At 56.8% G+C, this 57,671-nt stretch carries 54 protein-coding genes and 1 riboswitch (1 of these 55 running past the window's edge); of the genes, 27 read left to right on the top strand and 27 right to left on the bottom strand.

Features of this window, described 5'->3' with window-relative positions:
• Positions 1–88: the end of an alpha/beta hydrolase gene (locus ACQY5R_RS08140; RefSeq protein WP_428606790.1), read on the top strand. It extends 2,252 nt beyond the left edge of the window; the window shows 88 of its 2,340 coding nt (coding positions 2,253–2,340); the start codon falls outside the window, past its left edge; it ends in the stop codon at positions 86–88.
• Between the two features lie 249 nt (positions 89–337).
• Entirely contained in the window at positions 338–1,156 is an 819-nt protein-coding gene (locus tag ACQY5R_RS08135) for an NYN domain-containing protein (protein WP_428606787.1), read from the top strand.
• 6 nt (positions 1,157–1,162) lie between these two features.
• Here the strand turns inward: ACQY5R_RS08135 and ACQY5R_RS08130 are convergent, their stop codons facing one another.
• On the bottom strand, positions 1,163–1,735 hold the full coding sequence (locus tag ACQY5R_RS08130) for an NUDIX hydrolase (RefSeq protein WP_428606784.1): 573 nt from the start codon (positions 1,733–1,735) through the stop codon (positions 1,163–1,165).
• Positions 1,736–2,007: 272 nt separating this feature from the next.
• Here ACQY5R_RS08130 and ACQY5R_RS08125 point away from each other — a divergent pair, with 272 nt between their 5' ends.
• The 5 genes from ACQY5R_RS08125 (at position 2,008) to ACQY5R_RS08105 (ending at position 8,644) form a co-directional block, all read left to right on the top strand.
• The gene (locus tag ACQY5R_RS08125) at positions 2,008–2,520 is read left to right on the top strand and encodes a SixA phosphatase family protein (protein ID WP_428606780.1); all 513 of its coding nucleotides are present in this window, start codon (positions 2,008–2,010) and stop codon (positions 2,518–2,520) included.
• A gap of 156 nt (positions 2,521–2,676) precedes the next feature.
• Positions 2,677–4,197: an exopolyphosphatase gene (ppx, locus tag ACQY5R_RS08120; protein WP_428606778.1), complete on the top strand. Its 1,521-nt coding sequence runs from the start codon at positions 2,677–2,679 to the stop codon at positions 4,195–4,197.
• Between the two features lie 180 nt (positions 4,198–4,377).
• Positions 4,378–4,920: a LemA family protein gene (locus tag ACQY5R_RS08115; RefSeq protein WP_428606775.1), complete on the top strand. Its 543-nt coding sequence runs from the start codon at positions 4,378–4,380 to the stop codon at positions 4,918–4,920.
• A complete protein-coding gene (locus ACQY5R_RS08110; protein WP_428606773.1) occupies positions 4,920–6,833 on the top strand; it encodes a DUF2207 domain-containing protein in 1,914 nt (637 codons plus the stop codon). The genes ACQY5R_RS08115 and ACQY5R_RS08110 overlap by 1 nt, the downstream gene beginning before the upstream one ends.
• A gap of 335 nt (positions 6,834–7,168) precedes the next feature.
• Entirely contained in the window at positions 7,169–8,644 is a 1,476-nt protein-coding gene (locus ACQY5R_RS08105) for a helicase HerA-like domain-containing protein (protein WP_428606770.1), read from the top strand.
• A 115-nt stretch (positions 8,645–8,759) separates the two neighbouring features.
• Here the strand turns inward: ACQY5R_RS08105 and ACQY5R_RS08100 are convergent, their stop codons facing one another.
• Positions 8,760–10,481, bottom strand: a complete 1,722-nt coding sequence (locus ACQY5R_RS08100; protein ID WP_428606767.1) for an acyl-CoA dehydrogenase family protein — start codon at positions 10,479–10,481, stop codon at positions 8,760–8,762.
• A gap of 326 nt (positions 10,482–10,807) precedes the next feature.
• Between ACQY5R_RS08100 and ACQY5R_RS08095 the strand changes: the two genes are divergently transcribed.
• From ACQY5R_RS08095 to ACQY5R_RS08080, 4 genes are all read left to right on the top strand, one after another.
• The gene (locus ACQY5R_RS08095) at positions 10,808–11,413 is read left to right on the top strand and encodes a hypothetical protein (RefSeq protein WP_428606765.1); all 606 of its coding nucleotides are present in this window, start codon (positions 10,808–10,810) and stop codon (positions 11,411–11,413) included.
• Between the two features lie 62 nt (positions 11,414–11,475).
• Positions 11,476–12,072: an NAD(P)H-dependent oxidoreductase gene (locus ACQY5R_RS08090; RefSeq protein WP_428606763.1), complete on the top strand. Its 597-nt coding sequence runs from the start codon at positions 11,476–11,478 to the stop codon at positions 12,070–12,072.
• A 181-nt stretch (positions 12,073–12,253) separates the two neighbouring features.
• Positions 12,254–12,679, top strand: coding sequence for an ion channel (locus ACQY5R_RS08085; RefSeq protein ID WP_428606760.1), 426 nt, complete (start codon positions 12,254–12,256; stop codon positions 12,677–12,679).
• 38 nt (positions 12,680–12,717) lie between these two features.
• Positions 12,718–13,164 carry a hypothetical protein gene (locus tag ACQY5R_RS08080; protein ID WP_428606758.1) on the top strand — a complete coding sequence of 149 codons (447 nt, stop codon included), beginning with the start codon at positions 12,718–12,720 and terminating at the stop codon, positions 13,162–13,164.
• Between the two features lie 165 nt (positions 13,165–13,329).
• Here ACQY5R_RS08080 and ACQY5R_RS08075 read toward each other — a convergent pair whose 3' ends face one another.
• Positions 13,330–14,199: a fumarylacetoacetate hydrolase family protein gene (locus ACQY5R_RS08075; protein WP_428606756.1), complete on the bottom strand. Its 870-nt coding sequence runs from the start codon at positions 14,197–14,199 to the stop codon at positions 13,330–13,332.
• 167 nt (positions 14,200–14,366) lie between these two features.
• Here ACQY5R_RS08075 and ACQY5R_RS08070 point away from each other — a divergent pair, with 167 nt between their 5' ends.
• On the top strand, positions 14,367–15,008 hold the full coding sequence (locus tag ACQY5R_RS08070; RefSeq protein WP_428606754.1) for an NUDIX domain-containing protein: 642 nt from the start codon (positions 14,367–14,369) through the stop codon (positions 15,006–15,008).
• 124 nt (positions 15,009–15,132) lie between these two features.
• On the opposite strand, the gene ACQY5R_RS08065 is transcribed toward ACQY5R_RS08070, so the two are convergent.
• On the bottom strand, positions 15,133–16,320 hold the full coding sequence (locus tag ACQY5R_RS08065; RefSeq protein ID WP_428606751.1) for a benzoate/H(+) symporter BenE family transporter: 1,188 nt from the start codon (positions 16,318–16,320) through the stop codon (positions 15,133–15,135).
• A 149-nt stretch (positions 16,321–16,469) separates the two neighbouring features.
• Between ACQY5R_RS08065 and ACQY5R_RS08060 the strand changes: the two genes are divergently transcribed.
• Positions 16,470–17,036, top strand: coding sequence for a helix-turn-helix domain-containing protein (locus ACQY5R_RS08060; RefSeq protein ID WP_428606749.1), 567 nt, complete (start codon positions 16,470–16,472; stop codon positions 17,034–17,036).
• A 63-nt stretch (positions 17,037–17,099) separates the two neighbouring features.
• Here the strand turns inward: ACQY5R_RS08060 and ACQY5R_RS08055 are convergent, their stop codons facing one another.
• The 8 genes from ACQY5R_RS08055 to ACQY5R_RS08020 form a co-directional block, all read right to left on the bottom strand.
• The gene (locus ACQY5R_RS08055) at positions 17,100–17,516 is read right to left on the bottom strand and encodes a thioesterase family protein (RefSeq protein ID WP_428606746.1); all 417 of its coding nucleotides are present in this window, start codon (positions 17,514–17,516) and stop codon (positions 17,100–17,102) included.
• Between the two features lie 232 nt (positions 17,517–17,748).
• Positions 17,749–18,129, bottom strand: coding sequence for an STAS/SEC14 domain-containing protein (locus tag ACQY5R_RS08050; protein WP_428606743.1), 381 nt, complete (start codon positions 18,127–18,129; stop codon positions 17,749–17,751).
• Positions 18,130–18,170: 41 nt separating this feature from the next.
• Entirely contained in the window at positions 18,171–18,500 is a 330-nt protein-coding gene (locus tag ACQY5R_RS08045) for a DHCW motif cupin fold protein (protein ID WP_428606741.1), read from the bottom strand.
• A 77-nt stretch (positions 18,501–18,577) separates the two neighbouring features.
• Entirely contained in the window at positions 18,578–18,970 is a 393-nt protein-coding gene (locus tag ACQY5R_RS08040; RefSeq protein WP_428606738.1) for a DoxX family protein, read from the bottom strand.
• A gap of 194 nt (positions 18,971–19,164) precedes the next feature.
• Complete coding sequence (locus ACQY5R_RS08035) at positions 19,165–19,671, bottom strand: gamma-glutamylcyclotransferase family protein (protein WP_428606735.1); 507 nt, start codon at positions 19,669–19,671, stop codon at positions 19,165–19,167.
• Positions 19,672–19,676: 5 nt separating this feature from the next.
• A complete protein-coding gene (locus tag ACQY5R_RS08030; protein ID WP_428606732.1) occupies positions 19,677–20,291 on the bottom strand; it encodes a LysE family translocator in 615 nt (204 codons plus the stop codon).
• Between the two features lie 242 nt (positions 20,292–20,533).
• Complete coding sequence (gene cspE, locus ACQY5R_RS08025; RefSeq protein ID WP_428606730.1) at positions 20,534–20,737, bottom strand: transcription antiterminator/RNA stability regulator CspE; 204 nt, start codon at positions 20,735–20,737, stop codon at positions 20,534–20,536.
• A 301-nt stretch (positions 20,738–21,038) separates the two neighbouring features.
• Positions 21,039–22,034: an aldo/keto reductase gene (locus tag ACQY5R_RS08020; RefSeq protein WP_428606727.1), complete on the bottom strand. Its 996-nt coding sequence runs from the start codon at positions 22,032–22,034 to the stop codon at positions 21,039–21,041.
• Between the two features lie 188 nt (positions 22,035–22,222).
• On the opposite strand from ACQY5R_RS08020, the gene ACQY5R_RS08015 reads away from it, so the two are divergent.
• Genes ACQY5R_RS08015 through ACQY5R_RS08000 form a run of 4 tightly spaced genes read left to right on the top strand, consistent with a single transcriptional unit; the run spans position 22,223 to position 24,650 of the window.
• Complete coding sequence (locus tag ACQY5R_RS08015; RefSeq protein WP_428606725.1) at positions 22,223–22,483, top strand: DUF2282 domain-containing protein; 261 nt, start codon at positions 22,223–22,225, stop codon at positions 22,481–22,483.
• Between the two features lie 15 nt (positions 22,484–22,498).
• On the top strand, positions 22,499–23,386 hold the full coding sequence (locus ACQY5R_RS08010; RefSeq protein WP_428606723.1) for a DUF692 domain-containing protein: 888 nt from the start codon (positions 22,499–22,501) through the stop codon (positions 23,384–23,386).
• The gene (locus ACQY5R_RS08005; protein WP_428606721.1) at positions 23,370–24,167 is read left to right on the top strand and encodes a DNA-binding domain-containing protein; all 798 of its coding nucleotides are present in this window, start codon (positions 23,370–23,372) and stop codon (positions 24,165–24,167) included. Before ACQY5R_RS08010 ends, ACQY5R_RS08005 begins: the two co-directional genes overlap by 17 nt.
• 18 nt (positions 24,168–24,185) lie before the next feature.
• Entirely contained in the window at positions 24,186–24,650 is a 465-nt protein-coding gene (locus tag ACQY5R_RS08000) for a DoxX family protein (RefSeq protein ID WP_428606718.1), read from the top strand.
• A 10-nt stretch (positions 24,651–24,660) separates the two neighbouring features.
• Here ACQY5R_RS08000 and ACQY5R_RS07995 read toward each other — a convergent pair whose 3' ends face one another.
• From ACQY5R_RS07995 to ald, 14 genes are all read right to left on the bottom strand, one after another.
• Positions 24,661–28,377 (bottom strand): DUF1631 family protein, encoded by a 3,717-nt coding sequence (locus ACQY5R_RS07995; protein ID WP_428606715.1) that lies wholly within the window; start codon positions 28,375–28,377, stop codon positions 24,661–24,663.
• Positions 28,378–28,548: 171 nt separating this feature from the next.
• Positions 28,549–31,797 (bottom strand): EAL domain-containing protein, encoded by a 3,249-nt coding sequence (locus ACQY5R_RS07990; protein WP_428606712.1) that lies wholly within the window; start codon positions 31,795–31,797, stop codon positions 28,549–28,551.
• Positions 31,798–32,360: 563 nt separating this feature from the next.
• Positions 32,361–33,104: an acetoacetyl-CoA reductase gene (gene phbB, locus ACQY5R_RS07985; protein WP_428606710.1), complete on the bottom strand. Its 744-nt coding sequence runs from the start codon at positions 33,102–33,104 to the stop codon at positions 32,361–32,363.
• A gap of 208 nt (positions 33,105–33,312) precedes the next feature.
• On the bottom strand, positions 33,313–35,262 hold the full coding sequence (locus ACQY5R_RS07980; protein ID WP_428606707.1) for an acyl CoA:acetate/3-ketoacid CoA transferase: 1,950 nt from the start codon (positions 35,260–35,262) through the stop codon (positions 33,313–33,315).
• A gap of 25 nt (positions 35,263–35,287) precedes the next feature.
• Positions 35,288–35,644, bottom strand: coding sequence for a hypothetical protein (locus ACQY5R_RS07975; RefSeq protein ID WP_428606705.1), 357 nt, complete (start codon positions 35,642–35,644; stop codon positions 35,288–35,290).
• A 17-nt stretch (positions 35,645–35,661) separates the two neighbouring features.
• A complete protein-coding gene (locus tag ACQY5R_RS07970; protein WP_428606702.1) occupies positions 35,662–36,156 on the bottom strand; it encodes a universal stress protein in 495 nt (164 codons plus the stop codon).
• Between the two features lie 56 nt (positions 36,157–36,212).
• Positions 36,213–37,580 carry a TRAP transporter large permease gene (locus ACQY5R_RS07965; RefSeq protein ID WP_428606700.1) on the bottom strand — a complete coding sequence of 456 codons (1,368 nt, stop codon included), beginning with the start codon at positions 37,578–37,580 and terminating at the stop codon, positions 36,213–36,215.
• A gap of 4 nt (positions 37,581–37,584) precedes the next feature.
• On the bottom strand, positions 37,585–38,211 hold the full coding sequence (locus ACQY5R_RS07960; RefSeq protein WP_428606697.1) for a TRAP transporter small permease subunit: 627 nt from the start codon (positions 38,209–38,211) through the stop codon (positions 37,585–37,587).
• A gap of 58 nt (positions 38,212–38,269) precedes the next feature.
• Complete coding sequence (locus ACQY5R_RS07955; protein WP_428606695.1) at positions 38,270–39,358, bottom strand: TRAP transporter substrate-binding protein; 1,089 nt, start codon at positions 39,356–39,358, stop codon at positions 38,270–38,272.
• Positions 39,359–39,775: 417 nt separating this feature from the next.
• On the bottom strand, positions 39,776–41,179 hold the full coding sequence (locus tag ACQY5R_RS07950; protein ID WP_428606693.1) for a sigma-54 interaction domain-containing protein: 1,404 nt from the start codon (positions 41,177–41,179) through the stop codon (positions 39,776–39,778).
• 494 nt (positions 41,180–41,673) lie between these two features.
• Positions 41,674–42,957, bottom strand: a complete 1,284-nt coding sequence (locus tag ACQY5R_RS07945) for a cobyrinate a,c-diamide synthase (RefSeq protein WP_428606975.1) — start codon at positions 42,955–42,957, stop codon at positions 41,674–41,676.
• Between the two features lie 2 nt (positions 42,958–42,959).
• The gene (gene cobO, locus ACQY5R_RS07940; protein WP_428606690.1) at positions 42,960–43,565 is read right to left on the bottom strand and encodes a cob(I)yrinic acid a,c-diamide adenosyltransferase; all 606 of its coding nucleotides are present in this window, start codon (positions 43,563–43,565) and stop codon (positions 42,960–42,962) included.
• 4 nt (positions 43,566–43,569) lie between these two features.
• Positions 43,570–44,157 carry a hypothetical protein gene (locus tag ACQY5R_RS07935; RefSeq protein ID WP_428606687.1) on the bottom strand — a complete coding sequence of 196 codons (588 nt, stop codon included), beginning with the start codon at positions 44,155–44,157 and terminating at the stop codon, positions 43,570–43,572.
• Positions 44,158–44,275: 118 nt separating this feature from the next.
• A riboswitch (cobalamin riboswitch) is annotated at positions 44,276–44,503 on the bottom strand.
• Between the two features lie 207 nt (positions 44,504–44,710).
• A complete protein-coding gene (gene ald / locus ACQY5R_RS07930; protein ID WP_428606684.1) occupies positions 44,711–45,829 on the bottom strand; it encodes an alanine dehydrogenase in 1,119 nt (372 codons plus the stop codon).
• A 156-nt stretch (positions 45,830–45,985) separates the two neighbouring features.
• Between ald and lrp the strand changes: the two genes are divergently transcribed.
• The 7 genes from lrp (at position 45,986) to ACQY5R_RS07895 (ending at position 52,653) form a co-directional block, all read left to right on the top strand.
• Positions 45,986–46,477 (top strand): leucine-responsive transcriptional regulator Lrp, encoded by a 492-nt coding sequence (lrp, locus tag ACQY5R_RS07925; RefSeq protein ID WP_428606682.1) that lies wholly within the window; start codon positions 45,986–45,988, stop codon positions 46,475–46,477.
• A 56-nt stretch (positions 46,478–46,533) separates the two neighbouring features.
• The gene (locus ACQY5R_RS07920) at positions 46,534–47,421 is read left to right on the top strand and encodes an ATP-binding cassette domain-containing protein (RefSeq protein ID WP_428606679.1); all 888 of its coding nucleotides are present in this window, start codon (positions 46,534–46,536) and stop codon (positions 47,419–47,421) included.
• A 3-nt stretch (positions 47,422–47,424) separates the two neighbouring features.
• Positions 47,425–48,429: an ABC transporter permease gene (locus tag ACQY5R_RS07915; RefSeq protein ID WP_428606676.1), complete on the top strand. Its 1,005-nt coding sequence runs from the start codon at positions 47,425–47,427 to the stop codon at positions 48,427–48,429.
• Positions 48,430–48,530: 101 nt separating this feature from the next.
• A complete protein-coding gene (locus ACQY5R_RS07910; protein ID WP_428606673.1) occupies positions 48,531–48,950 on the top strand; it encodes a hypothetical protein in 420 nt (139 codons plus the stop codon).
• A 176-nt stretch (positions 48,951–49,126) separates the two neighbouring features.
• The gene (locus tag ACQY5R_RS07905) at positions 49,127–49,396 is read left to right on the top strand and encodes a DUF211 domain-containing protein (protein WP_428606671.1); all 270 of its coding nucleotides are present in this window, start codon (positions 49,127–49,129) and stop codon (positions 49,394–49,396) included.
• 22 nt (positions 49,397–49,418) lie between these two features.
• Positions 49,419–49,997 carry a hypothetical protein gene (locus ACQY5R_RS07900; protein WP_428606668.1) on the top strand — a complete coding sequence of 193 codons (579 nt, stop codon included), beginning with the start codon at positions 49,419–49,421 and terminating at the stop codon, positions 49,995–49,997.
• Position 49,998: 1 nt separating this feature from the next.
• On the top strand, positions 49,999–52,653 hold the full coding sequence (locus ACQY5R_RS07895; RefSeq protein ID WP_428606665.1) for a calcium-translocating P-type ATPase, PMCA-type: 2,655 nt from the start codon (positions 49,999–50,001) through the stop codon (positions 52,651–52,653).
• Positions 52,654–52,709: 56 nt separating this feature from the next.
• On the opposite strand, the gene ACQY5R_RS07890 is transcribed toward ACQY5R_RS07895, so the two are convergent.
• Positions 52,710–53,522, bottom strand: a complete 813-nt coding sequence (locus tag ACQY5R_RS07890) for a helix-turn-helix transcriptional regulator (protein WP_428606662.1) — start codon at positions 53,520–53,522, stop codon at positions 52,710–52,712.
• A gap of 216 nt (positions 53,523–53,738) precedes the next feature.
• On the opposite strand from ACQY5R_RS07890, the gene ACQY5R_RS07885 reads away from it, so the two are divergent.
• From ACQY5R_RS07885 to ansA, 3 genes are all read left to right on the top strand, one after another.
• Positions 53,739–55,214 (top strand): alanine/glycine:cation symporter family protein, encoded by a 1,476-nt coding sequence (locus ACQY5R_RS07885; protein ID WP_428606659.1) that lies wholly within the window; start codon positions 53,739–53,741, stop codon positions 55,212–55,214.
• Positions 55,215–55,296: 82 nt separating this feature from the next.
• Positions 55,297–56,724: an aspartate ammonia-lyase gene (locus ACQY5R_RS07880; RefSeq protein ID WP_428606657.1), complete on the top strand. Its 1,428-nt coding sequence runs from the start codon at positions 55,297–55,299 to the stop codon at positions 56,722–56,724.
• Positions 56,721–57,671, top strand: a 951-nt coding sequence (gene ansA / locus ACQY5R_RS07875) for an asparaginase (protein ID WP_428606655.1), incomplete at its 3' end; no start/stop codon positions are given. The genes ACQY5R_RS07880 and ansA, both read left to right, overlap by 4 nt.

Raw genomic sequence — 57,671 nt, 5'->3', positions numbered from 1 at the left:
GTATCTGAAAGCCTTGGAAGAGCAGTTGACCAGTTCCACAATCCCACCGGCGGCGCTGCCGGCAATTGAGCCGACGTTGCCGATCTGATGTAATGGCGGTTTCTTGTTGGGAAACCCTGACTTAATCAAAGGTTCCTTCGATCGTTTAATCTTTAGATTTTAACCATTCAGTAATCGGTAACGACAGAGACGAACAGCCAGAATGCGATAAAGAGGACAATCCGTTGCCATCAGGTTTGATGGACGGCGCCAAGCCCCACGCCTCCTTCCGCGTCGAATGCGTCAGTGTTGTTAACAACTGAATATTGATACCTTAATGAAAACCATGGAATCAGAAATGCTTAAAGTCGGTGTTTTTGTCGATGCGGAAAACGTCAAGTTCAACGGCGGCTACCAGTTACGGTACGACATTCTGCGCCGTTTCGCCGCACGCGATGGCGGCACCTTGCTGCGCCTGAACACCTACCTCGCCTTCGATCAGGAACGTGCACGGGACGACAGCGACTACGCGAAAAAATCCAATATCTATCAGCAGATGGTGCGGGACTACGGCTGGAAAATCATCGTCAAGCATGTCAAACGCTACACCGACGAAGAGGGCAACGTCACCACCAAGGCCAATGCCGATCTGGATCTGGCCGTGGATGCCATGCTGCAGGTGGAGAACCTGGACCTGATTCTACTGGTTACCGGCGACGGGGATTTCCTCCAGGTGGTCACCGCCCTGCAGAACCGCGGCTGCCGGGTGGAATTGCTCGGCTTCAAAAACGTCTCCAAACAGTTACAACGACAGGCTGACGCCTTCTATCGCGGCTACCTGATCCCGGACTTGTTGCCGTTTTCCTATGAACCGCGCAACGAGTGGGGCAAACCCGGCTCCTGTGTACGCGGCGTCTGTACCAAGTGGTTCCCGGACAAGGGTTACGGCTTTCTTCGCTTCATCCGCAATATCTCCCCCAACCTTTGGATTACCGACCCGCGCGATCCGGAATCGCCCTACGAGAGCGTCTTCTGTCACATCAATGAACTGGCAGAAGAGGTGACACCAGACTTGCTGATGATCCGGGAAACCATTGTGGAGTTCTACCTGAAAGAGAGCGATGTGGATGATGGGCTGATCGCCACCAATGTACGGCTGGTTTATACGCCGACCTGACAGCATCTATTCATGCAGCGTGGTGCGGTAACGCCGCTGCGCGCCCGGCAACCGTTCGATCACCCCGGAGCGTAAACGGAACGTCCCGCTACGCAGATCTTCGAAATAGTACTTGAGTGTTTCGGACATCACCTGAAAAGCCAGTTCATCCCAGGGGATCTCGGCCTCTTCAAACAGTCTCACCTCCAGGCTCTCGTCACCGGGTGAAAAGTCGAGGTCCAGCAACGGACCGCGAAACAGCATATAGATCTGGTCGATGTGGGGCAGGCTAAACAGGCTATAGAGCGGCCCGACGGCGACCCGGGCATTGGCCTCCTCCAGGGTTTCGCGCAACGCCCCCTGCTGGGTCGACTCGCCATTCTCCAGAAAACCAGCCGGCAGGGTCCAGTAGCCAAGGCGTGGTTCAATAGCCCGTCGGCAAAGCAACACCTTGCCCTCCCATTCAGGAATACAGCCGGTCACTACGTTGGGATTCTGATAATGGATGACGCCGCATTGGGTACAGACATGGCGCTCCCGACTGTCGCCTTCAGGTATCCTGATTTCGATAGTGCTACCGCACTGACTGCAAAAATTCATGCTCTATCCGTTATCACAAAAGGGTCATGGTCAAACCGTAACACGTCGCCCCGACAATACAATGAGCGACCGGCAGCTGACAAACAGCTGCCATGTCACCGAAAACCGGTGTACGCTTAAACAGGCGTGCAGATTCGTTCGCAGTTGCCGTTCCTACCCGCGTAGGAACTCAGTAAAATCAACAAGCTCTATACTGCTTAACGAATGAATCAGGCCCGTCTTATAGTTTAACCTGTTTTCTCTGTTCAACCGGATTGACCGACCTAACAGATATGAAAATCATCATTATCAGACACGCCATCGCTGAAGACCGAACCGCATTCGCCAAAACCTGTTCGGACGACAATCTTCGCCCTTTGACGGAAAAGGGTATCAAACGGGTCGAGCAGTCCCGTCAGGGGCTGAAGCGGGTGGAACCCCTTGCGGACTATATCTTCAGTAGCACCCTGCAGCGATCGATCCAGACCGCCGACCTGATCGGCGAACTCTATCCGGCGGCTACCCGACGGGCCATTCCGCAACTCGATCCGGGATCGGACCCCGCCAAGCTGACCCGCCTGCTTGCCGAACTGCCGCCCCAGAGCACGGTGCTATTGATCGGCCATGAACCGGACCTGTCCGAGCTGATCTCCTGGTATACCAACGGCTCCCATTTCAACTTCCTGCAGCTCAAACGGGGTGCCGCCTGCCTGCTGCAATTCAAGGAGAGTCCCAAACCGGCATCGGCCGAAATGATCTGGCTGCTGCCCCCCAGACAGTTACGCAGCCTGGGACAGAAAAAATGACCCCGGTTCACTCTGGGACAGACAGACCACCGCGGTGGTAGTGTGACCGTGACGGACAGGTCCCCGGACCCACCCCACCACCGCCGAAACGGCAGTTTCAATCGGCCGGCCCCGGTGGTAGCATGCCGGTCCCGTTTGTCATAAAGCGCCCGTCTTATGCTGCGTTACATCACCAACATCGCCAATCTCTCGGATACCGTTGCGGCGGTGGATTTGGGCTCCAACAGTTTCCACATGATTGTTGTAAAGGTGGACAACGGCAATTTCCAGGTTGTCGACCGGCTGAGGGAGATGGTCCGCCTGGGTGCCGGACTTCAGGAAAACAAGGCGTTAACCCCGGAAACCGAGGTTCGTGCCCTCGACTGCCTGAAACGGTTCGGCCAGCGCCTTAAATCCCTGCCTCCCGGCGCCGTGCGCGCCGTCGGCACCAGCGCCCTGCGCCAGGTACGCAACTCCACCCGCTTTCTGGCCGAGGCCGAGGCGGTGCTGGGCCACCCGATCGAGATCATCGCCGGCCGCGAAGAGGCGCGTCTGGTCTACCTGGGTGTCGCCCACGGCCTGGCCGCCGGCAACGAGCGCAGACTGGTTATCGATATCGGTGGCGGCAGTACCGAACTGATCGTCGGCGACGGCTTTAAGCCGCGCCGTACCGAAAGTATCCATATGGGCTGTGTCAACATGACTCGCTGGCACTTCAGCGATGGCCGGATCACCGCCGAGGCGATGCGCGCCGCCGAATTGAACGGTGCCCTGGAGATGCTGCCGGTGAAGAACGAATACCGTAGCGCCGGCTGGGAAGTGGCGGTCGGCGCCTCCGGCACCATCCGTGCCATCCACAAAGTGGTACAAGCCGCCGGCTGGACCGAAGAGCAGGAGGGGATCACCTACCCGTCGCTGAAAAAACTGCGCGACGTCCTGATCGACACCGGCCATGTGGACAACATCCAACTGGAAGGCCTGAGCAGCGAACGCAAAGCGGTATTCGCCGGCGGCGTGGCGGTGCTACGTGCCGTATTCAAGGCATTGAATATTGGTCAGCTCAGGGTATCCGACAAGGCGTTGCGGGAAGGCCTGATCTACGAAATGCTCGGTCGTACCCAGTACGAGGATGTGCGGGAAAGTACCGTTCGCGCCCTGTGCCGCCGTTATGATGTCGACATGGAACACGCCAGTCGGGTCGAATCCACCGCCCGCGACCTGTTCTCCCAGGCGGCTGATGACTGGCAGCTGCGTGACGGCGAGTATATCGACATGCTCTGCTGGGCCACCCGCCTGCACGAGATCGGCCTGACCGTTTCCCACAGCCAATTCCACAAGCACGGTGCCTACCTGATCGCCAACTCCGATATGCAGGGTTTTTCCCGCCAGGAACAACGGGTGCTGTCGGCACTGATTCGCGGCCATCGACGCAAATTTCCCTTCGATGTATTCAGCGATCTACCGCAGGATATCTCCCTGCCCACCATGCGTCTCTGCATCCTGCTGCGCCTATCGGTACTGTTGCACCGGGCACGCTCCGCCACCACCCTGGTGAAGGTCGCCATCCAGGCCGCCGATAACCGTCTGAAGCTCACCTTCCCGGAACACTGGCTCACCACCCACACCCTGCCGCACGCGGAGCTGGAGCAAGAGGCCAAGCAACTGGCGGGGCGCGGCTTCGAACTGCAATTCAGCTGATCACCGGCACGCACACACCCGCAAATTAGGCCCGGGGCGGGCCTCCTACAGGGATCGTGCAGCGTTAAACCGAACCCCGGAAAGAAAAATTTGAAATCCCGCCGGGGAGCACGCACACTGGAATCCATCGCCGGTCGCCACCGGACAGAACAAGGATAAAAACAGAGGACCACAGGCGCGATGGAAATCATGCTGTTGCTGCTGTTGCCCCTCGTTGTCTGGGCAATCATCATCTACAACAAACTGGTCAGGGATAAAAACCGGGTGCTGGCGGCCTGGAGCGACATCGACGTGCAGTTGAAACGGCGTCATGACCTGATCCCCAAACTGGTGGAGGCGGTGAAGGCCTACGCCGACTACGAACAATCCACCCAGAACCACATCACCCACCTGCGCAGCGCCGCCGCGGCCACCGCCACGCCGGGTGAACGGCAACGGCTGGAGAGCGATATCAGCGAGCAGGTCCGCTCCCTGCTGCTGATCGCCGAAGCCTATCCCGACCTCAAGGCCGGCGAACAATATCTGGATCTGCTGCGCCAGCTCAGCGATGTGGAAAACCATATCCAGTATGCGCGCCGCTATTACAACGGGGCGGTACGCAACCTGAATGTACGCATCGACTCTTTCCCCGACCTGCTAATCGCCCGCGGCTTACGCTTCCGGCCCGCCGCCTTTTTTGAGTTGGAAAGCGCCGTGGAAGTCGACCCTCCGGAGATACGCTAGTGCCGAGACTGATCTTTTGCCTGACACTGTTGCTGCCCCTGACCACTCCCGGGTTCGCCCAGGAACGCATACTCGACTACTTCAGCGATATCCAGGTTCAACACGACGGCAGCCTGGTGGTGGAAGAGCAGATCCAGGTGCGCGCCGAAGGCAATAAAATCAAACGCGGCATTTTTCGCGACTTTCCCACCGACTACAAAGACCGGCTGGGCAATCACTATAAGGTCGATTTTGAACTGTTGGAGGTGCGCCGTGACGGCCACACCGAACCCTTCCATACCGAAGCGCAAAGCAACGGCATCCGTATCTACGCCGGCAGCAAGAACGTCTTCCTGAAACCGGGAGAATATCGCTATACGCTGCGCTATCGCACCCATCGCCAACTGGGCTTTTTCGCCGACCACGACGAACTCTACTGGAATGTTACCGGCAACGGCTGGGACTTCCCTATCGAGCGGGCCGGTGCCCGGGTCACCCTGCCGCCGGACGTGCCGACCGATACCATACGGGTAGAAGGCTATACCGGTCCCAAAGGCGCACAGGGACAACAGTACAGCGCCCGGGTAGACAGTAACGGCGACGCCCTGTTCGAAACCACCGCGCCGCTGCCGATACACCACGGACTGACCCTGGTCACCAGTTGGCCAAAGGGACACGTCATCGAACCGGACACCCAACAACGCCTGACCTGGTTCCTCAACGATAACCGGGGCTTTCTGATCGCCGGTGGCGGCATCCTGTTGCTGCTGGCCTACTTCACGGCGATCTGGTACCGGGTGGGCCGGGATCCGGAGATGGGCGTCATCATCCCACTCTACACCCCACCCAAGGGTTACTCTCCCGCCGCCATGCGCTTCATCCAGCAGATGGGTTACGACCACCAAACCTTCGGCGCCGCCGTGGTCAACATGGCGGTTAACGGCTACCTCAAGATCAAAGAGGACAAAGCGGGCAAGTTCACCCTGGAAAAGACCGGCAAGATGCCCAGGCTGGCACCCGGCGAAGGAGCCATCGCCAGCGCCCTGTTCGGCAGCGGCAACCACAAGATCAAACTACACCACACCAATCACCAAAAAATGGCCAAGGCGCTGGAGGCACACAAAAGTTCGTTGAAGAGGGATTATGAAAAGACCTATTTCGTCACCAACAGCGGCTTTATCGTGCCGGGCCTGCTGATCACCCTGGCACTGCTCGGCGCCGGATTGTGGAATGTCGGATCCGAAGACAAGTTGATCATGGGCGGCTTCATGATGGTCTGGCTCTCAATCTGGAGTGTCGCCGTATTCAAGATGGCGGTGGGCATCTACCAATCCTGGCGCGATGCGCGCGGTAGCGGTGTCGGCAGCTACGCCAAGGCGATCGGCAGCAGTCTGTTTGCCCTGCCCTTCTTTGCCGGTGAGGCATTTGGTATCGGCATGCTCACCTTTGCCATCTCACTCCCCTTTACCCTGATGCTGCTGCTTGCTATCGCCATCAATGTGCTGTTTTACGAGTGGCTGAAGGCGCCGACCCTGGCCGGTCAGCAACTGTTGCAAAAGGTGGAGGGATTCAAACAGTATCTCAGCGTGGCCGAACAGGAGGAGCTGAACTTCAAGCATCCGCCGGACAAAACCCCGGAGCTGTTCGAAGCTTATCTCCCCTACGCCTTGGCGCTGGGGGTCGAACAGCCGTGGGCGGAGCGCTTCAGCCAGGTGCTGGCCGCCGCTGGAGAGGATGGTCGCACTTATCACCCAGCCTGGTATAGCGGTAGAAGTTGGAACAGCCATAACTTGACCGGCTTCAGCAGCGCCGTCGGCAGCGCCATGAGCTCGGCCATCTCATCCTCCTCCCACGCGCCGGGCTCGTCGTCCGGCAGCGGCGGCGGTGGCTCTTCCGGTGGTGGCGGAGGCGGTGGCGGCGGTGGCGGCTGGTAGCCAGTTGCTGGAACAGTGAGCAAATAGCCGCGAATGGACGCAAATATTATTGGTTCAACAACTATTGCGCTGGGCCAGGGTTAATAATCGCAATTCGATATGGCACAGCCTGGGAGGGTGGGCATGTTTTTTGTGCCCACGCGGATAACCACCGATAAAACGGACAACCACAGGGGTTGCCCCTTGCAATGCGAATGTTTTTAAACTGGATGGTAGGGGCAGACCCCCGTGTCTGCCCGGGGTTAATAACAAACCCGTTCGGATGAACACATTTCTATGCCCATGCGGATTCTGGTAGTCAGGTATGAGTCAAAAACGGAGAAGGAGCACCCATCGTGGAACAGATGATCTATCTCGGTTGCAGCGATAAAGACGTCGGCCTGCTGCCAAAAATGGCCAATCGACACGGACTGATTGCCGGCGCCACCGGTACCGGCAAAACCGTGACCTTGCAGGGCTTGGCCGAATCCTTCAGCCGACTCGGTGTGCCGGTATTCCTGGCCGATGTGAAGGGCGACCTCTCCGGGCTCAGCCAACCCGGCAAACCCCATCCGAAGGTCCAGGAAAGGCTCGACCGCATGCCGCTGGACGATTTCAGCTTCCGCGGCTTCCCGGTCACCTTCTGGGACATCTACGGCAAACAGGGTCACCCGGTGCGCACCACCATCTCAGAAATGGGACCGCTGCTGCTGGCGCGTCTGCTCAATCTTAACGATACCCAACAGGGCGTACTGGCGCTGGTATTCCGCGTCGCCGACGAGAACGGCTGGCTGCTGCTGGATATCAAAGACCTGCGCGCCATCCTGCAGTTCGTGGCGGAAAACGCCGCCGAATTCCGCACCCTTTACGGCAATGTCTCGGCCGCCAGTGTCGGCGCCATCCAGCGTCGCCTGATCAGCCTGGAGGACCAGGGCGGCACCCAACTGTTTGGCGAACCGGCCCTCAATCTGGCCGACCTGCTGCAGACCGACGAGAATGGGCTGGGCATCATCAACATCCTCGCCGCCGATCAGTTGATGAACGCGCCGCAACTCTACAGCACCTTCCTGTTTTGGCTGCTGTCAGAGCTGTTCGAACAGCTGCCCGAAGTGGGCGACCGGGAAAAACCGAAACTGGTGCTGTTCTTCGACGAGGCGCACTTGATGTTTGACGATGCGCCGGAAGCGCTACTGGACAAGATCGAACAGGTGGTGCGGCTGATCCGCTCCAAGGGGGTCGGTGTCTACTTCGTCACCCAGAACCCGCTGGACATCCCGGACACGGTGCTGGGTCAGCTCGGCAACCGCATCCAACACGCCCTGCGCGCCTACACGGCCAAGGACCAGAAGGCGCTACGCGCCGCCGCCCAAACCTTCCGCGACAACCCGGCACTGGATACCGAACAGGTAATCAGCGAACTGGGCCTGGGCGAAGCGCTGGTCTCCACCCTGGATGCCAAGGGACGCCCACAGATCGTCGAACGTACGTTGATCCGCCCACCGGAGAGCCAGATCGGTCCCATCGCAAAACCCCTGCGTCAAACCCTCATGGCGGGCTCACTGGTCGCCGGTATTTACGAACAAGCCGTAGACCGCCGCTCGGCACAGGAAATACTCACCGAACGTGCGGCCAAACAGGCTGAAGAGCAAAAAGCCGCCGAAGTGGAACAGGCGCGTCAGAAAGAGCTCGACAAGGCCCAGAAAAGCAGTGGCCGGGGACGCCAGACCGTCATGGAATCCTTCTTCAAAAGCGCCGCCAGAGCGGTGGGCAGCACCATCGGGCGACAGATTATTCGCGGGGTACTGGGATCAATTATGGGTGGGAAACGATAACGGGGAGCACAAGTGATTGTTGGATATGGCGGGCTGTAGGTTAGGGTAAGTAACGAACCCAACATAGGGGGCTGAACAGTGCCTCCTGATGTTGGGACTCGTGCCTCATCCCAACCTACGAACTGACCGGTATTCCGTTCACCACATTAGTAAAGTTTTCATGCAATTCCGTCATATTAAAAAATGGGCGCTCATGGGCCAGGGTGCGACCATAATAATGACGAGCATAAAGGAGTTTGGTACGATCATTATAGCTTTCCAGTTCCCACACCGCTTCCGCACATAACAGGCCATACGCCAAAGTGTCCGCCATTTGATGCAGAAAATCATCAGCCACAAGTTCCATCTTCTGCGGCTGCTTTTTAAGGGTACTCAGACGTCCTTTACAATTCATGATCTGACGCGATAAGCGTTGCGCATCCGCTTTCATGACGGCGGGCAAGGCGTGTTCGATATCTCTCAGTTTGGCAATAAAAACAGCGGCGCCGTCTTCACGCCCGGCTACCATCCGCATCAGTTCCAGCGCCTGTATCTGTTCCGGTCCTTCCCATACCGGAAGCACATGGGCGTCACGTAAAATACGTTCAATTGGAAAATCTTTCGTATAGGCATTGCCCCCGCCCAGAGCCAGCGCCTTCTCCGCACACCACACGGCCTGCTCCGCCGTTTTGAATTTGGCAAGTGCCGTCACCATCCGCATCCAGGTTTTGACGTTGTCATCCTGTGTTGCTTGGTCAAAACTGTGCGCCGCCTCGGACGCCAAGGCAAAACCCGCCATCGATTCGGTAGCTATTTCGAGGATGCGCTTCTGCACCATCGGCCGTTCAATCAGTTTTTTATCGAAAGTTTCCCGGTTTGACGTCCAGCAGAGAGTTTCATTGAGCGACCGTCGCATCACACCGGCCGCCGCCATGGCATTGTGGACACGCGAGCAACCCAGCGCCTCCATCATCACCCGCAAGCCGTTCGGTGGCAGGACAAGTTCCCGGGCAAGCGTGCCTTGCAATTCCGTTTCGCCCGTCGGCAATCCCTTGGTACCGAGCTTATCCTTCAGATAGCGGACATTGTAATGATTCGGGATTTCCCAGTCATCATCGATATGGCTGGGCACCAGATAAAGGCCAAGCCCCTTGCCGCCTTCTACCGCACCATCCGGCCGTGCTGTTGCAATCGTCAGAAAACTTTTAAAACCTATCGCGCTGGTAAACCATTTCAGCCCGTAAAGCCGGATCGTGCCATCCTCGGCTGTAATTGCCCGGGTTTCCGAAGCGCCGATATCGCTGCCGCTGTGCTTCTCGGTCGCCCATGTTCCACCGACCTTGGCCTGCCCGTCGGTACGTATGATTTCTTTCAGGAATTTATTCTTCACATCTTTTGCTGCGTAACGATGGATCACGTACGCCACCGGATGGGTCATCGCATAGGGACAGCCCGTGGATATATCGGACTGTGATACCAGGTATTGCGTTACAAAAGGCAGAATATGGGATTCACGGTTTCGGCTTTTAAAGCATTCGTAGATCGTGCCTTGGTGATAGAGCTCCTGCTGGCAATCTTCATAACGCCTATTTATGACAACCTTTCCACACCGCTCATCCGGCCGGATCGGGTCAACCAGCTCATTGTTCAATGTCGCCGGATAGTGTGCATCGCTTTCCTGGGCCTGCTCATCAAGCTCTCCCCCGGCAAACCGGCCCAACGCCTTTAAAACCGCTTTTTGTCGCTTTAATGTATGCGGAACCCGGCGTTCGAGAAAACGCAGCAGATTTTTATCGCCATTAAAGAAGTTCATGCCCCGTACAGAGGGTGGATAACGTTTTAATCCTTTGTCTGCCATAACCGCACCCTCCTGTCTTTATTCCTATCATCTTTATATCAAGACAAAGTGTGGCGGAAGCCCAAGATGCCTTATCTACTGCCTTCCCAATAAAAAGGAGATACTTATGGTTTTATAACGCCACATACCGAGTCACTCCATCTGTAATAAAATTTAGCATAGGCAAATGAGCCAAGATGATCCTAACTTTGCAGAGTTATGAAGAACCTCTGGCAGAATCCTGTTGGGGTTTACGGACCCACCCCACGTACGACTAGCTCCTTTACATAATCACATCAACAGATAATGATTTGACGAAACCAAGCAGATTTGGAGGTTTACCCAAAATGTCAAAAACAGCCACTTCCGAAACAGACGACAACAGGGAGCAGGAAGATTCATGGTCACTGTTCATCACCATTCTTCTGATTATCAGCATTGCCCTGTCGGCCCTGTTCATTTTAAGCATTGTGGTCTCTATTTTTATATCGGTGAGCACTGTAGGCTGGTGGCCTTTGGTAAAAGGCTGGACGGCAAATCCCGCCATTAAATGGATGATTGCTTTATCGTTTCTATCCTTCGGCGTTGTCCTGTTTCAAATCAAGTCAAACTATCCAAGAGTTTTTATGATCCTGGAGACGATATTTGCCATCACGTTGGCCTGGGTCGCTTTGGGAGAATCGGATGCGAACCGATTGACGGTAAGTTTGGCAATCTTGGCTACCGCCTTTGCCACAGCCGACATATTCAAGGGGCTAAAGTCGAGTGGTGAGACGAAAACAAAAAAAGATCCTTTTGAACCCCGCTTTGGTTTTGACCTCAACAGCATCCGCGTGTATCAAGGGGAAAAGCTTGTTTGTACCATTCCAAAGGGCATTGCCGGCGCCGCCTACAAAATTGACCTGGAAAAACTTGAGCAGCGCATCAAAGACCTCGAAGACAGGACGGGGTAAAAGGTCCAGGATAGAATACCCGGCCCAATAAAGGTTCCACATAAGGAATAACCAACCGCCAGATGAAATGCCTGATTGTAAAAGCCCACCCACTCCCTGAAAGCTTGTGTAGCACGCTCACTCAACAAGCGACGGCTGTGCTGCAAGACAAGGGCCATACGGTGGAGTTAGAAGATTTATATGCACAGCATTTTGACGGCGCCCTAACGGAAGCGGAACGGCACAGCTATTATTCGGGGCCCTACTCTTCACAGCAAGTGGCATCACAGATCAAGCGGCTGCTTGAAGCGGAAGCTGTCGTACTGGTATTTCCCACCTGGTGGTTCAGCTTTCCGGCCATTCTCAAAGGGTGGTTTGATCGGGTATGGGCGCCAGGTATCGCTTATGACCATGCCGATGAATACGGTCCCATCAAGCCCCGACTGACCCAGTTGCGTCATATATTGGCGATCACTTCCCTCGGCTCACCCTGGTGGGTGGACCGGCTGGTTTTACGACAACCGGTTAAGCGGGTACTCAAAACCGCTATTGTCGGTACCTGCGCGCCCCAATGTCGATTCGAGATGGTTTCGTTATACAGAAGCGAGCAGCTATCCAGTGGGCAGGTTGAGCAATTTTCCGCCAGCGTATCCGGGTTACTTCAGCGCTGGCCGGTCTGATCTGTACCACCCTATCCCAGTTAAATCGGCGATATACCTTCTGAATCGCCGCAAAACAGCCGTTTATCAATCACTTTTATTCCGAGCGGGTTACCGCGTATTAATATTCCTAACCATCCCTATTCCTGATATAAGAAGGCATTCCCATCATTAGAGAATGACACATTCCGGCTGGACAAAGATGATTCACGTTTTTCTAGTAAACAGTTTAGTCGTTATACTTTCCGTCATCGTCCATTACGAACTGCTTTTTCGCCTGACCTTGTACGTACCCAAAATGCGGGTCAAGCATCGTTACCGCATCGTGTTCGGTGTTTTTGGCGCCTTGATCGCCCACGCCATAGAAATCTGGATTTTTGCCATCTCCTATTTTTACATGAACCACCTGGATGATTGGGGGAGTCTAACCGGAAACTTTGACGGCAGTTTGATGGATTGCGGCTATTTTTCCTTTACCGTGTTCACCACCCTGGGGTTTGGCGATATCCAACCGATTGGTCATTTGCGCTATTTAACCGGCGTGGAATCCTTGACCGGCCTGGTGCTGATTACCTGGACCGCCTCCTTTTTGTATTATGAAATGCAGCGGCACTGGGGTAGCCGATAGCAAAACCGAGCCCATATCATCTGCCCATCCATCACCTCATGAACTGGATAGAACAGGCAAAACGCCTATTTGACATTGAAAAGCCGGAGCATTTCACAAACTTCACGCATTGTGATGAGTGTCTTGAACACGACCAGACGCTGCTGGGGTCAACCGTGGATGATATCGGTCTGGATGAATTGGGAAACCCCGGTTGGGATCCTATCTGCTTCTGCAGTGAGGCGGGCAAGCAGTATTATATGCCCGCATTTATCCGGCTCAGCCTCAGTTCTGTAAACGACGAGTTTTATTTCTGTCAATTGCTCATCCATCTGGAATACGACGGAGAAAACAATCGCCTCTTACAAAGCTGTTCAAAGGAACAACAACAGTTCATTGCTGATTTTATAGCCGAGATGATCGATCTCTATCCACAGCAACTGGAATCCAACGGCTGCGCGGATGACGCCCTGCGCGTGCACCAACTCTGGTCTCCCACCGCCTGATCGCGACACGGCGTGTCTGGTAAAAACTCGCGTACCCAGACCAATGCCGCTCAGTATAGCGAATGAAGCCGGTGATTAATGGCCGCGCTAGAACGCCTTCAATCAGCCCGGCAGCCGATTGCTCCCTCTTCCGAAGGAGAGGGTTAGGAACGGATTAGGGGAATATCAATTGTCGGTGCTGGTCAGACGGTTGCGCAACTGGCCGAGCTTATCGATCTCAACGATCACTTCATCACCAGGTTTAAGCCAAACCTTGTTTTCCATCCCCAGGATCACGCCTTCCGGCGTACCGGTAACGATGATGTCGCCCGGCTCCAAGGTAGCGTAACAGGAGATGTAACTGATCAGCTCGGCCACGGAGAAGATCATATCGGAGGTGTTGGAGTCCTGACGCAGCTCGCCATTGACCCAGCAACGGATACCCAGGTTTTGCGGGTCACCAACTTCATCGGCGGTGACCAGATAAGGCCCGACCGGCAGGAAGCCATCCAGCATTTTGCCGATGGTCCACTGGCCGGCGCTCATCTGCAGCTCGCGCTCGCTGAGGTCGTTGGCCACACAGTATCCGAATACGCAGTCGAGCGCCTCTTCGGTGCTGACCCGTTTGACCTGTTTGCCAATCACCACGGCCAGTTCGGATTCATAGTCATACTGGTAGCGGGTGGTCGGCAGATTGATGCTGTCGTAGGCCGAAGCCAGGCAGTTGTTGTACTTGGCAAACAGGATTGGCGCTGTCGGCTCGGACATATTGGCTTCGCGTGCGTGGCGGCGGTAGTTGAGCCCGATGCAGATGATCTTGTTGGCCACCGGCAGACAGGGGCCCAGATCCAGGTCATCCTCATTGAAAAACAGATCATCGTGACCAGTCGCCCGTTCCAGTAAATCACGCAATCCGGGAAGCCGGTCGCAGGAAGGTTCGAACGGCTGGCTGTCACCGCCCAGCTCTTCCTGGGCGGCGGAAATATCCAGCACACCGTCAGCGGTGCTCAACCCCCAGTGTGTGCCCGCGCCGCTGCGAAAGGTTAATAGCCGCATCTGCTTACTCCCGGTTACTTTATTGGCTGCACCCCGTTTACCCATAGGGAAGCGCAGCGTTGGTCATTCTATGCCAGCGCCGCCGGGAGTAAAAGTAAATCGGTTCGGAGCATACAGCAAAGGAGAGGAAACACCCTGTCACGAGTCATCCACATCCCGAATACCAGGTGAATTTTCTTGCCTATCCCCGGGTAGCGCTCCTATCTGAGTTCATCCACAATGACATCATGGCAAACAGAGAGCTGAAAGCGCAGATCATTGATACCCATCATGCCTATACAGGCTTTTTTGAACTTCAGTGTCTAACCCTAAAACATGACCGCTTCGACGGCGGCAGCTGCGGTCCACTGGTGCGCGAAGTCCTGCATCGCAGCGATGTGGCGGCCGCCCTGCTCTACGACCCGATAGCCGACAAGGTCGTGCTGGTGGAACAGTACCGGGCCGGCGCGCACGTTGCCGGCATTTCTCCCTGGCTGGTGGACATTGTGGCCGGTCGCATCGAGGCCGGACAGTCGCCGCTGGAGACGATAACGCGGGAAATCGCCGAGGAGTCAGGGTTGACGCCGAAATCGATCGAACCGATCGGCACCTATCTGACCGCCCCCCATCTATCCAGCGAACAGGTACATCTCTACTGTGCCACCGTGGATGCCGAAGCCGTCGACGGGCTCCACGGTCTGGCCCATGAAGACGAGGATATCCGACCGCGGGTACTGACCCGCGCGGAGGCACTGGCGTTGCCAAAAACGCAACCGCTCTCCCTGTGGGCAGGGTTGGCGCTCAGTTGGCTGGACAAGTCGCCACGCTGATTGACCGGAGTCCGGGAGGCCATTCGGGCAAGCACAGTGAGTTGTCCCTACGGGATCATCGTTGAGTGAAAACATCCGTATGAACGGGCCCCTGTGTCGGCCCTGAACCGACACCGATCGCCATCTACGCCGAATTTTCGAGTCGGCTCTTGCGCTGCTTCCGTTGCTGCAGATGATGCGCCGCCAGACCGATCAGCAACCCCCAGAAGGCACTACCGATGCCAAGCAGGGTCATGCCGGAGGCGGTGGTCAGAAATGTCAGCAGAGCCGCTTCCCGCTCATCGGACTCGGTTAACGACTGCGCCAGGCTATTGCCGATGGTACCCAACAGAGCCAGTCCGGCGATAGCCATGATCAACTCCGACGGAAACGCGGCGAACAGTGCCGCCACGGTGGCACCGAACAGCCCGATAAGCAGATAAAAAACACCCGCCCAGATGGCTGCCAGATAGCGTTTTTTCGGATCTCGATCCGCCTCTTCACCCATGCAGGTCGCCGCGGTGATCGCCGCCAGATTAAAGGCAAATCCACCGAAAGGCGCCAGCAGTATGCCGGTCAATCCGGTCAAGCTGATCAGGGGCGACGCCGGAGTTTGGTAACCGTTGGCGCGCAACACCGCAATGCCCGGCACGTTCTGCGAAGCCATGGTGACAATAAACAGCGGGAGCCCGACACCCATCAGGGCCGATAGGGAAAATTCCGGCGTCACCCAGACCGGCCGGGAGAGCTCCCAGGTCAAACTATCAAGCTGCAATGATCCCTGGGCATAAGCCACCCCCAGCCCCAGTAGCAAGGCCAGGGGGACCACATAACGGGGCCAGGTATGCCGGACAAACAGATACACCAACAGCATCGCCCCAACCAGCAGAAAACGGGACTCCAGCACCACAAACAGATTCATGCCGAACTGCAGCAGCACCCCGGCCAACATGGCCGAGGCGAGTGAGCGAGGCACATAGCGCATCATGAGCTGAAACCAGCCGGTGATGCCGCACAGGGTGATCAGGAGAGAGGAAAACAGAAAGATCCCGACGGCTTGATTCAGCGAAAAGCCGGAGAGCCCACTCACCAGCAGGGCGGCGCCGGGCGTCGACCAGGCGGTGAGAACCGGCGTCCGGTAGTAGAGCGACAGGCCGATGGTGGTGAAGCTCATACCCAGCCCCAGCGCCCAGAGCCAGGAGCTGATCTCGGCCGGCGTGGCACCCGCGCTGCTGGCCGCCTGGAAGATAATGACCGCGGAACTGCTGAAGCCCACCAGCACCGCGATAAAGCCGGTGGTCAGATGGGTGAGGGTGAAAAAAGATTTCAGCATCGGCTTATCCTCGCACCCACCAACTAGGGTGGCATTTCAGTCAGGCAAGATGTGCGCTATAACGCACGTCCTGGACGACCATACCACTTGTACGTTATAACGCACAAGAGAAAACACCACCGATAAAAAGAAAGAACACCTGGGAACCCATGCAGGAACCAAACCGCTATCTCGCACAGACACTGAAGCAGCTTCGCCAGGATCGCGGTTGGAGTCTCGATCGCGCCGCCAAGGAAACCGGAGTGAGTAAAGCGATGCTTGGGCAGATCGAGCGGGGTGAATCGAGTCCGACGGTAGCCACCCTGTGGAAAATAGCCAGTGGCTTCCACACGCCGCTATCGACCTTTATCGAACCGACGCCAAAAGAAGCGTCCGCCACCGTCATTCGGGTGGCGGCTAATTTGCGCCAACAGCCGGCCAGTGACGGCATGCTGGTAGCCACCCTTTTCCCCTATGAAGCGCGCTTTGGCTTTGAACTGTATGAGCTGACCCTGTTACCCGGCTACGAACGCCTCTCTGCGCCTCATGACGCAGGAGTTACCGAACATGTGGTCGTGGTGGAGGGCGAAATGGAGTTGCTGATCAATGGCGAATGGGTAGCCTTGACGCCCGGCAAGGCGGTGCGCTTTGCCGCCGACCAACCCCACGGCTATCGCAACCGCTCACAAGCACCGGTGCTGTTTCATAACCTGATTCATTACGACCAGGTTTCGTGATGAGCAGGAATCGCCGTATGGCGTCCCCCTCCGTCAGCGCTTCCTTGGCTTATCGTAAGCTTATTAAGGCCTTTTCTGCGCGATACGCGTATCAAATTTTTCTTTATTGATAATGAAGCGTTCATGCTCCCCACGGGATATCAAGTCCACACCGTCGTGAGCTTCCACGGTAAACGACAGCTTTTTTCCCTCTACCTTTTCCAAGCGCACCTTGGCGGTCACTTCCAGGCCCGGCGGGGTCGCCGCCTCGTGACTGACATTGATGTGGGTGCCGACGGTCTGCTCCTGCGGCCAGTCCAGGTGCGGATTAATCGCCTTGATGCAGGCCCACTCCAGGAAGCCTACCAGATAACCGGTGGCAAACACCTCCGGCATGGCCAGAAACTCCTCCGACTCCGGATACAGGGAAGGCACCGTCTTGGTCTGTGGAATAACAAATTTATGTTCGTAGACAATGCCCGGTTTTAGCGTCTCTTTCATGGGTTTTCTTTCTCTCGTTATCGGTAAGTGTGGGGAACCTCATCTGCACATTTCTGAACAACTGTTCTAGTAATGTTCCACCCACATCGTAAAAAATATAACCATTTTTAATGGAAACACCGGCCATGTATGTGTAAATGAAGCGCATAACGCTGCAAATCACGGGTGACAAAAGGCAGTACAACGAAGGTGGCGGTGCTTTTTTACATCCAGGCGAATTGGTCTTAATACATCATTCATTCAGCCAAGTAATAGCATCGCTATAACTATTGAAGTATTTAACTTCACCGCTTAAAAACCACTCTCCAATTTTTGCGGCTAACTTTTGCCAATCCTTATTGCCGTAAATGGCAATTTTTTCAAACTCATTACCGTGCTTTAATCCAAGCTTGAAATCATCCCATGCGGCTCTTGGCTCCCACCCCTCTAATTCTGTTCCGTCTATCAGTGCTTTTATTTTCGGTTCTTTCACTTCCGCCAGTGCTGAGTCGATCATAGGCGTCATTGTTTCATAGTCGTTATGAGTTAGCCTTCCTTGAGCCTTTAAGGTCAAGTAAAAGCGATCAGCAATCCTCGCTATACCGATGGACAAACCATGACGTTCATAGCCCATTGTGCTTTCCTCTTGATATACCCAAAGCAATAAGCCCGTTATTAATCGACCACAAACAGTTTGGCGCCTGAAGCCGTGTATGAACGATGTGCTTCAGCATTATCAGCCACTTGATAGCTCATGCCCGGTGTGAGTACAAATTCGCGGCCATCTTCCAGTTGGGTATGCAACTCACCTTCCAGGCAAAACAGGATATGGCCTTTACTGCACCAATGGTCGGCCAGATAACCGGCGGTATATTCGACCATCCGCACACGGATATCGCCAAAGTGTCGGGTTTGCCAATACGCCACACCACGTTCACCCGTATGCTCTGTTCGTTCTATCTCAGACCAGTTTGTTGTACCGAACGGTAAGTCAGTTATTTGCATTCTCGATCCCCATTCGGCTTCACGGAGCCACTAATTCCCGTAGCGCAGCGTGCATCACATTCAACAAGACGACGCTATCAGTCGGGCCTGACGGCCATGCGCCCGCTGCCCAGGAAGACGATCGCCAGCGCACCGAACAGATACAGACCCTGCAACTCAAGTTGCCAACCGCCTTGTTTCGTTAGCATCAACAATTGACCGCTGTGCACCAGCAGGATCGCGACCAACATGTTGCCGGCCATGAGCAGACCGGCCAGACGCGTCTGCCAGCCGATAATTGCCATCACGGGGGCAACCACCTCACCGATAAGCACGCCATAGGCCAGGAACGATGGCATGCCGTATCCGGCAATCATGTCGCCGATCCAGCTCAGTGAACCCGGGTTTATCAGCTTGGCAACACCATGAAACAACATCAGACCCGCCACGGACAGACGCAGGATTAATTTACCGAGGGAACTGTTATTCATCGATTGACTCCTTGGTGAGGATAAAACCTCTGACATCCATTGTTCAATTTTGATCGCCACCTTATTTCATTCAGGCTGGGATCTGTTATGCAGATAAATTTGTGCAGAAAATGAACTACCCTGCAGATGGCTGGAAAATCGGCAACCAACATAAGGCAAGGCCCGTTGGCGTTGCCCCTCTTACGCCCCAATCCTCAACGTAAGATTTCATCCCCGTAAACCAGTAACTCCCGTTGGTGCCGTTCCCGATCCGGATCTTCCAGCGTCGGCACCGCTTCCAATTGTGCAATATATTCGCTGGGCAGATTGTGCTCGTAAGCACCCTGCAACACATGAATTTTATACCAACGGAAAGGCATGGCCGAGGCGTCAATCAGCGTGGCCCGGTAAGTGAATGCTTGCACATACTTACCCGTATCGAGGACCGGACGGATTTCCACCGCTTCGTAGCCGACACCGACCCCTTCATACCGATCCAGTAACGGACGTTCCTGTGCCGCCATTGAATAGACCACACCTATTACTTCATGGCTGGCGTCTCCGGTATGGGCCGCATCACATTTTCCCGAACCATCACGCCCCTGTTTATGCCAGCACAACTTGTGATTCTGTAGCCTTGCCATTGAGACCGGCCGTGCCGAGCTGAGTCGTTGTCGCAACCGCCGACTGGACAGGTTTGAGCCGTAGGCAAAGTAGTACATGATGGCTACCGTTCCGCCATGGCCAACTTGGCGCCCAGGGCAGCAAAGGCGACGGCAAATCCCCGTTGCAGCCGGTTCAGGATATGCGGAGAACCGACCACATAGTCGCGCACCGTACCGGCGAACAGAGCGTAAAGCAGGAACACCACCAGAGTAATAAGCATAAAGATGACGCTTAACAGCGTCAGATGCAGCACCGGCGTCGGAGAACCCAAGGGGACAAACTGCGGCATAAAAGCAAGGAAAAACATGGAGAGTTTGGGGTTGAGAATATTGATCAGGAATCCCTTGATCGCGACAGCCTGCATACCCTGTTGGCAACGCTTTTCGTCAATCGTCAAACGGCCGTTCTCGCGCCACATGCCCCAGGCCAAGTAGAGCAAATAGGCCGCACCGAGATATTTGAGTATCTGGAACGCCTCCGCGCTGAGGTGCAACAGTGCTGAAAGCCCCAGGATGCTGATCAACAGATGAGGAACGCAACCGAAGGTGCAGCCAATGGCCGCCGCCACACTGGCGCGGCGACCGGTAAACAGCCCGGTGGAGACGGTGTAGATAACGCCGGTCCCCGGCAGCATTACGATAATCAGCGATGAAAGAAGAAATTCCGTGCTGAACATGTCTATTCTGTCCTGATGATAGCGGGTAGGCGGTTTTTACTCTCCTTGAGTTTACCAGAGCTTGGCAGAATTGCAGCGATAACCGCTTTGAGCAGGCAGGATATTCGGTCGGCTATGGCGGTAGTCCGCCAGGAGGGCGGCAATTGGGGTCGGACAAAGCCGCCAGACAGTATAAAGAAGCCAAAAAAAAGCCCCGCCGGATGGCGGGGCTTTTCGCGGATGCCAAGCATCCGAATCCCGTATTACTGGGCGACGACGTTAGTCGCGCTGGGGCCTTTCTGGCCCTGCTCAACGTCGAAGGAGACGGTCTGGCCTTCAGCCAATGACTTGAAGCCATTGCCCTGAATGGCGCTGTGATGAACGAATACGTCCTTGGAACCGTCGGTCGGGGTAATGAATCCGAAACCCTTTTCGTCGCTGAACCACTTAACTGTACCTGTAGCCATGATGCTAACCTCTGTAAAAATTGATCGTTGATATGCAGACGCTTGCCAAGCGCTTACGGAAGAATCTGCCACGAACTGCGAGAGGATAACTGCCGAAAAACTACAAGAACACTGCAATGTGTCGCACTCTATTGAAAACTCAACAGAAAAACAAGCGACTTTTTCCATTTCCCGCTAACCAGGGGGGCATATTTGCCCATTTCCTGCCGGAATCGGGCAATCAGCGTCTGGGAACGCCTGTTAACAGCAGGCCGGACCGGTATCAGTGGAGGCCCCCGATACGGAACGGCAAGCGGATATCTCAATCCTTCTCTGAATCGATCGATGCCATGAGTTGGGCATTGTAGCGATCGCCTTTGACTTTATCGTCGCTGATCAAGGCATCCAGTCGCTCCACCACCGCTGCCTCCAGGCGGATATCGCCCGCCGCCGCGTTCTCCCGCATGTATTCAATATGTTTGGTACCGGGAATCGGTACCAGCGTCCGATCTTCCCGTGCCAGCACCCAGGCGATGGCCAGTTGTGCCAGGCTGCAGCCCTGCTCCCGGGCGATCTCGCCAAAGGGCTCCAACAGTTGCAGATTGTCGGTGAAGTTATCCGGCTCAAAGCGTGGGCGGCAGACATTGGTACGGATATCCCCCTCTTCCAGATGGGTGACATCCTGGGCACAACCGGTAAGGAAGCCCCGTCCCAACGGCGAGAAGGGGACAAAATTCACCCCCAGTTCACGACAGGTGGCCAGCATACGGCGCTCCGGTGTCCGCGCCCAAAGCGAGTACTCGGACTGCACGGCGGTGATGGGATGGACCGCATGCGCCCGACGCAGGGTCTCGCTGGAGACTTCGGAGAGGCCAATGGTGCGCACCTTGCCGGCGGCCACCAGATCCGCCAGTGCCCCGACGCTCTCCTCTACCGGTACCTTGGGGTCGAGCCGATGCAGGTAATAGAGGTCGATCACATCGGTCTGCAGATTCTGCAGGCTTCGCTCACAGGTCTGCTTGAGAGTATCCGGACGACCATCCACACTCAGATTGCCTTGCGCATCCCGAGCGATGCCACACTTGCTGGCGAGGGTGAATTCATCGCGCCGGTGACTCAGGGTACGCCCAATCAACGATTCGTTGTGTCCCATGCCGTACATGGCCGCAGTATCCAGAAAGGAATAGCCCACATCCAGCGCCTCCTGCAGCAGCTGTTCCGATGTAGCGTCATCCGCCACACCATAACCCCACGACATGCTCATGCAGCCAAGTCCAACAGCCGAGACAGTAAAAGGACCGATTGTTCGCGTGTGCATCACCTGTTCTCCCCACCACATCCATTTCGAAACTTTTCCAGACTATATCAGATCCTGCCACCGATACAGTGGGGCCGCTCCAGCGAAAAAAAAATTCCTGCCGGTGAAAGAAACCCCACCCTTTGAAGGTCCTTATTGTTGCCTCTTGGCAAAAATTTGAAACCAACCATTGAACTCGGAGGAGTCACATGAAGAAAACAACCAGCGTACTCATTGCATCCGCTATCACCACTGCCCTGGCGATGGCGCCTATGACCGGCGTACACGCCGATACCGATAAAGAGAAGTGTTACGGTGTCGCCAAGGCGGGGAAGAATGACTGCAAAGCCGGTCCCGGCACAACCTGCGCCGGCACATCCACGGTGGATGGGCAGGGCAACGCCTTTATGGTGGTACTGAAAGGTAGTTGCGAAAAGATCGTGGGCGGCAGTCTGACGGCGAAAAACTGAACGGATTCATGATTCATGAATGAAGCGAATCATTCGCCAAGTTCAGTACCGGCTCCGGTCCCCGAGCGGGCCGGAGTCGGACTCAAGGCGCCCCACTACCAAACGGTGATCGACAATCAGCCGGATATCGGCTGGTTCGAGGTACACCCGGAAAATTACATGGGACGAGGCGGTGCACCGTTACGTTACCTGGAACGGATCCGCCGTGATTATCCCCTCTCACTACACAGTGTCGGTACCTCGCTCGGCAGTCACCGGCCATTGGACCAACAACATCTCAACAATCTGAAAAAGCTGGTGGATCGCTTTCAACCGGGGTTGGTATCGGAGCACCTCTCCTGGAGCCACGGTTATGAGTGGTTCACCCATGATCTGATGCCGCTGATCTATACCGAACAAGCCTTGTCGCTGGTGGTGGAGCATGTCGAACAGGTACAAGAGACACTGCAAAGACGGATCCTGATCGAAAACCCCTCGTCTTACCTGCAGTTCAAACAGAGCACCATTCCGGAGCAAGAGTTTCTGGTGGAGGCCGCCCGGCGCAGTGGTGCCGGCCTGTTGTTGGATGTGAACAATGTCTATGTCTCCTGCCGCAACCACAACTGGAGTATCGCCGCTTACCTGGATGCCATCCCTCCCCAGTTAGTGGAAGAGATCCACCTTGCCGGCCATGCGGTCCAGTCACTGCAAGGTGTTGAACTGTTGATCGACGATCACGGTTCCCCGGTGTCCAGCCCGGTCTGGGAGCTGTACCGCACCTGCATTGAACGCATCGGGCCGGTTCCCACACTGATCGAATGGGACAGCAATGTACCGACCTTCGAAGTGCTGATGGGGGAGGCGCAATCCGCCGACTACTACTTGAACACCGTGCGGGAGGTGGACCGTGCCGCGGCTGTCTGACCTGCAACAGCAGTTCTGCGATGCGCTGCGTTCGGCGGAGGCGCCACCGGCAGCGCTGCTGGATATGCTGGTGGATGACGGCCTGGCCTTGCAGCGTTTCAATGTCTACCGCAATAACTTTGTGGTACTCAACGGCGATGCCCTGGCCGACATGTACCCGGTTATCAAGCAACTGGTGGGTGATGAGGCATTTCGCACCCTGGCTACCGCCTATGTGCGTCAATATCCGCCACAGGAACGCAGCCTGCTGCTGTACGGCGACCGTTTCGCCCAATTCCTCGGCTCGATTCCGGAACTGTCGGCACTACCCTATCTGGCCGACGTCGCGCGCATCGAGTTCGCCTGGACCGATGCCTACCATGCCGAGGAGTGCGCCCCGCTGACCGAACAGCAGGTGGCAGCGATCGCCCCGGAGCGGTTCGCCCAGGCGAGACTGGTACCCCACCCCAGCTTGCACTGTATCCGCTCCGACTATCCGATCTTCCATATCTGGCAAGCCAATCAGTCGGCCGATAACGACGAAACCGTCTCTCTGGATGAGGGTGCCTCCCTTGTCTGGGTTATCCGCCCCAGCCAGGATGTCGAAGTACGGGAAGTCTCGGCGGCCGCTTGCGGCTTTATGCAGGCGCTGCAGTCCGGTCACACCATTGAACAAGCCGTTACCGACGCCTTGGCACTCGACAGCCGTTTCGATCTTTCGGCACTGCTGGCCCGCCACCTGTTTGACGGCACCTTCTGCGACATACATCCGGCACCCGATGGCGCCGCTTCAGAACAATAACCACGAGGTCCCTTTGTTATGAAAGCCTTGTTAGCACGTATTGAATCCCTATTTCAGTTCATTGGAGGACTGCTCCCCGAATCGCTGCTGATGTTGTTTGCGCGACTGGCCATCGCCTACACCTTCTTCAGTTCGGGCAGAACCAAGGTGACGGGGTTACTGGATGTCACCGACACCGCCCTCTACCTGTTCCAGGAAGAGTACAGCGTACCGTTGATCCCGCCGGATATCGCCGCGTACATGGCCGCTTATGCCGAGCACTTCTTCCCCATCCTGCTGGTCTTGGGGCTGTTTACCCGCTTTGCCGCCCTGTCGCTATTGATCATGACGCTGGTGATTCAGCTGTTCGTCTACCCGGACGCCTGGAATGTGCACATGTGGTGGGGAATCGCCATGCTCTATCTGTTGAAACACGGCGGAGGCAACTGGTCGCTGGACCACCTGTTCAGCCGCCACAGTCGGCAAGAACCGGCGATGAGATAAGCCTGGCAGCTTAAATACCCGTAGAATAACGAGTCAGGTTTTTCAGCGGGCCGGGGCGGCCGATACAAAAGCCCTGCGCATAATCGACTTCCAGTTTGCGCAGGGCATTCAGTACCGCTTCGCTGTGCACGAATTCAGCCACCACCAGCTTGTTCATCTGGTGGGCCACCTCGGTAATCGACTTCACCATGGCGTAGCTCACTTCGTCATCAGCAATATCCTTGACAAAGATCCCGTCTATTTTCACCACATCGACCGGAAACTCTTTCAGATAAGAGTAGGAAGCATAACCGGTACCGAAATCATCCAGGAAAAAACGACACCCCAATGCCTTGATCTCCTTCATCAACGCATTTGCCTGTCCCATCTGGTTCACCATAGCGGTCTCGGTAATCTCAAAGGAGAGGTGTTTGGGAGTGATTACCGAATTCTGAATCTGCTCTTTGAGAAACGGAATAAAGCTGGCGTCACCCATGGACTGGCCGGAGAGGTTGATGCTGAATCCTCCCAATTCGGCCGCCCGTTCGGCGGTCAACGCCGTATTCGCCCAATTGAAAAAATGTTGCACCACCCAGCGATCCACCGCCTGCATACGCTCAAAGTGTTCCGCTGCCTGGATGAATGGGTCCGGACTGGCCGGATGATTTTCTTCATCCATCCGCCGCAACAGCACTTCATAGTGATCCGACAAGCCATCACCCATAAAGACCGGCTGGATCAGTTGCGCAAACAGCTCCAGTTGATCCTTTTCCAGCGCCTGTTCGATCAACGGCACCGACTGTACCAGACGTTTCTTCTGTTCGAAGATTTCACCGCTGTCCTGGTAACAGCAACAGCGATTCCGACCTTGGCTTTTTGCCTCTTCGCAAGCGGACTGGGCGGCATGGCTCAGTTCGTCCGCCTGACCACTCTCAGCGTTGATTTCAGCCAATCCGACACTGACGGTTACCGTTACCTGCCGGCCGCTCCATTGAAAATGATAATGCTCGATCGCCTTGCGCAGGCTCTCGGCGGTTCGGTAACCCTCATCCAGCGGACACTGCGCCAACAGGATACTGAACTCATTGTCACCGGTACGGAACAGGGCATTGCTTTGATGCAAAAAGCTGCGGCAGATAGCGGCCAAATTCTCCAGGAACCGGTCCCCCCCCTCCGTGCCGCAGAGTTCATTGACCAGGGTAAACTTGTCCACATCCAGACAGACCAGGCTATGGCGATTTTGGGTCTGCCGGCTATTGTCCAACAAGCGGTCGAGCTCCCGCTTGAAAGCACGGCGATTCAACAGGCCGGTGATCCGGTCCCGATCACTCTGCTCCCTCAGCTCCTCAAAGCCTTGCCGGAGTGCCCGCTCGACCGCCCGTTCCACCATCGGCAGACCGGCGTCCTCTATCAGCGAAATCTGCCGCGTCTGCATACGCCGGAGCAGTTCCTCCCCGCGATAATCCAGCGCCTTCACCCCATGGCAATCGACGAACAGATAACGCTGCGCTTCGCTATCATGCAAAACCAGATTGAGCATACGCACATGCCCCTGTGAGCGCTGCTCGGCAACCCAGTCACCCACTTTGAGTTGTTCAATAAAGCGCAGCGATTGGGCGTCCGCCTCGATCGTCCGATCCGTTGTGCAGGGAGCGGATACCGTGGCAGGTAACAGTTGATCCAGGTAGCTATCGTTGACCTCAACGCGGCGTTCATTATGTACCCGGTAACTGTCACTACCCTTTTCCAGGCACTCGGCAAACTGCCTGATCAACTGGCTTGACTGTTCACGATAGAGCGGATAATCGGTAAACCCCTTACTCAACACCTGATCCACTTTTTGCCATTTTTCCGGTTGCAGATAGGCATGTCGGGCGCTCGGTTGTAGCGCCTTGTTGAGTAAGGATAGGACACCTTTGTAACTCTTCAGGTGTTTCTGTTTCTTCTCTCCCCCGGCCGCGGTCTGAACCAACAGGCCGGCCCACCCGAGACGCAACAGTTGATCTATCAGCATGGAGATGGAATCGCCCAACTCCGCCGCCAGAAAGGCGCGGATCTCCCGGGCGGCAACGACAGCCAGGCGCTCTTGGGCCGTGGCGGCCAACACCTGTTCCAGGTTGGCATCGAATAACGAGCGTCTTTCGGATAACAGTTCGGTAATCTGCCGGGATAACTGATCCAAATCGGCCTTACCGCCGGACATCTCCAATTCGGCCAATACCGATTCCAACCGCTCATTCACCCCTTGCGACGACACCGAACCGTCACCTGAAGGCGTCAACAGCGCCAATTGGTCGAGATCATTTAACAACCGATGGGCCGGATGTGAGGCGTCATCCAGTACACCCGGATCATCGATCGCCGCCTTGGCCAGGGGCAGTTGCACCTGACGCAGAATCCGTCGCATGGTACTGCTATGCCGCGGATCCTGTTGTGCCATGCGCAACAGTTGCTCCGTGGCGTCGATTATCTGCCGACTCTCGGCCGACAACGCCACCCCGCCCTCGGCACCGGCGTGACCACCCAACGCCTGCTCTACCCGGTCCGCCAACTTTCGCCGGTCACCCTGCACCATGTCGTCCAAGGCATGGGCCACTGCCCGATTGCTGGAGACCGGTTTAGCCGCCCCGCCGGCACGCGCGTCCGCCCGATCCCGACTGAGATAGGAGGAGAGCTTATCGACCAGGGACCGGGGTTTTGGCCGTGCTGGCCGCTCCGCCTGATCCGTCGTATCCCGCTCGGCGGAAGGTGACGGCTGTGGCGGCCAGGGCTCCGAGGCGCCGTAACCGCGCGACTCCAGTAGTTGAATAATCTGGTGATAGAGCGGATCGAGGGCGGTCAGGATCTGCTCCGCAAACACCGTATAGGCGGTGCGCCGAATCGGCACACTCAGCGACAGGGGATCCAGACTCTTCTTGAAAGCCCAAAGCAGACAATAGGGAGAGAGCGGATTGGTATCGTTACTGACCGGCGACTTGAGCAGGTGAGCGATCGCCTGGGAGAGATTGAACAGGGTTTGTGACAGACGCCCTTCCAGACGACGGGAAGCAGCCACCACCGCGGCCCACTCATCGAACTCATCCTGATCCACCAGTTCCAACTGCTGATCTTCCCTGGGCGACTGCGTCTCGCTCCCTTCGCTACGCTGAAGCTGTTGCCAATTCTCCCCTATCTGGTCAAACAGTCGTTGCCGCAGCTCGGCCACATCCCGTTCAATCGCTGACCGGCCGTGCCGCAACTCGGGTTGCTCCTGTTGTGAGGCACGCTCTTCCAACTCCAGAAATGTTTCCAGCAGTATGGCTATAAAACCGTCATAGCGTCCTAGCAGAAATTGTTGTAACAGCGTCTGCACATCGTGCAACACCGTTACCACTGATGCATTGGTGCTTTCCGGAGCTTGACGCCGCTCTCGCAGGGACACCCGGGACAGGTAATTGATGACCCGCTTATCCGGATGCATAAAGGCCGCACCCAACCCGCTGTCCGACGCAAATACGATACGTACCGGTATCCGGTACTCGACAGACTGAGTCTGAGTCTGCAATAACACTTCCACATCCACCGCACGCTCTGCACCCGGCTTACCGGCAGCCCGGATCGCCTCCAGCGCCTCGCTGTCCATGGCGAGGGAAAAACCACCTCGGGAAAAATTGTTGATCTGGCAGTCCCGAGTGAGGGAACCACCGAGGATAAGCTGGGCCGGATGGCTGCTCTGATAGCGTCGGTGCTGGCGTCGATCCTGGGTCAAAAGACACTCCACGGCTGACTTTTTATTCCGGACCAAGGAGAAGCCAAACCTGCCATCTCAGTGATCGAAAACAGACAAGCAAGCGATATTGCCTGTCCGGGAAGAATATCACAAATTCTTCGCCGGTCACCGTCCTACAGACCGGTCAGCAAAAGGATTAAAGGGGAATTGCTAGCACGGATTTATCGGCAACGGCTCATTCATTGTCGAATTAATGCGCTGATCCATCCAATAGAGAAACTCTTGTTCCGGCATGGGGCGGGCAAACAGGTAACCCTGGGCTATGTGACACCCTTCATCCAGCAGGAAATCGCGCTGTACCGCTGTCTCCACCCCTTCGGCCGTTACCGCCAGCTGCAGACTCGCCGCCAGGCTGATTACAGCACGGGTGATCGCCATGTCATTTTCGTCTACGGGGATATCCATGACAAAGCTTCGATCAATCTTTAACCGGTCAATAGGCAATCGCTTTAGATAACTGAGCGAGGAGTATCCGGTACCAAAATCGTCGATAGAGATACTGATCCCTTGCTGGCGCAGTTTGTGCAACGTATCGGCGGACTGTTCGAAATCGGCCAGGAACAGTCCCTCGGTCACTTCCAGTTCGAGACCGGTAGCGGGGAAACCGGTCTCCCGCAGTATCCCCATCACTTTTTCAAAAAAGTCTTTCTGCTGAATCTCCACCGCCGAACTGTTGATGGATATCTTTTCACAAATCAGCCCACGTTCACACCAACGCATCGCCTGGGTCAGGGCGGTACGCAGAATCCATTCTCCCATCGGCACAATCAGCCCCATCTCCTCAGCCGATGCAATGAATCGATCCGGGGCAAGCAACCCCATATCCGGGTGCTGCCAACGCACCAGCACCTCCACCCCGTAGGGCTGTCCAGTCTGCATATCGATCTGTGGCTGGTAATAGAGCACAAACTGCTGCCGTTCCAGGCCATGACGGATACTGCTCTCCAGCAACACCCGTTCAAAGGCGGCCGAGGTGAGCTCTTTTCGGTAAAAGGCGTAACTGCTGCGGCCCGCATCCTTGGCACTGTACATCGCCGCATCCCCATTACGCATCAACTCTTCCGGCGTCTGGCCATCCTGGGGAAAGATACTGATGCCGATACTGGTGCTGATATAGAGCCGATTGCCATCCAGATCAAATTGCCGATCGAAGGCTTGCAATATCTTATCGGCCACCATCGCCACATCCATGGATTCATCGACCCCTTCGATCAACACGGCAAACTCATCACCACCGATGCGTGCCACGGTATCATCACCGCGCACCGCACTGACCAGCCGCCGTCCCACCCGCATCAGCAATTTGTCGCCGACACTGTGACCATGGCTGTCATTGATGTTTTTGAACCGATCCAGATCGAGAAATAGAAGCGCCAGTTGTTTACGGCTGCGTACCGCCTGGCTGATCGCATGCTGCAACCGGGCATTGAACAGCAGCCGGTTGGGCAATTCGGTCAGCGGGTCGTGATGGGCAAGAAATTCAAGCCGCTCCTCCGACTGCTTGATGTGGGTAATATCGGCAAACACCGCCACATAGTTGACCACTTCACCCTGCAGGTCCTTCACTGCATTAATAGTCAACCACTCTGGAAACAACGATCCATCCTTACGCCGATTCCAGATCTCACCAGACCAGGTGCCGGCTGTCGCCAGGGACTCCCACATCGCCTGGTAGAATTCGCGGCCATGACGTCCCGAATTCCACATGCTGGGTTTCTTGCCCAGCACCTCATCACGGCTATAACCCAGGATATTAACAAAGGCGCGGTTCACTTCCAGTATGGATGACTCGGCATCGGTAATCAGTACTCCTTCGGCAGTGCTGTCAAATACCGTACCGGCCAGACGCAACCGTTCCAACTGTTGCTGCAACTCTTGATGGGTCAGTTGCAAATCATTGCGTGCCCGCATCAGATCGGTCACATCCATCACCGCGGTAACCATGCCGATTGTCTCACCGTTGCCATCCAGCAGGGGCACGTAGCGCCCCGAGAAATGTCGCGCCTCACGCTGGTCGGTGGCAGGCAACAGATCGGTAAAGGTGACGGCTTCTCCGTTGAGCGCCCGATCGGCGAATGCCAGGTGTAGCGACCTGATGGCTGTCGGCAACACCGCATCCATGGTATTACCCTCGATCTCCGATACCGGCCTGCCGAAGGTGTGTTCAAAGTAGCGATTCGCCATCATGTAGCGGTGATCACGATCACAGGCGGCAATCCACATCGGCGCTGCATCGATAACCGAGCGCAACAGCGCCTGGTTGTCACGCAGTTGTTGTTCTGTCTGGCGGCGTTGGGTGATATCTTCAAAGACCGCAACAATCTCGCCCGACGGAAGACGGTAGACAAAGTTCTCCGCCCACAGATCAAGTCGATTATCCTGGTAATGGCTATAGGGCAAATGTTCAGGCGTGCCGCTCTGGTGTACCCGCTTCAGCACTGCCAGTAACCCCATCTCTTCCACGCCGGGAAACACCTCACGCACCTCTTTTCCGATCACCGCATCCCGTGGCACATCGCAGATCACCTCCCCGGCATGATTCAAATCACGCACGATGAACGCGTCACCCGCGCCCTCCACGTCATAGACCACCACCCCGTCACTCATGTGCTCGATCAATTCCCGGTATCGCGCCTCACTCACTGAAAGCTGTGTGGTGGCACGGTATTCGGTGGTGATGTCGCGTCCGACTCCACGATAACCGGCAAAGCTGCCATTTTCATTGAACAGACTGCGCCCACTGACCGCGATAATCCGTTGCTCACCGTCCGCGCGACGCCAAGGCAGTATGAAGTTGTCAAAATCGGCCCGCCGCTCCAGCAACCGGTAATGCTCACGCCACTCCGGTGTATCCATCTCCATTTGCGGGCCATACAACTCCGCCCGGTTCTTACCAATTACATCCGCCGGATCCAGACCCAACGCTTCGCTAATCCGGCCACTGAGATAGCTGAAACGCAGTTCCGGCCCCATCTCCCAGAACCAGTCTGCGGCGATGTTGGCAAAATCCCGAAAGCGCCGCTCACTTGCAGCCAGCGCCCGCGCCGAGGACTCTGCCAATAGATCCCGGTTGGCGACGCCGTCAATGAGTAGAGCCAACAACTGCACAGCATGATTGAGCGCCGCCCGCTGCTCCCGGGGAAGTGCGGCCAGACAGCCTTCCACAACACAAAAACTGATATCGGTCTGGTGTGCCACGCCAACCAATAGCGCATCCTGATCGCAGGAGCGGCCATCAGGTAGCGGCGCCAGGCGCACGCCAATGCGTAACGCATTCACCCCCTCTACAAACTGCTCGGCCATCAACGACCTATCCGCCAGACCCGAGATATGGGTCAGCGACAGCAATAGTGCCTGGATAAGATTATTGGCGTGTTGTTCCCTGTTCTCAGCTGGCATGTTTAAACCACCACTTCCCTGGCGTCGGATAAACAATCCTATTGATAACCCTATTAAAGGGGAAGGAACGGTATAGCCTGTCGCATTGCGGCAAGGCAGGTGAAGGATCGAACATGGGGATGATAGCGCGGCTCAAGCACTCTCGGTTACCGTTGTCGCCGTGAAAAGTCCCAGTCAACTTTTCAGAGGAAAGCCAATGCATCGTACCGCTCCGTGTTGACAGAACAGTTCTAATACCAAATCACCGTGGGGTCATTCAGTCCCTAAACTTTAGAGCAAGTATAGACTAGAAAGTGTGCAGCCACCGTTACAGTAACAATGCTCGGTACAAGGTAATCATATTTGAGCCATCGTTTTCATTGCTTTCAATAAACCTTACAGAATGCATGTCATAGCACATCGTACCGAATGCGTGATCGGCCAATAAAAGGGGCTGTTCAAGAGGTTGTAAGGAAAAGGGGTAAGAATAGCCGGCAGATATGAAGCAGACTTAGTACTGAACAGCCTTGATCCCCCCCTCCCGAGGGAAGGGGGACAAATTGCGACACAGCATGGTGTACCGTCTAATGCATCCACTGACCGCCGTTGATATCGATATTGGCGCCGGTGATAAAGCCGTTATGTTCATCCGCCAGGAAAGCGACGACACGGGCAATCTCTTCCGATTGCCCCAGCCGGCCAACCGGGATCTGCGCCACGATCTTATTGCGCACCTCTTCGGCGATTGCCATCACCATGGCGGTACCGATATAACCGGGTGAAACAGTGTTGACGGTAATCCCCTTGCTGGCCGTCTCCTGCGCCAAAGCCATAGTGAAACCGTGCATACCCGCTTTAGCGGCGGAATAGTTGGTCTGCCCGAACTGGCCCTTTTGGCCATTGACCGATGCGATATTGATAATGCGTCCGAAACCGCGCTCGATCATGCCGTTGATCAGCGGGCGGGTCATGTTATAGACGCTGTTGAGATTGGTATCGATTACCTGAGTCCACTGCGAGTGATCCATCTTTCTAAACATCCCGTCCTGGGTAATTCCGGCACAGTTAACCAGTATATCGACCGCACCATGGCGCTCGGCAATCTGTTCCAGTATCATTTCACAGGCGGTCGCATCGGTGACATCGCACGGCGCCAGATGGATGGTATGACCCAGCGCTTGTTGCGCCGCCTGCCAACTCTCCCCCGACGACTTCTCCGCCTCGACATAGGTGGCGATCACCCGGTTTCCCGCCGCCGCCAATTCACTACAGATCGCCCGCCCGATACCGCCGACGCCTCCGGTTACTACCACGACTTTACCTGCCATTTCTACACTCCACGGTTGCACATAATGATTGCTTCAGTATCGGGATAAAAATACCGATACCGCTTGACTCAGTTGGCCAGGAAACTGGCCCGCCTGAGCTGTCGCCCGATCTTGCGACCGGACAGAATCCACTCCACTCGCTCAGTCAGCCCAGCGAAGCCTCAATACCCGATGATGGGAAACCACCTGCCTGGAAGAGAGGAGCGATTCACGCCGGTGCGTCATCCGTATCAATCCGGTCGATAAAACGTTGCGCCTCCGATCGACTTTCAAAGACATGGGGGGCAACTGTTCGGGTTAAGATGTTGCCCAGTTTCATACGCATGAAGGCACTGGTGGCATAGCGCGAAATGCGGTGGTAGTAGCGGTCCTCCATCTGCTTAACCATGTTGGCATAGGCTTCCGTCGCCGCCTCTTCAATCTGTACTCCACCGTAATTCACCACTACGTCGACACGTCGACCAATCTCCTGACACTTCTCCTCGACGGCACGACGCACCGCTTCCACATCGGCCACATTGCGAATCGACATGTTTTCGAAATTGAGAAACAACATGTTGCGTTGCGGGTCATAACCGATGCGATCATCCAGATGCAGATCAAGCAGGATCGCTTTCAAGCCCATCGGCTCTACACGGAAAATACGTTCATCCATGATCTTGGGACTGTCGATGACCGGACGAAACGCCATGTGCGCCAGGATATCCCGCTCCAGATCGATGCCGGGTGCGATCTCAATCAGCTCCAGTGCGCCGTCGGCGCGAAGCCGAAACACGCAGCGTTCGGTCACATACAGCACTGACTGTCCCTGGCGTGCCGCCAACTGGCCGGAAAAGGTGATCTGCCCTACCGCCTGCTGGAATTTATGGGCACGCCCCTCCTGCTGGATCAGTAGCCTGCCATCGGTAATCTCGATATTGAGCCCGCCGGCGGTGAAGGTACCGGCAAACACCAGGCGCCGGGCATTCTGGCTGATATTGATAAATCCACCGGCACCGGCCAGTTTGGAACCGAAGCGACTCACATTGACGTTGCCCTGCCGGTCGGCCTCGGCCATACCAAGACAAGCCAGATCAAGGCCACCTCCATCGTAGAAATCGAACTGTTGGTTCTGGTGTATCAACGCCTCGGTATTGACGGCCGCACCGAAGTCGAGACCGCTGGCGGGCATCCCGCCGATAATGCCCGGTTCGGCAGTCAGGGTGAGCAGATCAAGAATATTCTCTTCCACGGCGACCGCCGCCACACCCTCCGGCATACCGATGCCAAGATTGATCACACCGTTCGGCGGCAGCTCCAGCGCACAGCGCCGCGCGATCACCTTGCGCAGATCCAACGGCGGGGTTTCCAGATCTTCCAGCGGAACGGTGATTTCTCCCGAATAAGCCGGCGAATAGTGGGTGGCGTAGGTCTGCATGTGGTTTTCCGGACGTGCCACCACGATGCAATCCACCAGCGCCGCCGGGATCACTACATCACGACTGCTCAGCGAACCCTGGCGGGCGATACGCTCCACTTGCGCAATGACTACACCGTTGGCGTTTTTCACGGCCATCGCCATCGCCAGGTTATCCAATAACAGCGCTTCACGCTCCATGGAGATATTGCCGGAGGGATCGGCCGTGGTACCGCGAATCAGCGCTACCTGCAGCGGACAGGCTTTGTAAAAAAGCATCTCTTCGCCTTCGATCTCGATCAACTTGACGATCTCTTCCTCGGTGATGGCATTCAACTTGCCGCCGCCCAGGCGCGGATCGACGAAGGTACCGAGGCCGACGCGACTGAGGGTGCCCGGCTTACCCGCTGCCGTATCCCGGAACAGGTGAGAGATGCAGCCCTGGGGCAGGTTGTAAGCCTCGATCCGACCCTCTATCGCCAGCCGGCCGACTTTGGGAATCAGACCCCAATGACCGCCAATCACCCGCTTCAGCAATCCATCGTGGCCCAGTTTATTGAGCCCCTTCTCCTTGCCGTCGCCCTGGCCGGCGGCAAACATCAGGGTCAGATTGCGCGGTGTACCGGTTGTCAGGAATCGCTGTTCCAATCCCTCCAACAACTCATCCGGTGTACCGATGCCGACAAAACCCGAGGTGCAGATCCCGTCGCCGTCCTGAATAATGGCGATCGCATCTTCCAGTGAGACCACTTTATTACGCACATGCCCTCCTCACAGCATCCACCGATCAGGTTTTGCCGCTGCCATTAAACATCGCTTCGAGTTGCGATAGATAGCCGTGAAAAATCCGTTGCAGCTCTTTCGCCGCTACCATTTCATGACGACGTGTAGCGCAAAAAATGCCGGTCCAGTGTATGGTCGAGACCCCTTTTTCATTGGCGCTGACACGGATCTCCACCGAACAGTTCTCAATCGGTAACGCACTCTGTTTCATGCTACAGACCAGAAGCTGCTGTACATCGTCATAGTGTAACTGTTGTTCCAGAAAAGGGTGCCAGTTGGCCGTCAGTGTAAAATAGCGCAGCGTCAGCCAGACCAGCCCCGGCGGCGCATCGATCTCCGTCTTCAGCACAATCTTCGACATCGGCCACTCCCTGGACGTCAGCTTTCCGCAGGAATCGGCACCAGCAAAACCGGGATGGTACTCAGGTGTGTCACCTTCCGCGCCACCGACCCCAGCAACACCCGATCCAGCGTCGACTGGCTATGGGTGCCCATCACGATCAGGTCAGCCCCGATCTGCTCGGCTTGCTGGATGATCACCGTATCCGCTTGCCCCTCAGCGATGACGATCTTGTTGACCAGGGTGGCCCGTTCATCGTCCGTGCCCAACTCACGTTGGGCGAACTCGGCGAGTCGTTGATGGATGGCGTTACGTACATGCTCCAGCCCCTGACGCTCCAGATCATCAAACTGTTTGTCCGGCACCACGCTACGCACCAGGGTACGACCGGTATGGCCCAACGGCTCGATCGCATGGAGCAGATGGATCTCCGCCTCACAACTCTTGGCGAGACTCACGGCATAGTTGAAGACACGGGGCGCATTTCCCCCCAGATCAGTGGCGTAAAGAATCTTTTTGATTAAAGCCAACATGGTCGTTTTCCCTCTGTTGTCAACGTGTGCGATTCAGGCCCATGCCTATCCCCGGGTTACTTTCCGTAGGCGACACTGGGTAACCAGGTGACCAGGTCTTGCCACACGAACACCAGGGCCAGCCCAAGAAGCTGCAGGGCGATAAACGGCAACACCCCTTTGTAGATGTGCGCCACCGTCACCTCTTTGGGCGCCACCCCCTTCAGGTAAAACAGCGCAAAGCCCACCGGCGGGGTAAGGAAAGAGGTCTGCAGGCAGACCGCAAACAGCACGGTAAACCAGACCAGATCGAAGCCCAGATTCTGTACCACCGGGCCCACCAGCGGCAGGACGATCAGGGTGATCTCAATCCAGTCGAGGAAAAAGCCCAATAGAAAGGTGAATGCCAGGATAGCGATAACGATACCGGTGGGACCAAAAGGCAGCGAGGTCAATCCGGACTCGATCAACTCATCACCGCCCAGCCCCCGAAACACCAGGGAAAACGCGGTCGCTCCCAGAAAGATGGCAAAGATAAAGGCGGTGGTCCGGGTGGTCTGTTGGCACACCTCGCGAAACACGTCGAGATTCAGCTGGCGATTGGCCCAGGCCAGCAGTATGGCGCCGAAGGCGCCGACGCCCGACGCCTCGGTGGGCGTAGCCAGACCCATGAAGATGGTACCGAGTACCGCCAGGATGAGTCCGGCAGGCGGCAACACCGCCCACAGCACGCCCAGAAACAGTTTCCAGGTGACCTCGTCGCTATGCTGGGGTGCCGGGGCGGCACCGGGCACCAGCGCAGCGTATAACACCATATAGCCGATATAGAGGACGCCCAACAGCACGCCGGGAATCAGCGCCCCGAGAAACAGATCGCCCACCGACATGGCGAGCCGGTCCGCCATCAACACCAGCATGATGCTCGGCGGTATCAGGATACCGAGGGTACCGACCGAACAGACGGTACCGGCCGCGAACGAGGGGCGGTATTTGTTTTCCAGCATCACCGGCAGGCCAAGCAGCGACAGCAACACTACCGAAGCGCCGATAATACCGGTAGAGGCAGCCAGCAAGATGCCGATCAGCGCCACCGTTACCGCGTAACCGCCACGCATGCGACCAAACAGCTTGACGAAATTACCCATCAACTGACCGGCAATACCGGAACGGTCCAGCATCAACCCCATAAAGATAAACATGGGCAACGCCACCAGCACCCAGTTTTTCATCACATCCCAGATGCGATCCACCACCGCCGATGTGTAAGGCCAGTCGATAGAGTAAAACGAATCCGCCATGAGGTCGGTATAGGTACCGGTCAGCCAACCGATAACGGTGAACAGGAAGGCCAACCCGCCCAATACCCACGCCACCGGAAAACCGCTGAATAGCAATCCGATAAAACTGGCAAACATTAAGATACAGAGGATTTCACTGAAGGCCATGGCATCACGTCTCCTTATGGGTGGCAGCCGGCGGCAAGGCCGTCGGCCGACCAAACAGATAAGCGGTCACGCGTGAGAGCCTTGAACAGGCAGCCACGAGCAGAAAGCCAAACCCGATGAACAAAAACGACTTGATAGCCCAACGCGCCGGTAGACCTCCCGGCGCCTCCGACACCTCGCCGGTAGACCAGGAGTAGAGAAAGAAGGGCACGCTATAGCGCAACACCAGGAACAGAAACGGCATCAGCAACAACAGAATACCGAACAGTTCCACCCAGGCTTTAGTGCGCAGGCTGAAACGCTCATACAGCACGTCGACCCGCACGTGGTCGTCAGACTCCATACAGTAGGAGAGTCCGAGGAGAAAACCGATGGAATAGAGATGCCACTGGATCTCCTCGAACTCAATCCGCCCTTCGCCCAACAGGTAACGCATGGTCACATTGGTAATGATGATCGCCACCAGCAACACCCAAATCCAGGAGATGGTCGAGCCGATCACCCGCAGGAGACGGTCCACGCCCCGGGAGAAGGCCGTCTCCGGCAACTCAACATGATGGATGAGTTCGTGCAGGAGATCCGGCTCATCGGATATCGCCCTCACGCTTTGCTCTGTTGTACCCGTTGCCATCCTGTTCTCCTCCACCTGATCATTGCGCTAGCTGTTGTGCCCATGGTTCAAGATCGAATCAGAAGTCGCGCGGGAGATAACCCAGGCTTTTCCAGACCTTGTAATTTTTCGAGAAGGCTTCCTGGGACTCGTAGACCTCCTTGAAGTGGGCATCCTTATCCGACTCTTCAGTCATCACCTGTTGGGTGAGGGTCTGCAGTTCACGCAGCAGGTTTTCCGGCAAGCGGTTGGCATGCACCCCCTTCTCCTTGAACCCGGCGATAATCGGCCCCTGGATCGCCTCACCCTCCGACAGATTGCGCATCACCCCGGCGGTACAGGCCATGTCGATCAGCGCACGGTTGGCGTTAGAGAGTTTGTCCCAGACGCCTTTGTTCACCACTAGATGGAAGGCGGTGTAGGTCTGGTGCCAGCCGGGGAAGTAGTTGTATTTGACGACCCGGTCGAAACCGAGCTTCTGGTCGATCGCCGGCATGGAGAATTCGGAGGCATCGATGGCGCCCTTTTCCAATGCCTGGAAGATTTCGCCACCCGGTAACATGGTGACCGAAGCGCCGAGTTTCTGCATGACCCGTCCGCCAAGCCCGGCAAAACGAATCTTCAGTCCCTTCAGATCATCCAGCGATTTGATCTCATTGCGGAACCAACCCGCCGTCTCCGGGCCGATAATGCCGCACAGCACCGGATGGACGTTGTGCTCCCCATAAACGGCTTCTCCCAGTGCCTTGCCACCACCCTCATACCACCAGGCGGTGTATTCCCACGGTTCCATACCGAAGGGGCGGGCGGCGAACAGCGGTGCCGAGGGGATCTTGCCCTGGTCATAACCAACCCAGGTGTAACCGGCCTGGACCTTGTTATCCTTCACCGCATCGGTAATGGAAAAGGGCGGGACCAACTTACCGGGTTCAAAGACCTTGAACTGCACGCTACCATCGGAAGCCGCCTTCAAGGCTTCGGCCACATAGTTGATATTGTCACCCAGGGCAGGAAGGTTGGTGCCGAAAGCAACCGGCACTTTCCAGCGAACGTTTTCCGCCGCCTGAGCGGCCTGCGCCAGCACCAGCGTGCCACCAAGCATCGCCGCACCGAGTACCCTCGTAACCTTTGCCTGCCGGTTGGATTTCATCTCATTTACACTACTCATCGCGTACCTCCACACTGGTGATATTTGAAAAATCAAAACGATTTCCCGACGGACCCGCTGGGCCAAGAAGGGAACGGAAAGCGAACAGCAGCAGGAGAAACCGGCAGAAAACGCCCGGCCGATCGATTGATACATGAATGAACAGAACGGTACCCCATCCACTCCTCCTCTCTTCCTGCGTCCGTACCACCGAAGCGGTCGGTCGCTTATCGCTTGGAGCAGTAGAGTGCAACCGCTGTGCCAGACAGAGCTTGAGAGATAATAACTTTATATTTCAGTTAGTTAGAGAGTTCTAGCAGTCTGACTGGGAGCGACCAATATTGTCCGGGATTCAGACACTATTCCCAAGAAACGCTATAACATACTGTTTTGGAAGGAATTTAATGAAGTGCGTGAAAATACGACATCAACTGTCGTCTATTCGGACAGACGGTGATCGCGGATCTTGTCATAGAGTTGCGAGCGGGAGATGCCCAGCATACGTGCCGCCGGGGCTTTTTTACCGCCGGTCAGCTCCAGCGCGCGACTGATCGCCTGCCGTTCGATACTGGCGATACGGGCCGGCAGCGAGAGCCCGGGCTCAAGCGGCAGAACCGTGCTCACCGCCACACCCTGCCCGGCCGGTACAAAGGGTCGTAAACCGCTGGCGGAGAGGCTTTCACTGGTGCTCATGAGACAAGCCCGCTCCAGGGTGTTCTTCAACTCCCGTACATTGCCCGGCCAGCTGTGGGACTCCAGCACCGCCAGACCGTCACGGTCGATCACCTTCAGCGCTTCGCCACTGCGTGAAGCAAGGGTCTCCAGGAAATACTCACTCAGCGGCTTGATATCCTCGAGCCGCTCGCGCAGCGGCGGCACTTCGAGCAGCAACACATTGAGCCGGTAATAGAGATCGCTGCGGAAACCGCCCTGTTTCACCTTCTCTTCCAACCCCTGGGAGGTGGCGGCAATGATGCGCACATCCACCTTCTCCACCCGGTTGGAGCCGACGGGTTCGAACTCCTGCTCCTCCAGCACCCGCAGTAGCTTGGCTTGCAACTGCAACGGCATGTCGCCGATCTCATCCAGGAACAGCGTACCGCCATTGGCGAGCGCAAACTTGCCGAGCGCCGCCCGTTTATCCGCCCCGGTGTAGGCGCCCGGGCTGACACCGAAGAATTCCGCCTCCAGCAAGCTCTCGGGAATGGCCGCCACGTTGACGGCCACGAACGGTTCATGCCGCCGCACCGAGGCGGAGTGAATCGACTGGGCCAACAGCTCCTTGCCGGTACCGGTCTCCCCCAGGATCAACACCGGACTGGTATGCCGGGCGATGGCCCGCGCCTTCTCTTTCAGGTCATTGATGTGGGCGCTACGACCGATAATATTGGCGATGCTGTAGCGGGTACGCCGCTCGGCCGCCAGCTTCGCTTCCGCATTGGAAAGCCGCTGCTGCAGTATCTCAAACTTGGAGATCAACGGCTTCAGGTAATCCAGATTGTCGTACAGCACAAAACCGACAGCGCCGATCACTTCGCCGCTATCGCTATGCAGCGGCAGGCGGCTGACCACGAAGTGACGATCATTGAAGTGCATGATATCCAGCAAGATCGGCCGCCCCGTCTCCACCACATGGGCAAGCATACTTTCGGGAATCACTTGCTCAATATTTTGTCCCAGCACATCGTCTTCGTTATCGAACCCCAGCAGGGTGAGATATTTCGAGTTAATCCAAACGATGCGTGCCTTCTCGTCCACCGAAATAGCACCCTCGCACATCTCCTCCAAGACATCGAAAAGCGAATCGACCAGTGTGGACTGAATGTCACGGTATGCACTCATAGGGCGGTTTTCCAAAAATTGCGGTGCCAGGTTTGCGTGGCCGCATTTGCTCTTGATTCCCGGCACAACGGGCGTTTTACCGGAAAGGAAACAACACTTCCCAGTCTCCGCCGGGATCATCTCTGCAGCCAATCTGTGGCACTGTTAACCTGCTTTCAGGGACTATTTATCCCACCGGCAGCGACGCTGACTGTACAGCCAAATGTAGTTCATCGTCCGATTAATTGCACCCACTACTACCCCCTCTCCTTCAGGGAGAGGGTTGGGGTGAGGGGATAGGATGAGGTCACTCGCTGTTTATTCATACCCCCTCATCCTGTCATTCAAGGCCCACTCACCCTTCGGGTGCCAGAGGCCTGCGCCGTATTGCAGATGCCGCTGTCTAGCGGGCTCATCGGCCTTTCCTGAGAAGGGCAAGAGGATAAAAAAAGATGCGACAAAAGCGCGCGGAAGAATAGCTCGAAACGGGTCACTTTGACCCATGCCGTACTGACTCAGGGCAGAAACAGCCGTGCCGCCGCAACGGGATTGGAGGGGAAATACCAGTGTAGATAGGAGGCCAGCAATCGCCCCTGGCGATAGATCGCCTCCCCCCTGCCCTGATGCCGGGCGGCTTCGGCGTATCCGGATGCTTCGGGCGGCTCCGTCATGCGGGAGTGGTGGAAGGTATGCCCCCGCAACTCGCCTTCCGGCAACGCTGCCCGCTGCAAACCCAGGTTGGCCAATCGCGACTGCATCACCGATCGACCCGGCAACAGGCCGACCAGATCGGCGCAGTGGCCCTGCAGATCGGTCAACGACTCCAACAGGTAGAGCATGCCGCCACACTCGGCCAGCAGCGGCCTGCCGGCGGCATGGTGCGCGCTTATCGCCTGCTTCATGGCGTGGTTGGCTGCCAACCGGTCGAGGTGCAGCTCTGGATAACCACCCGGCAGGTAGAGCGCATCGGCCGCAGGCAGCGTATGATCGGCCAGCGGCGAAAACGGAAGTAACCTGGCGCCCAGCGCTTGCAGCAGTTCAAGATTGGCCCGGTACAAAAAGGTGAATGCAGCATCGTCTGCCAACGCGATACGCACACCGGCCAGCAACGGCGGCAAGGCTTCGGTTTGCGTGGCGGTAAACCGGACCGGTTGCGGCAGGTCATGAGTAACCTGCTTCAGCGCTTGCGCGGAGCGCGCAATGCGCGCGTCCAGATCACCGATCTCATCCGCCTGCAGCAGGCCCAGATGGCGCTCCGGCAGCGCGATCTCCGCCTCCCGCGCCAGCCAACCGTAAGCGGTCACTCCGCCCGGCAGACTCTCTCTGAGCATCCGGTAATGGCCTTCGCCCGCCACCCGGTTGGCCAATACCCCGGCAAAAGCCAACCCCGGTCGGTAATGCTGCAAACCGTGCACGATCGCACCAAAGGTCTGCGCCATGGCGCTGCCGTCGATCACTGCCAACACCGGGATACCGAACAGTGCGGCCAGATCGGCGCTGCAGGGGTTGCCGTCGAACAGCCCCATCACCCCTTCGATCAGGATCAGATCGGCTGACCCCGCCGCCTCGTACAGTAGTTGTCGGCAATGGGCTTCGCCCCCCATCCAGAGATCGAGCTGATACACCGGATGACCCGAGGCCCGCTGCAGGATCATCGGGTCGAGAAAATCGGGGCCGGTTTTGAACACCCGCACACGCAGTCCCCGGTCGCGGTACAACCGCGCCAGCGCCGCCGTAACCGTGGTCTTGCCCTGCCCGGATGCGGGCGCCGTAATGAACAGTGCGGGACAGCGCCGCACGCTCACCAATCGACTCCCGGCTGCGCCCGGATGCCGGCCCGGAAAGCGTGTTTGATATCGGTCAGTCCGGTGACCGTATCGGCCGCTTCACACAACGCGTCGGGCGCCCCCCGGCCGGTGATCACCACATGCTGCATCGGTGGGCGCGCCACCAGATCATCCAGGACGGTTGACAGCTCCAACCAACCATACTTGAGCGGATAGGTGAGTTCATCCAGCACCACCAGCCCGATGGCCGGATCCCGTAACAGCGTCCGTACTGTCTCCCAGCCGCGTTGTGCGGTGGCGATATCCTGTTCGAGATTCTGCGTCTCCCAGGTAAACCCCTCACCCAGTACATGCCAGGTCACGCCGGGCTGACGGCTGAAGAAGCCCTCTTCCCCGGTATCACTACGCCCTTTGACAAACTGCGCCACACCGACCTGCATACCGTGTCCCAAGGCGCGCGCCAGCATGCCGAAGGCGGAACTGGATTTGCCTTTGCCGTTACCGGTGAGGACCAGCAACAGCCCCTTGTCCTGATCCGCTTGGGCGATGGCGCTATCCACCACCGTCTTTTTGCGTTGCATGCGTTGGCGGTGACGCGACGATTTATCCGACTCACTCATATGTTTATCCTGCGTCCAGATGATGGGATGACGGCGCTCCGCGCACCAAACCGAACAGCAGGTGCACGACAGCGGCGACGCCCAGATAGAAGGCCAGCGATTGCAGGTAAGCCGGGAAATAACGCAGCAGTCGCACGCCGAATTCCGTCAGGGTCGGTTCCGCAAAGCGTCCGGAAAAGAAGTAGAACCCGCCGCTGGAAAACAGCTCACAAACCGTCGCCCCAACCAGTGCCGCGCCGATCAGCGGCAACAGGGTACACCAGGCAAAGCGGTGGCGGCCGGCATACCAGCGCCCGGCTGTCCAGAGCGCGCCATAGGCAGGTAGCAGAAGCAGATAGGCCGGCGTCACACAGAAGGCGTTGACGCCCCCCCAGGTGATCGCGGCGTAATCCAGCAACCCGGCAAGTGCGAACAGCCCGGGCAGTACCCAGACAGGACGCAGGTAGACACCGGCAAGAAAGAAACAGGCCCAGGTGGCACCGGGCAGGTTTTGTAAGGTAGCGAAATGGTGACCGCGAGTGGCGATGATAAGCAGCACCAGGACCATACCGATAAGCAGTTGGTTGTTGTTGGAAAGGGTCAATCTGTTCATATTTTTTCCTCGGACGCACCGACCCGTGCGCCAAACAGTGGCAGAACGACACGACAGAGGAGAAGATAAACGAACAGAGCGGAAAACCCGCTGCAGTCGCCGCATCGCCCTCCGCAATGTCAACTTTCCTGCTCAGGCCGGTCTCCGGGCTGGCGAGTGGTAGGACTACCGGACGGACCGCCTTCCCACGTCGAGACGCAGTGGCCGTGTGATCCGTCGTAACTCGCTTACCGTTGCGGGGGCAGCGCCGGACTTGTTCATAATCTGACTGGGTCAGGAACGCACCGGCTTCCCGTTTCATCCCGTGGGCGGATACCCGCGGGACACCTGAAGCAGATCAAAGGAAGCTATAGCAAAGCCGTTGGGGTGTCAACAAACCGCCCTCAAGGCACGGTTTATTGCAACTATCCGGTTACCGCATGAGGGACAATCGATATAGGTAAGATAGCTCGCTCCATGCTACCGATTGCCGATTCATCCAGAACGACAAAATAGAACGGGGTCCTGCATCCTGCGCGACCCCGCCCCTCTGCCAATGAATCGGTGAACCGTGTCAGCGTGACAACGCCTCGGCGGCCGGCAAATAATCGTAACCCAGATCGTGGGCCACCGCTTCGTAGGTCACCCGACCCTTGTGCACATTCAATCCGGCCAGCAAGCAGGGATCATCCGCCAGCGCCTTGGGGAAACCCTTATCAGCCAGCGCCAGGGCAAACGGTAGCGTGGCGTTGTTCAGGGCAAAGGTGGAGGTCCGGGCAACGGCGCCTGGCATGTTGGCGACACAGTAATGGACAATGTTATCCACGATATAGGTGGGATCGGCATGGGTGGTGGCGTGGGACGTTTCAAAACAGCCGCCCTGGTCGATCGCCACATCCACCAACACCGAGCCCGGCTTCATCCGGCCGAGCATTTCACGGGTAACCAGTTTAGGAGCGGCAGCCCCAGGCACCAGTACCGCCCCCACCACCAGATCGGCATCCAGCACATACTGCTCCAGCGCCTCCTTGGTGGAGTAGATGGTGTTGAGTCGGCCGCCAAACTGCAGATCCAGCTCCGCCAGGCGTTCGATGGAGCGATCGAGTACCGTGACATGCGCTTCCAGACCCATCGCCATACGGATGGCGTTGGTACCGACCACACCGCCGCCGATCACCACCACATTGGCCGGCGCCACACCCGGCACGCCACCCAGCAACAGACCCGCCCCGCCGTGGGATTTTTCCAGACACATGGCACCCGCCTGGATCGACATGCGCCCGGCCACTTCCGACATCGGCACCAGCAGCGGCAAGCCGCCGCGCTTATCCGTGACGGTTTCATAAGCAATAGCGGTGACACCGGAGGCGACCAACAGCTCGGTCTGGGTAGGATCGGGAGCCAGATGCAGATAGGTAAACAGCAGCTGTCCCTCACGCAACATGCGGCATTCGTTCGGTTGCGGCTCTTTGACCTTCACCACCATCTCGGCCCGTTCGAAAATGGTCTCAGCCGCAGCAACGATCTCGGCCCCCACCGCCTGGTAGGCGGAATCGTCAAAACCGATACCGACACCCGCCTGGGTCTCCACCATGACTTGATGTCCATGATGAATCAGTTCACTGACGCTGGCAGGGGTGAGGCCGACCCGGTATTCGTTATTTTTGATCTCTTTGGGTACACCGATGAGCATAGGTTCTCTCCAGACTAGAGGTTGGACGGTTGGTAGTAATCGTTGTCGTCAACAAACAGTATTAAGAATTTAGACTATTTCTCTCGGCATTTTTTCGTTTTGTTTACTATTTTACGCTAAAATTTGCTGGCATATTCACTGATGGCAATAAATATTATGAGCATAGCCAAAAAATCACAGGCAAGATTGCTGGACCGCATAGACCGACGCATCTTGCGCACCTTGCAGGTCGACGGCCGTATTTCCTATGTCGAATTGGGCAAGGCGGTGGGGCTCTCCACCTCACCCTGCCTGGAGCGGGTCAAGCGGCTGGAGCAAGAGGGATACATCAAGGGCTACTGCGCCATACTGAATCCCCAGTTGTTGGCGGCCAGCCTGTTGATCTATGTCGAGGTCAGCCTGGAATACAACTCCTCCGACATCTTCGACCAGTTCCGCAGCGCCGTACTCAAACTCACCCAGGTACAGGAGTGCCACCTGGTGTCCGGCGATTTCGACTACCTGATCAAGGTCAGGATCTCCGACATGGCCTCTTACCGGGAATTGCTCGGCGAAATCATGCACGGCCTGCCCGGCGTCCGCGACACCAAAAGTTACGTAGTGATGGAAGAGTTGAAAGAGACACTGTCGATCGACATACCGGGTTGACTCCGGGCGGCATCCGGATAGGCTACCCCTCACCTCTCAATTCTATTGGACCGCCCATGAGCAGCATCCTGCAAGTCGACAATCTGGTTAAGCATTTCGCCCATGTCCAGGCGGTGAACGGCGTCAGCTTCCGTATTGAGCGCGGCACCTGCTTCGGCCTGTTGGGACCCAATGGAGCGGGAAAAACCACCACCGTGGAGATGCTGGAGGGAATCATCACCCCGACCCAGGGGGATATCCGCTACAAGGGCGAACCGGTGGGCCCGGCATTTCGACGGGAAGCGGGCATCATGTTCCAGGAGACCGCGCTGCAGGAGTTTATCCGAGTCGGCGAGATCCTGAAGCTGTTCGGCCGCTTCTATCCCCGCACCCGACCGCTTGACGAATTGATCGAACGCTGCGCCCTGGGAGAGTTCCTGGACCGGGACGTACGCCGCCTGTCCGGCGGGCAGCGGCAGCGTCTGTTGCTGGCCATCGCGCTGATCAACGATCCGGAGATCGTGTTCCTGGACGAACCCACCACCGGCCTCGACCCCCAGGCACGCCGTAATTTCTGGCACTTGGTCAACGACATCAAGCAAGAGCAGAAAACCCTGGTGCTCACCACCCACTATATGGAAGAGGCCTACGAGTTGTGCGACGAAATCGCCATCATGGATCACGGCCAGATCATCGCCCAGGGTTCACCGCGGGAGTTGTTGAAGAAACATTTCGACCACTCGGTGATCTGCCTGCCGGCGAATGACGTACCGGAATCAATCGACAGCAATACGCAGTTGAAGCTGCACCGCGTGAACGGCCAGGTGGAGATACTGAGTGACGACATCAATGCCAGCATTGAGTGGCTGATCGCCCAACAGGTCCCCCTCACCCACCTGCAGATCCGCTCCCGGACCCTGGAAGATCTGTTTCTTGAACTGACCGGCCGCGAGCTGAGGAGTTAACCCATGGGATTGCGCCGTTTCTTCGCCGTATTCAAGGCCCGTAACCTGGAGTTTCTCCGCGACCGTAGCGCGCTCTCCTGGAATATCGTGCTACCGGTGTTGATCGTGTTCGGTTTTGCCTTTGCCTTCAGCACCGGCGGCCAGAATCTGTTCAAGGTGGGCCTGCTTTCACCACAGCAACAGTCACCCGGTACCGAGCATTTTCTGCAACTGAAGCATATCCAGTTCATCCCGGTGGAGGAGCTGGAACCGGCCATCACCAAAGTTGAGCGTCACCAATTGGATATGCTGCTGGACAGCCGCAGCGGCCGCTACTGGATCAATGATCAATCGACCAACGGCTATATACTGGAGCAGCTGTTGCGGGGGGGTGACAACCCGTTGGACAAGCAGACCGTGACCGGTGAACCGATCCGTTATGTGGATTGGCTGATCCCCGGTGTGCTGGGCATGAACATCATGTTCAGCTCCCTGTTCGGTGTCGGTTACGTAATTGTCCGCTACCGTAAGAACGGCGTACTGAAACGACTCAAGGCGACGCCGCTCACCGCTGTCGAATTTCTCACCGCCCAGGTGATGTCGCGTCTCTGGCTAATCGTCATTGTCACCAGTCTGGTATACGCCGGCACCAATCTGTTGGTGGGCTTTCGCATGTACGGCTCCTACCTCACGCTGTTGCTGGTACTGGTCGTCGGCACCTTCAGCATGATCTGCCTGAGCCTGATCATTGCCGCACGCCTCTCCAGTGAAGAGACTGCCAACGGCCTGCTGAACCTGATCAGTTGGCCGATGATGATGCTCTCCGGCGTCTGGTTCTCGCTGGAGGGATCACCACCACTCATTCAGCAATCGGCGCAGATCTTTCCACTGACCCACATGATCGAAGCCGCCCGCGCCATCATGATCGACGGTGCCGGATTGCTGGATATCACCCCGCATCTACTGATCATGCTGGCCATGAGTGTGGTGTTCATGACCATCGGGGCGCGTAGCTTCAAGTGGGAATAGGGTCAAAGCCCGGACACGGCCTGTCGTGTAGGATGGCGCGGGTAATCGATTTTCATTTTACATTGGCGCCAACAAAATAAGTTCTAATCCAAGGAGAGATCATGAGCCTGAAGAGAAACACCTGGCCTACCGCACTGATTATCTGTTCGCTGGCCGCCCCGACATTGGCCGACAGTAATCCAGAGATGGATAAGTTTTTCGCTAACGAACAGAACCTGAAAGGTTTTGAACTGGCGACGGCAAACGGACAGATGGCGAAGGGAAGAGAAAAAATGCTTAGCGCCTGTAGACAGGCCAAGCAGAAAAAACCGGCGCTGAATTGCGACTGCTGGCAAACCGAGATGGATAAGATTTCGGACAAAGAGTTTTTCTTTGAAAGTGTATTGGCGTATCGACAATACAAAGAGCGCGTGCAGGCATTGCAGGAGAAAGACAAAGAGAAATTCGAGCGGTTAAAAAAGGCGCATGCCCAGCGCATCGGCCTGTCAAAACGCATCGATCAAACTTGTGGAAAAAGCTAATCCTTAACCGGAAAATGACACGTAAAAAGTAACCTATATCATTTCCAACCGGGAATTGGCAGACGCGAAGGCTTGTGATTTCAGACGGACGCCCCTTCCTTAGAAGCGTTTTTACCAACACAGGAGATTCTATTAGCCATACTAGACAGTGGGCTAATCACATCAGGTGGGAATCCATGATTCGACTAAGGCGTTTGCTGTTAGATATTCTCAAACCTCATCATCCCAACGTCATTGAATTCAGCAAGGTACTGGCAGAAAAAGGGAATTACAAGATCCGACTTTCCGTCTTGGAAATGGATGAAAAGACGGAGACCTTGCAAGTCGAGATCGAAGGGTCCGATATTGACTATGAAGAGATTCGAGCAACTATTAGTGAAATGGGCGCCTCGCTCCACAGTATAGATGCTGTAGAGGTAAGCAATGAGGCCGAAGCGACAGAGTAGGCTTGTCGGGCGTTGATTACTCATGGCAATTAGAAAACTGCAACTCTGGCTGCAACTAACCCGGTCACACGGCATCATCCGGCGCTATTTTGTGGTCAATGGTTTTGACGGAGCGTTGACCATGCTGGGGTTAATCACCGGTTTCTATCTGAGCAGCCAGGCGGTCCTGGAAGTGGTTATCAGTGCCTGCCTCGGCGCCGCTATCGCCCTCGCTATCAGTGGGGTCTCGAGCGCTTATCTAAGTGAAACAGCAGAGCGCCGCAAGGCCCTGGCTGATCTAGAGGAAGCCATGGTGGCCGACCTCTCCGAAAGTGCCCATGCCAATGCGGCACGAGTCATCCCGCTGTTGATCGCCATTGTCAATGGCGCCGCACCGCTGCTCATGTCACTGATTATTATTTCCCCACTACTCCTCGTCCAAAGTGGCGTCGAATTCTCACCGGACCCCTTATTGATAGCGATTACCACAGCATTTTTCTGCATCTTTGGACTGGGAGCATTTCTTGGCAATATCGGCGGCACGTCTTGGTGGTTGAGTGGAATAAAGACCATGGCAATTGCACTGACCACAGTTGTTCTGATTCTGCTGATCGAACAGTAAAATGAGCAGTCCTGCGAATAACAGCGCAGCGTGGTACCGACTGCCTGCCGATCAGGTGGTCGCGATATTGGAGAGCGATACGCAACAGGGTCTCAGTAGTGCGCAAACCGCACAACGCCAAGACGAATACGGACCCAACCAAATCCATGAAGGAGAACGGACATCGCTGGTAACACTGGTACTACGCCAGTTCAGCGACTTCATGATCCTGGTACTGATGGCCGCCGCGCTGATCTCCGGCTTTATCGGCGATCTGGAAGACACTGTTGCCATCCTGGTTATCCTGCTGCTCAATGGCTTGATCGGTGCCGTCCAGGCGTACCGCGCCGAGCGGGCGGTGGCCGCCCTGCGCGCCCTGGACATCGCCCGCGTATCCGTACGCCGTAACGGAAAAAATCAGTTCGTCACGGCAACCGACCTAGTACCCGGCGACATCGTTTCCCTGGAGGCCGGCAATCTGGTGGGCGCCGACATGCGGTTGCTGGAAGCGGTCGGACTGGAGTGTGATGAATCCTCGTTGACCGGAGAATCCCAGGCCGCCCACAAAACCAGCGAAGCGATTGAGACCCCCAACCTGCCGCCCGGCGACCGTGATAACATGGTCTTCCGGGGCAGCCACGTTACCCGGGGACGCGGACGGGGTGTGGTGACCGCCACCGGCATGCAGACAGAGATAGGCCAGATCGCCACGCTGCTGAGCGCACAGAAAGCGGTGCAGACGCCGCTGCAGATACGCATGGCGCGTTTCGGCCGTTACCTGGCCCTGTCCATCCTGGTGATCTGCACCCTGGTATTCATCACCGGACTACTGCAAGGGCAGCCGATACTGTTGATGTTGTTGACCGCGATCAGTCTGGCGGTGGCGGCCATCCCCGAAGCGCTGCCAGCGGTAATCACCATTTCACTGGCACTGGGTGCACGCCGGCTCAGCCGTCACAATAGCCTGGTGCGCAATCTGCCGGCGGTGGAAACCCTCGGATCCGTCACTTACATCTGCTCGGACAAGACCGGCACCCTGACAGAAAACCGCATGTCCGCCGAAACCTTTGTAATCGCCGGCGAATCCTTTACCCACCTGGATCAGACTGCGGGCCGCACCCATGCCGTGCAACTGGGACGGGCGTTGGCGCTGTGCAACGACGTGGTAGAGAACGATCATGACCTGCACGGCGAGCCGACCGAGTTGGCCCTGTATCACGCGGCCGAATCCGCCGGCTATCACAAGCAGACACTTGAGCAAGCGTTTCCGAGACTGGCGGAACTCCCCTTCGACAGCACACGCAAATTGATGATCACCCTGCATCGGCAGACGGAAGGGGGGATCGCCTATGTCAAGGGTGCACCCGAAAATGTGCTGGAACGTTGCCGGGACCAGTTGGGAGAGCAGGGTCCGTACGCACTGGATCTCGACACTCTGCTGACCCAAGCGGACCAACTGGCTACCCAAGGCTTCCGGGTGATCGCCGTTGCCCAACGCCGCTTTAACGAACTGCCCGAAAGCCTCACGGGCTGCGACCAGACGCTGACCCTGCTGGGGCTGGTCGCGCTGATCGATCCGCCACGGCCCGAGGCGTTGGCGGCCGTGGCCGATTGCCGTTCGGCCGGCATCACCCCGGTAATGATCACCGGCGACCACCCGGGTACCGCTCAAGCCATCGCCAGTCGGCTGGGTATCGTCGAGGCACCGGCACGGGTCGTGACCGGGCGGGAGCTGGATCGGCTGAGCGACACCGAACTGAGCCATCTTGTCGGCACGGTGCGGATCTACGCACGGGTTTCCCCCGCCCAAAAGATACGTATTGTGCAGGCACTGCAGAAACAGGGCGAGTTTGTCGCCATGACCGGCGACGGGGTGAACGACGCCCCCGCCTTGAAACAGGCCGGCATCGGTGTCGCCATGGGCAAAAAGGGTACTGACGTAGCGCGCCAGGCCTCCGACATGGTGTTGCTGGATGATAACTTCGCCACCATTGTCAAAGCGGTGCGCGAAGGCCGGCGTATTTTCGACAACATCCGCAAGTTCATCAAATACACCATGACCTCCAACTCGGGCGAAATCTGGACCCTGTTCCTGGCCCCGTTCCTCGGCTTGCCGGTGCCGCTATTGCCGATCCATATCCTCTGGATCAATCTGGTCACCGATGGTCTGCCCGGGCTCGCCTTCACGGTGGAACCGGAGGAGCCGGGCACCATGCAACGTCCGCCCCGACCACCGCAGGAGAGTATCTTCGCCCACGGCATGTGGCAGCATATCCTTTGGGTCGGCCTGTTTATCGGCGGCATTTCCATCGCTTCCCAGGCCTGGGCCATCGGCCAGGGCCACGCCTATTGGCAAACCGTGGTGTTTACCGTACTGACCTTGTCGCAACTGTTCCACTCACTGGCGGTGCGCAGTGAACGCCAATCGCTGTTCCGCCAGGGCCTGTGGAGTAACGTTGCCCTGCTGGGTGCCGTGCTGCTGACCGTCGCCCTGCAGTTGGCGGTCATCTATGTCCCGGCGCTGAACCCCTTGTTCAATACCCAGCCCCTGCCCCTGTTTGACCTGGGCGTCTGCTTCGCGCTGTCATCCCTGACCCTGGTCGTGGTGGAGTGCGAGAAACTACTGGTGCGCCAGGGATTCCTTTACAATGCGACGGGCCGGCAAGATCAGCGATAGCGGGATCGTTCGATCGCTTTGAGAGCATTGCAGTTAACCTACCGGGTCACACGCTGTCAGTGCCGCGCCCGGAAGTGCCATTCCCCTTCGTCCATCTTATTGATGACCGCGTTCTTGAACGACAAATCGATCTCATCCGAGTCCAGTTCGTAGAGGCCACAGAGCGACAGTGCCCGATGGGTATCGACCGAACTGCCCAGGTATTCGTAGGTGACCCGCATGCAACTGGGCATGCGTTCGCCACTCCCGGAGACGCCCAGCTTCAATCCATTGAGGCGCGAAACCCGATTCCTGAAGGAAGGGTAAAGTATCGTCTCGGTGATTTCATGGCCGGTTAGCGATTCGTAATCGACCATAAAGATCCGGTCGGTCAGGAAGTAGGCGATACCGAGATAGATGCCGTGACAAGATTTCTCATTCGGACGTTCCCGAAGGCGCTCGGTACGCTGGTAATAAATGCTGTCACCCTGACGCACCAGATGGATCAGGGTACGCAAGATCCTTCCCGGACAAGCCATGGAAAGGTAATACTCGAAATAGTACCCCAGATATCGATCCATACCTGCGGTGCCGATCTGTTGCAAACGCCTCAGATGGGTAAACTCCGGTAGCTCGGCTTCCACGAAGGTCGACTTGCTAGGACGCACCTTGATCAGACGTTGGAACTGATTGTGCGGCAACAGAATCTCGTGCTCTTCGACGCCGAAAAAATCGCAGAACCGCAACATAGTGTTGGCGGAGGGCTTATAGCGGCCGGTCAGGTAGCGATTGAATTGGGGACGATTGATATTGAGCTTTCGGCAAACCTCGGCAATAGATTTGTAGTAACTGCATAGCAACCGTAGATTACGGGCAAAATCCTCATTCATGGGTCGCTGTAGCCTCCTCACGCTCAATTTTCCGTGCCACATAGTAGTACAACCGCCAAAGCCGGCACAGGGCGCATCTTTAGCAGTTAGACGCTCTGTTAGCGCCAAAATGCGCCAATAAACACCACTCCGTCAAATTTTTTCTAACCCGCCCAGTTGGTTAAATAGCGCACCTCGTCAACAAAAAGCGATTTCAATCGCACATGGAGACTGCATATGCTCGATCTACTCAACGACCTGCTCTGGGGCAAAGTACTGATCACCGTACTGCTTGGCATCGGTATCTGGTTCACCCTGGCCTCACGATTCGTACAGTTCCGCTACTTCGGACGCATGTTTCGCATCCTCAGCACCAAGCACGCGTTCAAGCGCGACCAACATGGCCACCTGAGCTCTTTCCAGGCGCTGCTGCTCTCGGTAGCCGGTCGTGTCGGCGGCGGTAACATTGCCGGTGTCGCCATCGCGATCACCCTGGGCGGCCCCGGTGCAATCTTCTGGATGTGGATGGTCGGCCTGATGGGAATGGCCACCAGCTATTTTGAATGCACTCTCGCCCAGGTTTACAAACAGGCCGAGCCGGACGGCACCTACCGTGGCGGTCCCGCCTACTACATCGCCCGCGGTCTTGGCAGTAACTGGAAGTGGCTGGCAACCCTCTATTCCGCCCTGCTGCTGATCACCTTCGGATTCGGTTTTACCGCCCTGCAATCCTATTCCATCGCCACCTCGTTCGAAGACGCCTTTGGCATCTCGGTCTACTACACCGGTATCGCCCTCGCGCTCATCGTGGGCCTGATTATTTTCGGCGGAGTCAAGCGTATCGCCAAAGTGGCGGAAGTACTGGTACCAGTCATGGCACTGGGCTATCTGGCCATCGCGCTGGTTGTGCTGGGACTCAATATCAGCCAGTTGCCGGATGTGTTCATGCTGATCGTGCGCAGCGCATTCGGCATTGAACCGGCTATCGGCGGTGGCATCGGCGCCGCTATTCTGATGGGCGTCAAACGCGGCCTGTTTTCCAACGAAGCGGGACTGGGCAGCGCACCCAATGTGGCCGCTGTGGCCTATGTCCCGCACCCGGCCAATCAGGGTATCGTGCAATCCTTCTCGGTGTTTATCGACACCTTGATCCTCTGCTCCTGTACCGCCTTTATCATTCTGCTAAGCGGCATCTACGACCCCGCAACCATCGGCAATATGGGTGGCGTCGCCTTGACCCAGACAGCCCTGGCCGACCACGTGGGTGAGTGGGGTCGCCTGTACGTAAGCATCGCACTGCTGCTGTTCGGCTTCAGTACCATTCTTTACAACTACTACCTGGGTGAAAACAGCCTCAACTTCTTCAAGGAAGAGAACCAGACGCTGTTTAACTCGTTCCGGGTCGCGATCATTTGCCTTGTTTGCTGGGGTGCCATCATGGACCTGGGCACAGTGTTCGCCTTTGCCGACGTCACCATGGGACTGCTGGCCCTGGCCAACCTCGCCGCGCTGGCGCTGCTGTTCAAGCCCGGCCTGCGGATCATGAAGGATTACGACCGGCAACTGCAGTCAGGCATCGAGACGCCGGTATTTGACGCCGCGGCATTCAGCGACCTCAATATTGACCCGGACGCCTGGCAACTGGAACCGGAGGACCAGACGATACAACTATCCGAACCCCGTCCCGCTTCCCTGGTAACCGCGGAAAACTAACCGGCGCCCGCTTCTCCCGGAGCCGATTCTCCGGGGGAAGCCGGTCCGAAATACGCACACCCTTACTGACCTTATCGGAATAATGAAAGCCATGAAAATGCGAATGGAACACGATCTTTTGGGCGACATGGAGATCCCCGCCGATGCCTGGTACGGCATCCAGACCCAGCGCGCACTGGATAACTTCGCCATCACCGGCGTGCCCATCAGTCATTTTCCGCAACTGGTGAATGCGCTCGCGATGGTCAAGGCCGCCGCCGCCAAAGCGAATGCCGAACTGGGACTGCTGGACAGCGTCAAGGCGAATGCCATCATGGCCGCGTGCGAAGAGATCTGCAGCGGTCGGTTGCACGACCAGTTTGTGGTTGACTTGATTCAGGGCGGAGCCGGCACCTCCACCAACATGAATGCCAACGAAGTGATCGCCAATCTCGCTCTGGAAAAACTGGGCCATCAACGGGGCGAGTATCGCTATCTGCATCCCAACGATGACGTCAACTGTTCCCAGTCGACCAACGATGCCTACCCCACCGCGGCGAGCCTGGCGATCGTTTGCGCCGCCGATCCGCTGATCGACACCATTCTCAGCCTGACACAGGCATTCGCCGATAAGGGGGTGGAGTTCGCCGACGTGGTCAAGATGGGACGCACCCAACTGCAGGATGCCGTCCCCATGACTTTAGGCCAAGAGTTCGAGGCGTTCTCAGTCACCCTGGGTGAGGATGTGGAGCGCCTGCGCGAAGCGTGCACGCTGCTCTCTGAAGTGAACCTGGGGGGTACCGCCATTGGCACCGGTATCAATACCCATCCGCAATACTCGGCGTTGGCGATACGTCACCTGTCCGAACTCTCCGGCAAGCCGATGACCCCGGCCTCCAATCTGGTGGAGGCGACCTCCGACATGGGCGCCTTCGTGTTGTTCTCCGGCATCCTGCGCCGCTTTGCGGTGAAGCTCGGCAAGATTGCCAATGACCTGCGCCTGCTCTCCAGCGGTCCCCGTACCGGTTTCGGAGAGATCCGCCTGCCGCCCATGCAACCCGGGTCATCGATCATGCCCGGAAAGGTGAATCCAGTGATCCCGGAAGCGGTGAATCAAAGCGCCTACCAGGTTATTGCCAACGACCTGGCGGTAACCCTCGCCGCCGAAGCCGGCCAGCTTCAGCTCAACGCGATGGAACCGTTAATCATCTACAACCTGCTCAACTCCATGAAGATGCTGGGATCGGCCTGTACCATGCTGGAACATCGTTGTATCCGCGGCATCGAGGCGGACGTCGAACGCTGCGCACAACACCTTAACAACAGCATCGGCTGCATCACGGCGCTGGTACCCCATATCGGCTACGCCAACTCGTCGCGTATCGCCGCCCAGGCGTTGCACAGCGGTGCCACTGTACGGGAACTGGTATTGGCGGAAGGCCTGTTGGACGAAACGAAACTGGAGCAGTTGTTGAGCCCGCAATCCATGCTGGCGCCGCAACCGGTCCAATCATCTGTCAGCCCGTCATGAAGCCACGTGTTCTAATCCTTTACACCGGCGGAACGATTGGCATGGAACCATCGGACCGTGGCTATGTTCCGCTGCGTGGGTTCGGTCGCCTGCTCAAGGAACACCTGCAGGCGCGGGCCACCCATCAGTTGCCCGACTATGAACTTGTCGAACTCGAAACGCTTATCGACAGCGCCAATCTGACCCCGTCGGATTGGTGCCGCATCGGCGGGGAAGTCATCGAGCAGTGGGACGCCTATGATGGCTTCGTCATCCTTCACGGCACCGACACCATGGCTTATACCGCCTCTGCCCTGTCGTTTATGCTGCGCGGTATCGACAAGCCGGTCATCTTGACCGGCTCGCAGATCCCGTTGACCGAGTTACGCAATGACGCCCTGGACAACCTGGTAACCGCCCTGATGTTGGCCGGCGATAACCGGATATCCGAGGTGTGCATCTTTTTTGACGGGCGACTGCTGCGCGGCAACCGCAGCACCAAACTCAAAAGTGCTGGGCTTGACGCCTTCGATTCGCCCAACTTCCCCTGGCTGGGACAAGTCGGCATACACATCGATCTGCAAAACAACCTGCTGCGGCCACCGGGCGAGCGCGACTTCCGCTTGCCGGCATACGATCCACAGGCGGTGACCATGGTGCAGATCTATCCCGGGATATCCGCGCAGATGATCGACAGCCTGTTGCAACCGGCGCGCGTGCACGGACTGATTCTGCAGACCTACGGTGTCGGCAACCCACCCAATCACAACCGGGAACTACTGCGCGTGCTGGAGCGGGCGGTGGAGCGGGGAAAGATCATCGTCAACATCACCCAGTGCATTCAAGGGCGGATTGACCAAGGAGCTTACGCGACCGGCTCCAGCCTGAACTCGATCGGTATCATTCCCGGTTCCGATCTGACCTTGGAGGCCGCTTTCACCAAACTCCACACCCTGCTTGGGACGGAA

This window comes from Sedimenticola sp. (genome assembly GCF_050289425.1).
GTDB lineage: Bacteria > Pseudomonadota > Gammaproteobacteria > Chromatiales > Chromatiaceae > Sedimenticola.
The sequence above is the reverse complement of the archived record's forward strand: the minus strand, read 5'-3'. Positions and strand labels throughout refer to the sequence as shown.

Bases quoted from the DNA above. Each gene is read 5' to 3' on its own strand.
- ACQY5R_RS08135 (WP_428606787.1), top strand. From the start codon at position 338: ATGCTTAAAGTCGGTGTTTTTGTCGATGCGGAAAACGTCAAGTTCAAC.
- ACQY5R_RS08130 (WP_428606784.1), bottom strand. From the start codon at position 1,735: ATGAATTTTTGCAGTCAGTGCGGTAGCACTATCGAAATCAGGATACCT.
- ACQY5R_RS08125 (WP_428606780.1), top strand. From the start codon at position 2,008: ATGAAAATCATCATTATCAGACACGCCATCGCTGAAGACCGAACCGCA.
- ppx (WP_428606778.1), top strand. From the start codon at position 2,677: ATGCTGCGTTACATCACCAACATCGCCAATCTCTCGGATACCGTTGCG.
- ACQY5R_RS08115 (WP_428606775.1), top strand. From the start codon at position 4,378: ATGGAAATCATGCTGTTGCTGCTGTTGCCCCTCGTTGTCTGGGCAATC.
- ACQY5R_RS08100 (WP_428606767.1), bottom strand. From the start codon at position 10,481: ATGGCAGACAAAGGATTAAAACGTTATCCACCCTCTGTACGGGGCATG.
- ACQY5R_RS08095 (WP_428606765.1), top strand. From the start codon at position 10,808: ATGTCAAAAACAGCCACTTCCGAAACAGACGACAACAGGGAGCAGGAA.
- ACQY5R_RS08090 (WP_428606763.1), top strand. From the start codon at position 11,476: ATGAAATGCCTGATTGTAAAAGCCCACCCACTCCCTGAAAGCTTGTGT.
- ACQY5R_RS08085 (WP_428606760.1), top strand. From the start codon at position 12,254: ATGATTCACGTTTTTCTAGTAAACAGTTTAGTCGTTATACTTTCCGTC.
- ACQY5R_RS08080 (WP_428606758.1), top strand. From the start codon at position 12,718: ATGAACTGGATAGAACAGGCAAAACGCCTATTTGACATTGAAAAGCCG.
- ACQY5R_RS08075 (WP_428606756.1), bottom strand. From the start codon at position 14,199: ATGCGGCTATTAACCTTTCGCAGCGGCGCGGGCACACACTGGGGGTTG.
- ACQY5R_RS08065 (WP_428606751.1), bottom strand. From the start codon at position 16,320: ATGCTGAAATCTTTTTTCACCCTCACCCATCTGACCACCGGCTTTATC.
- ACQY5R_RS08060 (WP_428606749.1), top strand. From the start codon at position 16,470: ATGCAGGAACCAAACCGCTATCTCGCACAGACACTGAAGCAGCTTCGC.
- ACQY5R_RS08055 (WP_428606746.1), bottom strand. From the start codon at position 17,516: ATGAAAGAGACGCTAAAACCGGGCATTGTCTACGAACATAAATTTGTT.
- ACQY5R_RS08050 (WP_428606743.1), bottom strand. From the start codon at position 18,129: ATGGGCTATGAACGTCATGGTTTGTCCATCGGTATAGCGAGGATTGCT.
- ACQY5R_RS08045 (WP_428606741.1), bottom strand. From the start codon at position 18,500: ATGCAAATAACTGACTTACCGTTCGGTACAACAAACTGGTCTGAGATA.
- ACQY5R_RS08040 (WP_428606738.1), bottom strand. From the start codon at position 18,970: ATGAATAACAGTTCCCTCGGTAAATTAATCCTGCGTCTGTCCGTGGCG.
- ACQY5R_RS08035 (WP_428606735.1), bottom strand. From the start codon at position 19,671: ATGTACTACTTTGCCTACGGCTCAAACCTGTCCAGTCGGCGGTTGCGA.
- ACQY5R_RS08030 (WP_428606732.1), bottom strand. From the start codon at position 20,291: ATGTTCAGCACGGAATTTCTTCTTTCATCGCTGATTATCGTAATGCTG.
- cspE (WP_428606730.1), bottom strand. From the start codon at position 20,737: ATGGCTACAGGTACAGTTAAGTGGTTCAGCGACGAAAAGGGTTTCGGA.
- ACQY5R_RS08020 (WP_428606727.1), bottom strand. From the start codon at position 22,034: ATGCACACGCGAACAATCGGTCCTTTTACTGTCTCGGCTGTTGGACTT.
- ACQY5R_RS08015 (WP_428606725.1), top strand. From the start codon at position 22,223: ATGAAGAAAACAACCAGCGTACTCATTGCATCCGCTATCACCACTGCC.
- ACQY5R_RS08010 (WP_428606723.1), top strand. From the start codon at position 22,499: ATGAATGAAGCGAATCATTCGCCAAGTTCAGTACCGGCTCCGGTCCCC.
- ACQY5R_RS08000 (WP_428606718.1), top strand. From the start codon at position 24,186: ATGAAAGCCTTGTTAGCACGTATTGAATCCCTATTTCAGTTCATTGGA.
- ACQY5R_RS07990 (WP_428606712.1), bottom strand. From the start codon at position 31,797: ATGCCAGCTGAGAACAGGGAACAACACGCCAATAATCTTATCCAGGCA.
- phbB (WP_428606710.1), bottom strand. From the start codon at position 33,104: ATGGCAGGTAAAGTCGTGGTAGTAACCGGAGGCGTCGGCGGTATCGGG.
- ACQY5R_RS07975 (WP_428606705.1), bottom strand. From the start codon at position 35,644: ATGTCGAAGATTGTGCTGAAGACGGAGATCGATGCGCCGCCGGGGCTG.
- ACQY5R_RS07970 (WP_428606702.1), bottom strand. From the start codon at position 36,156: ATGTTGGCTTTAATCAAAAAGATTCTTTACGCCACTGATCTGGGGGGA.
- ACQY5R_RS07965 (WP_428606700.1), bottom strand. From the start codon at position 37,580: ATGGCCTTCAGTGAAATCCTCTGTATCTTAATGTTTGCCAGTTTTATC.
- ACQY5R_RS07960 (WP_428606697.1), bottom strand. From the start codon at position 38,211: ATGGCAACGGGTACAACAGAGCAAAGCGTGAGGGCGATATCCGATGAG.
- ACQY5R_RS07955 (WP_428606695.1), bottom strand. From the start codon at position 39,358: ATGAGTAGTGTAAATGAGATGAAATCCAACCGGCAGGCAAAGGTTACG.
- ACQY5R_RS07950 (WP_428606693.1), bottom strand. From the start codon at position 41,179: ATGAGTGCATACCGTGACATTCAGTCCACACTGGTCGATTCGCTTTTC.
- cobO (WP_428606690.1), bottom strand. From the start codon at position 43,565: ATGAGTGAGTCGGATAAATCGTCGCGTCACCGCCAACGCATGCAACGC.
- ACQY5R_RS07935 (WP_428606687.1), bottom strand. From the start codon at position 44,157: ATGAACAGATTGACCCTTTCCAACAACAACCAACTGCTTATCGGTATG.
- ald (WP_428606684.1), bottom strand. From the start codon at position 45,829: ATGCTCATCGGTGTACCCAAAGAGATCAAAAATAACGAATACCGGGTC.
- lrp (WP_428606682.1), top strand. From the start codon at position 45,986: ATGAGCATAGCCAAAAAATCACAGGCAAGATTGCTGGACCGCATAGAC.
- ACQY5R_RS07920 (WP_428606679.1), top strand. From the start codon at position 46,534: ATGAGCAGCATCCTGCAAGTCGACAATCTGGTTAAGCATTTCGCCCAT.
- ACQY5R_RS07915 (WP_428606676.1), top strand. From the start codon at position 47,425: ATGGGATTGCGCCGTTTCTTCGCCGTATTCAAGGCCCGTAACCTGGAG.
- ACQY5R_RS07910 (WP_428606673.1), top strand. From the start codon at position 48,531: ATGAGCCTGAAGAGAAACACCTGGCCTACCGCACTGATTATCTGTTCG.
- ACQY5R_RS07905 (WP_428606671.1), top strand. From the start codon at position 49,127: ATGATTCGACTAAGGCGTTTGCTGTTAGATATTCTCAAACCTCATCAT.
- ACQY5R_RS07900 (WP_428606668.1), top strand. From the start codon at position 49,419: ATGGCAATTAGAAAACTGCAACTCTGGCTGCAACTAACCCGGTCACAC.
- ACQY5R_RS07895 (WP_428606665.1), top strand. From the start codon at position 49,999: ATGAGCAGTCCTGCGAATAACAGCGCAGCGTGGTACCGACTGCCTGCC.
- ACQY5R_RS07890 (WP_428606662.1), bottom strand. From the start codon at position 53,522: ATGAATGAGGATTTTGCCCGTAATCTACGGTTGCTATGCAGTTACTAC.
- ACQY5R_RS07885 (WP_428606659.1), top strand. From the start codon at position 53,739: ATGCTCGATCTACTCAACGACCTGCTCTGGGGCAAAGTACTGATCACC.
- ACQY5R_RS07880 (WP_428606657.1), top strand. From the start codon at position 55,297: ATGAAAGCCATGAAAATGCGAATGGAACACGATCTTTTGGGCGACATG.